Genomic DNA, 56,461 nt, shown 5'->3' with positions numbered 1-56,461 from the left:
TCCAGCGCTGCGGCGAGCTGGCTGGTATCCCATTTCCGTAACGCCTTGAGCGTACCGGATTTTTCCTTCCAGAACACGCGATGCCGCTCCACCACCGCATCGGGCGAGGCGCCGGCATCGACCTCGCCGCGCATCTCGGCGAGCGTGACCAGCCGTCGCGCCAGCGCGCGCAGCATCGGGATTTCCATATTGGCGCCGGCGAGCGCCGCCAGTTCACGGCCGAGATCGGCTGGTCGGCCGTCGATCGTAGCCTCGATCGCCGTCGCCATTTCCGCCTCGTCGAAGTTCGCGCCTATCGCCGCCAGGGCATCGGCGTCGGCGTCCCTCGGCCGGTCGGGTGCGGCGTCGAGATAGAGCGCCAGCTTCTCGATCTCGCGCGTCAGCACTGCGCGATCGCCGCCCGCGGCGTCGAACATCGCCATCGCGGTGTCGCCGATCAGGCGCAGGCCGTGCTCGCGCGCGATTCCCGCCGCCAGCCGTGCCGCGTTCTGGCCCTCAGGTGGGTAGCAGGCGAGCGCCATCGCATTGGACGCGGCGATCGCGGCCTTGACCAGCTTGCCGGTCGCCTTGGCGCCGGGCGCGATCGCCACCACCGGATTGCCCGCGGTCGGGGCGTCGAGCAGCAGCTGTATCGCCTCGGCCGATTCCTCGCCCATGCCGGTCACGCGCACCCAGCGCTTGTCGCCGAACAGCGACATCGATGCTGCCTCATCGGCGAGCCGTCCCGGCTGACTCTTCAGCGTCGAGCCATCGAGATCGACCCTTTCGGCCTGTCCCATCGCGCGGCCGAGCCGTTCGGCATAGTCCATCGCTCCCGCCTCGTCGGGACCGTGGAGCAGGAACAGGCGGATGTCGCCGCCGTTGCCTGCCCGATCGATCGCGCTGCCGATCTGGGCGGCGTTGGCCTTCATTGCTTGGCGTTGCGCTCGGCGTAGAGCGCGAGCCGCGCGACGATCTGGTCGGCGACGATTCCTGCCAGCCGCTCGAGCGCCGACTGCTCGGCGGCGATGGTGGCATATTCGGAGCCGACCACGTCGATGCCGGCGTCCGATCCGGCGGTGGCGTCGAGCACGACCTGGCCGTTGGCAAGATCGACGAGCTGATACCGTGCGCGCAGCGTCCGGCGCTCGCGCGTGATCGCATCGTCCCGGCGCACGCCGAGCCCGGTGATATCGTCGTCCAGCTTCACTTCGAGCCGATAGCGGGGCGTGCCGCCGTCGACCGCCGAGAAACGGTCCCTCAATTCCTTGGAGACGAGCCAGCCCTGCTGCCCTTCGATCGGCGCGACCTGCACGCTGCCCAGCATCGTGCGCGACGCACTCTCCGCACCGCCGTAGAGCGGCCTGAGGCCACATCCGGACAGGGCGGCGAGCGCCAGCAGGGCGGCAGCGACCCTCATGCGACCAGGTTCACCAGACGGTCGGGCACGACGATGATCTTGCGCGGCGCCTTGCCCTCGAGGATGCGCACGACATTGGCCGAGGCCAGTGCTGCCGCTTCCACCTCGTCCTTGGGCGCCCCCTTGGGCAGGGTGAGCGTGTCTCGCAGCTTGCCGTTGACCTGCACCGCGATCGTCACCTGCGTGTCGACCAGCAGCGCGGGATCGACCGCCGGCCATTCCGCGTCGGCGACCAGTCCGTCGTGGCCCAGCCGCGCCCAGGCTTCCTCGGCGAGATGCGGCACCATCGGCGCGACCAGCCGCACCAGCGTCGCCACGGCGACGGTGCGCGAGGCGGAAGGGGCGGCGCGCTCGATCGCGTTGACCAGCTCGTAGAGCTTGGCGACCGCCTTGTTGAACGCGAGCGCCTCGATATCCTCGGCGACCCCGGCGATGGTGCGGTGGAGCTTGCGGTCGAGCTCGGCATCGGCGCCGTCGGCCGGCGCGGCACCGTCGACCAACCGCCATAGCCGTTGCACGAAGCGCCACGCACCTTCGATGCCGGCCTCGCTCCAGGGCAGGTCGCGTTCGGGCGGGCTGTCGGAGAGCATGAACCACCGCACCGCGTCCGCGCCGTACTGGTCGACGATCGGGGAGGGGTCGACGGTGTTCTTCTTCGACTTGGACATCTTCTCGACGCGGCCGACCGTCGCCGGCGCGCCGCTCGCGATCACCTTGCCGTCCCTGACCTCCTCCGGCGCCAGCCAGTTGCCGGCCGGGTCCTGGTAGGTCTCGTGCGTCACCATGCCCTGGGTGAACAGCCCGGCGAACGGCTCGGCGATGTCGAGCCGGCCGACGCGGCGCAGCGCGCGGGTCCAGAAGCGGGCGTAGAGCAGGTGGAGGATCGCGTGCTCCACGCCGCCGATATACTGGCCGACCGGCAGCCATTGTTCGGCGACCGTCCGATCGAACGGCTTGTCCGCCGGCTGGCTGGCGAAGCGGATGAAGTACCAGCTCGAGTTGACGAAGGTATCGAGCGTATCGGTCTCGCGCCGCGCTGCGCCGCCGCACCGCGGGCAATCGACATGCTTCCAGGTCGGATGACGGTCGAGCGGATTGCCCGGCACGTCGAAGCTCACGTCCTCGGGCAGCTTCACCGGCAGCTGGTCGCGCGGCACCGGCACCGGGCCGCACGTCTCGCAATGGATGATCGGGATCGGCGTACCCCAATAACGCTGGCGCGAGACGCCCCAGTCGCGCAGCCGCCACACGGTGGTGCCCTGGCCCCAACCGCCCGCTTCGGCCCGATCGATCACCGCGCGCTTGGCGTCGGCGACGTCCATCCCGTCGAGGAAATGCGAGTTCACCAGCGTGCCGGGGCCGCTATAGGCCTCGCTCTCGTGGAACTCCGGCGCGGTCTTGTCGCCGTCCGAGACCACGCGGCGCACGGCCAAGCCGTACTTGCTGGCGAACTCGAAGTCGCGCTGGTCGTGCGCCGGCACGCCGAACACGGCGCCGGTGCCATAATCCATCAGCACGAAATTGGCGATGTAGACCGGAAGTTTCCATGTCTCATCAAAGGGATGCGTTGCGCGGATGCCGGTGTCGAAGCCCAGCTTCTCCTGCGTCTCGATCTCCGCCGCGCTGGTGCCGCCTTCCTTGCAGCGCTCGACGAAGGCGGCGATCTCCGCGCTCTCCGCCGCCAGCGCCTGCGCGATCGGATGGTCGGCGGCGATCGCGACGAAGCTCGACCCGAAGATCGTGTCGGGCCGGGTGGTGAACACCTCGATCTCGCCGGCTCCGGCAGCATTGGGGGACAGCTTGAACCGGAACCGCAGCCCCTCGCTCTTGCCGATCCAGTTCTCCTGCATCAGCCTGACCTTGTCGGGCCAGTGCTCGAGCGTGCCGAGGCCGTCGAGCAGCTCGTCAGCGAAATCGGTGATCTTGAGGAACCACTGGCTGAGCTTGCGCCGCTCGACCGTCGCGCCCGAGCGCCAGCCCTTGCCGTCGATCACCTGCTCGTTGGCGAGCACGGTCATGTCGACCGGATCCCAATTGACCGCCGATTCCTTGCGATAGACTAGGCCGGCGTCGAGCAGGTCTAGGAACAGCGCTTGCTCGTGCCCGTAATAGGTCGGGTCGCAGGTCGCGAACTCGCGCGTCCAGTCGAGCGCGAAGCCCAGGCGCTTCAGCTGCGCCTTCATCGTCTCGATGTTCTGGTAGGTCCAGGCGGCGGGATGCACGCCCTTCTCCATCGCCGCATTCTCGGCCGGCATGCCGAAGGCGTCCCATCCCATCGGATGGAGCACCTCCATGCCCTTCATCCGCCGGAAGCGCGCGAGCACGTCGCCCATCGTGTAGTTGCGGACGTGCCCCATATGGATCTTCCCCGACGGATAGGGGAACATCTCGAGGACGTAGCTCTTGGGCTTGTTGGACGCATCATCAGCGGCAAAGGTGCGGCGCTCGTCCCACACCTTCTGCCACGCGGCATCGGCTTTCAGCGCGTTGAAGCGCGACATCGTGACTCCGTTGGCTGGCGGCACCGGCGGCGCCGCGACCCTATCAATTCGTGATCGCACCGCGGCGCAAGTCGCGGGCGCGGGTAAGGATGATGTCCTCGAGCTTCTGCACCGTCGCCGCCTGCACCGGCGCGTCGACCCACTGACCGTTCTGGTTGACCTGGCGCAGCGCCGCCACCCGCACCGCATCGGCGCGCAGGTCCTGGTCGAGGATGCTGACGGTCACCTTCATCCGCTCGGCCGGCGAGTTGGGGTTCGTGTACCAGTCGGTGACGATCACGCCGCCGTTCGAATCGGTCTGGAGCAGCGGCATGAAGCTCAGCGTGTCGAGACTGGCGCGCCACAGGTAGCTGTTGACGCCGATCGTCGTGATCTTGCTCGCGGCGAGATCGGCCTGGGGGCGATCGCCGCCACGGCTGCAGGCGGCGAGCGGGATGAGCGCGACGCTCAGCAGCAACAGGGTACGCGAACGGGCGGTCATCGGCGGGTCCTCGGGTCCGAAAAAGAGCGACATGCTTCTATAGAAGCTGCGCGCGCCGGAGCAAGCGCGGCCGGGCTGTGGATAAGCTGCAACACTATACGGAAAAACATTCGCTGCCGTGGCACATTACGGCGGGATTGTGGTAGGCCCGAATCACCAAGAGGGAGTCGCATGGTCCAGCGCCGTGTCATTGCCGGGATCCTGGCCGCGTCGGCGCTTGCCGGCGTGTGCGCGATCGCGCCGGCAATGGGGGCGAACGACGTGCGTTATGTCGCGCGCAAGCCGCATGCCCAGATGAGCTCCGGAATCGGCTCCTTCACCCCGGCTTCGGCCGATCCGCGCCTGGCCGCCGTGCTGGCGCGCGCGGGCGTCACCAGCAGCGGGTTCCGCTTCACCCCCTCCGGCACGAATCGGGCGAACAACCGTTCGGTGACCGTCGCGGTGCGCGCCCGCTCGACCCAGACGGCGGCGGCGAGCGATCGCCTGCCGAGCGCCGCTTCGCCGGTGGCGCTGGCCCCGATCGCCTACAACCTCGGCGTCGCGGTGGGCTGGAAGCGATTCGCGCTGTCGGGCGATCTCGCCAAGGTCGATCTCGCCGGACAGCCGGGCAGCCGCGAATCGGTCGATCTCGGTCTGTCCTATACCGCCCGCAAGTTCAGCGGCCGGGTAAAGGCGACGGCGGACCGCCCGATCGGGAGCGAGCCGCGCCTGATCGCCGACCAGCCGAGCTATTCGATCGACGTCGGCGGTTCCTACAGCCTGACCCGCAACCTCGATCTGACCGCGGGCGTCCGCTACAAGACCGAGCGTGAGCGCCTGCCGCAGCTCACCGACGACCGGCGCGACAGCCAGTCGGTCTATGTCGGGACGGCGTTCAGGTTCTGAGGATTCCGTCCCTCTCCAGCTCGACGTGAAGAACGGAAGCGCGATCCTGACCGGGTTGGGATCATCGGAGTGAATTGCGGAAAGTCTCACCCCTTCGTCACCCCGGACTTGTTCCGGGGTCCACCGGGCAGCCAAGGGAAGGCTTCAAGGCTCCAGCTTGAACCTCGCCACCAGTCTTCGTTGTGGAGTGGATGCCGGAACAAGTCCGGCATGACGGCTCAGGCTTGTCGCGGACTCTGGAAGTCCAGCCAGGAATCGATCCCCGCCCAGCCGTAAACGCCAAGCTGCTTCAATGGCTTGAACCGCGCTGACGTCATGCCGCCAAGCGCGATCGCCGGCACCGGCAGACCGCGGATCATCAGCCCCAGCCGCGCGCGTCCGAGCGTCCTCGCACTCGGATGCGACCGTGTCGGCCACACCGGCGAGACGAACAGCAGGTCCGCACCGGCACGCACCGCGGCGACCGCCTCGCGCCGGCTGTGCGCCGACCGGCTGAGCAGCCCGCGGCGTCGCCGGCCATTGTGCACGCCGTCGCGGCCTTCGATCCCTCCCGCCGCCAGCAGCACCAGTCCCCGCCGGGCCGCAATCTTCGCAACCTTTCGCAGAATCCCGCGCCGCTCCGCTTCGGGCAGGCCGTAGTGACGGAACACCACGCCGCTCCCTCGCGGCAGCCGTTCGAGCGCATCCCACAGTCGATCGCCCATCCGTTCGTCGGTCATCATCCAGACGCGAGGGATCGGGTGGCGGCGGCGCATTCCTCATCCTATAGCGCGCGCGATGCCGACCGACGACGCTTCCATCCGCCTCGCCGCGATCCATGACCGTATCGCCCGCGCCGCAGGCCTTGCCGGCCGGTCGGCGGCCGACGTGACGCTGGTCGCGGTCTCGAAGATGCATGACGCCCCCGCCATCCAGCCTTTGATCGACGCCGGCCACCGCGTATTCGGCGAAAACCGCGTGCAGGAAGCGGCAGCGAAATGGCCGGCGCTGTGTGAGGCGACCTCTGGCATCGCGCTCCATCTCGTCGGCCAGCTCCAGTCGAACAAGGCGGCGGATGCGGTGACGCTGTTCGATGCGATCCATTCGGTCGACCGGCCTTCGCTCGTCGCTGCGCTCGCCAGGGCGATGGAGGGGGCAGGCCGCCGCCCCGACTGCTTCATCCAGGTCAACATCGGCGACGAGCCGCAGAAGGGCGGCTGCGCGATCGACGACCTGCCGGCGCTGCTTGCCGAGGCGCGCGCCGCCGACCTGCCGGTCGCGGGCCTGATGTGCGTGCCCCCGGCGGGAGTCGAGGCGGCACCCTATTTCGCGCTGCTGGCGAAGATGGCGCGCGATTCGGGACTGCCCAAACTCAGCATGGGGATGAGCGAGGATTTCGAGGTCGCGGTGATGCTCGGCGCTACCCATATCCGCGTCGGTACAGCCTTATTCGGGAGTCGCATCTAATGGCCGATCTCGGCGTCCAGTCCTTCTCGCAACCGATCGCGGTTCGCTTCGACGCGCTGCTGTTCGATTTCGACGGCGTGCTGGTCGAGAGCGAATACGCCGGCAACGCCCAGGTCGCCGCCTATCTGACCGGCATCGGCCATCCGACCACGCCCGAGGAATCGATGGCCAATTTCATGGGCCTGTCCGGTGCCGAATTCTACGGGGCGGTCGAGCGCTGGATCGGGCGGCCGCTGCCGGAGGATTTCCATACCATCCGTGCTGCCGAGGACGACCGAGTGATGCGCGAAGGTATCGGCGAGGTGCTCGGCGCGGTCGCTTTCGTCCGCTCGCTGCCGCCGGAGCTGCCGAAGGCGATCGTCTCGTCGAGCTCGACGCGCTGGATCCGCAGCCATCTCGCGCATCTCGGCCTCGCCGATGCGTTCGGCGATCATCTCTACAGCGGCCGGGAGCATGTCGAACGCGGCAAGCCGGCGCCTGACCTCTATCTCTATGGCGCGGCGCAGCTCGGCGTGCCGATCGAGCGGATCGCGGTGCTGGAGGATTCGCCGGTCGGTGCGACCGGCGCGGTCGCTTCGGGCGCCTATGTCATCGGCCTGTGTGCCGGCAGCCACTGTGGTCCCGGCCACGACGCCCGTCTCCGCGCGATCGGCGTCGATGCGATCGCGCATGACTTCGCCGAGGTCGCCCGCCTGCTGGCGTAGCGCTATTGCACTCCCGCTTCGGGAGCGAGACGGTAGCGGAAGGCATGCTCGAGCGGCAGCGCGGTCTCGCAGAAGGCGCATTCAGCCATCACGCGTCCGATCAGCCAATGCTGCTTGCCGCAGCTCGGGCAGTGGTTCACGCCATCGTCGTGGTAGAGCAGGTTGTAGCCGGGACGGAACCACGCCGGCGCCCCCTCCTCCGCTCTGTCGAGACCTGCATACATTGCCATTCTCCAACATTATGGCTTGGCAACATAACGTTTTAACGCAGCAGGGTTTCATTTCCTAAGCGAAATTATGGGCGACGCCTCCGAGTCGCGGGTCAGAGCTGGTGCCCGGTGCGGTCGCGCTTGGTGGCGAGATAGCGCTCGTTGAACGGATTGGCCGGGAGCGCCAGCGGCACGCGTTCGGTGACGGTGATGCCCTGCGCTTCCAGTCCGGCGACCTTGGCGGGGTTGTTGGTCAGCAGCCGCACCGCGCGCGGCCCGATCAGGCTCAGCATCCGCGCCGCGATCCCGAAGTCGCGCGCATCGATCGCGAAGCCGAGCCGGGTGTTGGCGTCGACCGTGTCGAAGCCCTGGTCCTGCAGCGCATAGGCGCGCAGCTTGTTGACCAGGCCGATGCCGCGCCCTTCCTGCCTGAGGTACAGGAGGATGCCCCAGCCGGCGCCCTCGATCCGGCGCAGCGCCTCGTGGAGCTGCGGCCCGCAATCGCATTTGAGGCTGCCGAGCACGTCGCCGGTCAGGCATTCGCTGTGCAGCCGCACCAGCGGCGGCGTGCCGTCCGGCTGGCCGACGATCAGCGCGACATGCTCGTTGGTCGATTCGGGGCTGCGGAAGACGACGATCTCGCTGGTCTCGGCGCCTTCGACCGGCAGCCGTGCACGGGTAGCAATGGTGAGGCGGGCCGGGTCCTCGTGCGCATCGATGTCGGCGGCGGCGATCGCCACCTCGACCGCGCTGCGCGACCGGATGAAGAAGGCCGGCAGGATGCCCGCGATCCGCGCCAGCCGCAGCGCCGCCGCCGATGGCTCGGGCGCGGTGACGGGGATCGCTCGGAACGGCCCCTTGAGCGGGGTCGCCAAGTCGAACTGCGGGTCCGCGAGCGCGGTCGCGGCAGCGAAATCGAGCCACGGCGCACGCTCCACCCACACCGGCGCGTCGGGGACGGCCGCCTCGCGCTGGTTGGCGAGCTTCAGCGTCTGCGCACGGCCGGCCGACAGCAGCACCGGCGCTTGCCCCTCGGGATCGAACTCCGTCAGCCGTTCGGCGTCGGCGGTCTCGATCGCCAGCAGCGCCAGCCCGTCGATCGCGACCGGCCAGCCGCGCCGCAGCGCGTCGATCGCCCGGGCCGCGGCGCGCGGGTCGCTCACAGGTCGAACTCGGTGACGATCGGCACGTGGTCGCTGGGCTTGAGCCAGCTGCGGCACGGCTCGCACACGCGGTGGGCCACTGCCTTGGCCGCGACCTGAGGGCTCGCCCACATATGGTCGAGCCGCCGCCCGCGGTCCGATGCCGCCCAGTCCTTGGCGCGATAGCTCCACCAGGTGTGGAGCCGCGCCGGCGCCGGATGGAAATGCCGGCCGAGGTCGACCCAGCCGTGCGCCGCCTGCAGCCGGCCAAGCGCCTCGACCTCGATCGGCGTATGGCTGACCACGTCGAGCAGCGCCTTGTGGTTCCACACGTCGCATTCGAGCGGCGCGACATTGAAGTCGCCGACCAGCAGCGTCGGGACGTCGAGCGCCGCCGACCATTCGGTCATCCGGGCGAGGAAATCGAGCTTCTGTCCGAACTTGGGATTGAGCTCGCGATCGGGGATGTCGCCACCGGCCGGGACATAGACGTTCTCGAGCCGGAGGCCGTTGGCCAGCCGCACGCCGACGTGCCGCGCCTCGCCGTTCGCCTGCCAGTCGAGCCGGTCGTCCTCGGCGAGGGGCACGCGGCTGACGATCGCCACGCCGTGGTGCATCCGCTGGCCGTGGATGACGATATGGTCGTAGCCGAACGCGCGGAACGCCGCGGCGGGGAAATCCCCGTCGATCACCTTGGTTTCCTGCAGGCACAGGATGTCGGGCGATTCCTCGCGCAGGAACCGCTCGACGATGTCGATGCGGAAGCGGACGGAATTGATGTTCCAGGAAGCGATCGAGAGCATGTGCGGGCGATGTAGCGAGGCGCCGCCGGGCCGACAAGGAAAGGCCCCCGCTCCGGGGGCTTGGAGCGAGGGCCAACCAGCGTTCGTCACGCAGGCAGGAGGCGAGGCCACTGGCCCGGGCAACAGGGGGAAAATCCCGAACGGAAACCCCGCCTCCGCGATGTCCGTGTTAGTCCCCCTTTCCTGTCACCAGAATGAACGGGCGGCGGTTACCCGCGCCCGCCCTGTCTCCGCGGATCGTTCCAGCGGAACGTCCCGTCGCTGACGGGCACGTTGAGCTTCTGGTTGCCGAGGCGGATGGTGGTGCGGTTGTTCTGGGAATCGAGCGCCACCCAGCCCTGCAGCATCAGCCCCGCCGGCCCCGCGGCGTTGCGCGCGAAGATCAGCGTGATGCGGCCATATTCGGGGTGTTTGGGATCGTGCGCCTCGACGCTCAGTATGCCGGGATTGGGGCTGGGCTGTACCCTGGCGATGCCGGAGATGTCGCGCTTGGGGTCGAGCAGCACGGCGAGCGGCGAGTTGCCGATCGGCCAACGCGACACCTGACGCACCGAATAGTCGATGAAGAACAGCGACTTGCCGTCCGCGACCGCGAGATAGGGCACGCCCTTCTCATATTGGAAGCGCACCTTGCCCGGCTTCTTGAGCGAGAGCGTGCCGGTCAGCACCTTTCCGGCGCGGTCGGTCTGCGAGAAGGTCGCGGTCATGGTGTCGACCGCGGCGAGGTGGCGCTGCACCTGCTGCAGTTCGGCGGAAGCGGGAGCGGCAATCGCCGGCGCGGCGAGGAATGCGGCCAGCGCAGAGGGGAGGAGGATCGTCTTCATGAGGTCAGGATAGGTCCGTCGCTTGAATTTGTCGTGAACTGAACGCGGCGCGGGCCCGCGACCCAGGGGGAGCGGCGGCGAGCGGTGCAGAAACCCGCGGAAATCCGTCGAAGGTCACGAAAGTCATAGGTAAACGGGCCTCGCGTCGAGAGGTGAACTTCGGGAAGAGTTTGTCACGCGGGCGATCACGGAAAAGTTGACTAAGTTGACTCCGGACACGTGTGTGCGGCCGGCACCGAGAGCGCGGCAGAGGAACGCGACGCGGACGCGCCAGGAACGCGACACCGATGCGCCGAGAAGGCGCCACCAGCGCGCCGGGGACGCGCCAGGAGCGCTACAGCGGCGCTACGCGGAGGCGACAGCGACGCTACGCCGACGCGCTACGGATGAGATCGACGGAGTCAAAGAGCTGGCCGAGGCTCGCACGGCTCGGACTAGGCGAGCCAAGCAGGCGAAATCCTACTTTGCAAGCGGCAGCGGTACGGATCGAAATTTGTGGGGATGGCTAACATCGCTTCCCTTTCCTTCGTCACCCCGGACTTGGTCCGGGGTCCACCTGTCGTCCTCTGAAGTCGAGAGAGCCTCTTGCGTTGCGCTTGCGGCACAGTGGACCCCGGACCAAGTCCGGGGTGACGAAGGGGAAAAGGCACGCGCGCCAATCTCCACAGACCCGCTACACCACGCGCGGCACGCGGGGACGGCCGATCGGGCATTCGAGGGCGGCGCGGTCCCATCCACCGAGGTCGGCGGCGGCATCGTAGGTCGATTGCAGGAACGCAAGCAGCACGGCTTCGGGATCGGCCGCGATGCGGACTGCATCATAGTCGAGCAGCCATTCGCCCATCTCGACACTGAACGCCGCTGCCTCCGGCGACACACGCGCGGCGCCATAGCCCTCGGGCGCCGGATAGGCATAGGCGTAGAAGGCGGGCTTCGGATAGGCGTCGCTGCCCGGCCAGAAGCCGGCGCTCGCCTCCTCATGGCTGTAGGCCTCGCACGTCACGGCGTCGGGCAGGCCGGGAAATCCGCCCGGATGGCGCGGTGCCGTCCGGCCCGAGAAGCGCGTCTCGGCGAGGTCGAAGCTGCCCCAGAAGAAGTGCACCGGGCTCGACTTGCCGAGGAAGCCGGTGCGGTAGCGCGCGAACACGCGGCTGACCGACAGGAGCGCGCGATGGAAGCGGCGCACCGCGTCGCCGTCATAGGGGCGTTCGGCGAAATCCTCGGTGAAGGGATAGGCGCCGGGCAGCTCGTTCGGCATGACGTTGATGCGGGTCGGCGCGCCGAGCTCGGCTAGCGCTTCCATCACCGCGCCGTGGAATCCCGCCATCGTGCCTGCGCGCAGCGGCAGCGTCCGCGTCTCGCCGCGGTCGCTGGCGAGGGAGAGCATGTCGCCGACCAGGTCGAAGTCGATCTGGATCGTGGCGTCCGGCGCGGGAATCGGCCCGGTGCCGAGCCCGCGCACGGTCGGATAGAGCGCGACCTGCCAGCCGTGATTGAGCCACGGGCTGTGCGCCAGCCGGACCTTGCCCACGACCTGCGTCATCAGGTGGAGGTGCTGCGCGGTCTCGCGCCAGGACGGCCAGTCGAGTTCAGGCCATGCGTCGTTCATCCGGCGATCTCCTCCAGCCTGTGCCCCAGCGCGGCGCGATCGGGGATGCGGATATCGAACAGCGTCTCGATGACGTCGCACGTCTCGGTCGGCGACTCGAGGCGCCGTCGTTCGCTCGGGCCATCGACGTGGTGAATCGTCAGGTCGAAGTTCCTGAGCACGCTGCGCCGTCCTGGCGTCGCGCGCGCGACGATCAGTCCGGTCAGGAAATGCGAGCGTGGGCTGGTCGCCGACCACCAGTTGGCGAGCTCATAGTCGATCGGGAGCTGCGGCTGCAGGTCATAGGCATAGACCGGCCGCCATTCGCCGAGCACCGACACCTCCTGCCGCCAGACGTCGCCGTTGTGGATCAAGCGGAACGGGCCGTGCGGGGTCGCCTGCTCGATGCCGTCGACCAGGTCGAGCACGCCGGTCAGCGTCTGGCTGCCGAAGCCGACGTCGGCGATCACCGGGCCTTCGGGCAGGTCGACGCGCAGCACCATGTGGGTGCGGCCGGTCGGTACCTCCTCGGGCAGGTTCCACATCACCCGTGCCGCGTGGCCGGTGACTTGGAAGCCGATCGTTTCGAGCACCGCCTTGAACAGTCCGTTCTGCTCATAGCAATAGCCGCCGCGCCCGGCGTGGACGAGCTTGGCGACCAGGCCGGACAGCGTGAGATCGGGCACCTGGCCGGTCAGCGGGTCGAGATTCTCGAAGGCGAAGGTGCGCGTGTGGTGCGCGACCAGCGTCTCCAGCGTAGCGCGATCGGCGCGCGCATCGCCGTGCCAGCCGATCCGGTCGCGATAGGCGGCGAGATCGGCCGGCGACAGCGTCACACCGCCGTCCCGCCGACCGTCAGTCCCTCGACCAGCAGGGTCGGCTGGCCGACGCCGGCCGGCACGCTCTGGCCGCCCTTGCCGCACATGCCGACGCCTTCGTCGAGCGCCATGTCGTTGCCGATGCCGGTCACCTGGGTCAGCACGGTCGGCCCGTCGCCGACCAGCGTCGCACCCTTGATGGGTGCGCCCAGCTTGCCGTCCTCGATCCGGTACGCCTCGGTGCAGGAGAAGACGAACTTGCCCGAGACGATGTCGACCGATCCGCCGCCGAAGCTCTTGGCGAAGATGCCGTTCTTCACGCGCGAGAGCAGCTCGGCCGGATCGTCGCTGCCGCCGCGCATGAAGGTGTTGGTCATCCGCGGCATCGGCGCGTGGGCGAAGGATTCGCGGCGCCCGTTGCCGGTCGGCTCGACGCCCATCAGCCGGGCGTTGAGGCGGTCCTGGATATAGCCCTTGAGGATGCCGTCCTCGATCAGGACGTTCTCCTGCGTCGGCGTGCCCTCGTCGTCGATGCTGAGCGATCCGCGGCGGTCGTGGATCGATCCGTCGTCGACCACCGTCACGCCTGGTGCGGCGACGCGCTCGCCGATGCGGCCGGAGAAGACCGAGCTGCCCTTGCGGTTGAAGTCGCCCTCCAGGCCATGCCCGACCGCCTCGTGCAGCAGCACGCCCGGCCAGCCCGGCCCCAGCAGCACGGTGAACTCGCCGGCCGGCGCCGGCACCGAATCGAGGTTGACCAGCGCCTGCGCCAGCGCCTCGTCGATCGCGCGGTTCCAGGTGACGGGCTCGAGCAGCCGCTCGTAGGTGGTGCGCCCGCCGGTGCCGAAGGTGCCGGTCTCGCGCCGGCCGTTCGCCTCGACGACGATGGTGACGTTGAGCCGCACCAGCGGCCGCACGTCGGTGGCGACGAAGCCGTCGGGCCGGACGATCTCGACCACGCTCCACGATCCGAGCAGCGAGACGGAGACCTGGGCGACGCGCGGATCGCGGGCGCGCGCGGCGGCGTCGATCGTCTGGCAAAGGTTCACCTTGTCGGCGAAGGGGACGAGGTCGAGCGGATCGGCGTCGGTGTAGAGATGGCGGTTGGTTGCGCGCGGCGGCGCGGCGCGCGGGCCGGCGGCGGGATCGATCAGCGCCATCGTCGCGGCGGCGCGCTTGATCGCCGCCTCGGTCAGCTCGTTGGCATGGGCGAAAGCCGTGGTCTCGCCGGAGACCGCGCGCAGGCCGAAGCCGGCGTGGGTGTCGTAGCTCGCCGTCTTGAGCCGCCCGTCGTCGAAGCCGAACGCCTCGGCCTTGCGGTACTGGAGGTAGAGCTCGCCGTCCTCGGCCCTGGCGAGCGCCTCGGCGGTGAGACGGCGGGCGGCGTCGGGATCGAGTCCCTCGCGATAGAGGAACGAGCGGGGATGGGGGGCGACGGTCATGCGCCCCGATATAGGCGCGTCAGAGGCTCGCGCCAGACGGGATGTCGGGAAGCGTGCCCGGGTCGACCCCGTCGGCCGGTCCGCCGATCAGGACGAAGCGGCGGTCGCAATAGCCGCAGTCGACATAGCCGTGCTCGTCGATCTGGAGATACACGCGCGGATGGCCGAGCGCGGCGGGCAGGCCCTCGCCGGTGCCGTCGCAGGCGACGCGGGGGCTGGAGACTCGGAGGACTTCGGGCGGGGCGATCATGGAGGCGCGGATAGCAAGCCTGAATGCCTTCGTCACCCCGGACTTGTTCCGGGGTCCACTGCGCCACCGCCACTATAGTCGATGTGGCAGGGTGGATGCCGGACCAAGTCCGGCATGACGACTTTGGTTTGATTGCACTGGCGTAGCGACCTAGATGACGCCCATGACCGACGCCGCCATCGCCATCTCCGGCCTCTCCAAGACCTACCAGGGCGGCAAGCGCGCGCTCGACGAGGTGAGCTTCGAGGTGCCGCGCGGGCAGATCTTCGGCCTGCTCGGCCCCAATGGCGCCGGCAAGTCGACGCTGATCAACATCCTGGCGGGTCTCGTCAACAAGACCTCGGGCACGGCGTCGATCTGGGGCTTCGACATCGATGATCACCCGCGCAACGCCAAGGCCTCGATCGGCATCGTCAACCAGGAGATCCTGTTCGATCCCTTCTTCACCCCCTTCGAGACGCTGGAGATCCAGGCCGGCCTCTACGGCGTCAGGAAGGAGCTGCGCCGCTCGATGGAGCTGCTGCGCGCGGTGCATCTGGAGGACAAGGCGAACGCCTATGCCCGCACCCTGTCGGGCGGCATGAAGCGGCGGCTGATGGTCGCGAAGGCGCTGGTGCACCGTCCGCCGGTGCTGGTGCTCGACGAGCCGACCGCGGGCGTCGACATCGAGCTTCGTCAGCAGCTCTGGGCCTATGTGCGCGAGCTGAACGCCGGCGGCGTGACGGTGGTGCTGACCACCCATTATCTCGAGGAGGCCGAGGAGCTGTGCGATCGCATCGCGATCATCAACCACGGCAAGCTCGTCGCCAACGAGCCGACCCGCGAACTGGTCGGCAAGGCGCAGGAGAAGATGGTCGAGGTGACCGTCGACCGCGACGTCACGACGCCGCCCTCCGCCGCCTGCTTCCAGAAGATCGAGGCCAAGGGTGCGCGCGTGCTGTCGATCACCTATCGCAAGGACCAGGCCAACGCCGGCCAGGTGCTCGCCGCGGTGACCGAGGGCGGCTACGGCATCGTCGACGTCTCGACCCGCGAGCCCGATCTGGAGGACGTGTTCCTGAGCCTTACCCGCGCCGCGAATGGCTAGCGGCCCCATTTCCCCGTTCGCGCTGAGCTTGTCGAAGCGCCGTCCTTTCTTCTAATCCGCCCGGGAAAGAAGGGCGGGGCTTCGACAAGCTCAGCCCGAACGGAGGTTGAGTGCCTGATCCTCATTCCACCGACATCCTGATCGTCGGCTCCGGCGCGGCGGGGCTGACCGCGGCGCTCAACCTTGCCGAGCATTTCAAGGTGACGGTGCTCGCCAAGGGCGGGCTCGACGAGGGCTCGACCGCCTGGGCGCAGGGCGGCATCGCCGCGGTGCTGGAGCCCGGCGACACCTTCGAGAGCCATATCGAGGACACGATGATCGCGGGCGCCGGGCTCAACGACCGCGGCGTGGTCGAGATGGTGGTCGAGGGCGCCCCGGCGGCGATCGCGAAGCTGGTCGAGCTCGGCGTGCCGTTCAATACCGACGGCAACGCACTGCACCTGACGCGCGAGGGCGGGCACAGCCATCGCCGGATCGTCCATGTCAACGATGCGACCGGCTGGGCGGTGCAGGAGGCCTTGCTCAAGGCCGCGCATGCCAATCCCAACATCACGTTGGTACCGGACATGGTCGCGATCGACCTCGCCACCAGCCGGCACGAGACGCGCTATTCGGGTGCCGGCAATGTCTGGGGCGTCTATGCGGTGAGCCGGGCGACCGGCCGCGTCGAGCTGTTCACCGCGCGTGCGACCGTCCTGGCGACGGGCGGGGCAGGGCGGACCTATCTCTTCTCGACCGCGCCGCGCGGGGCGACCGGCGACGGCATCGCCATGGCATGGCGGGCGGGCGCACGCGTCTCCAACATGGAGATGATGCAGTTCCACCCGACCTGCCTCTACAATCTGGAGGTCAAGAACTTCCTCATCACCGAGGCGGTGCGCGGCGAAGGCGGGCAGCTGCTGCTGCCGGACAACGGCTACCGCTTCATGCCGGACTTCGATCCGCGCGCCGAGCTTGCGCCGCGCGACATCGTGGCGCGCGCGATCGACCATGAGATCAAGCGGCTCGGCCTCGATTACGTCCACCTCGACATCAGCCATCTCGATCCCGGTTTCGTGAAGGGACACTTCCCCACCATCCACGAGAAACTTTTGGGACTCGGCATCGACATGACGAAGGAGCCGATCCCGGTGGTACCCGCGCAACATTATACCTGCGGCGGCATCGTCATCGACCGCGACGGCCGAACCGACCTGCCCGGTCTCTATGCCGCGGGCGAGTGCACCCAGTCGGGCCTGCACGGCGCCAATCGCCTCGCCTCCAACTCGCTGCTCGAATGCTTCGTGTTCGGCGAGGCGGCTGCGAGCCATATCGCCGCGCATTGGGACGATTTCGCCCCGCCGCCGCCGATCCGTCCCTGGGACGAGAGCCGCGTCGCCGATTCGGACGAGGAAGTCGTCATCAAGCAGAACTGGACCGAGATCCGCCGGTTCATGTGGAACTATGTCGGCATCGTCCGCACCACCAAGCGGCTCGAGCGCGCGGCGCACCGCATCAAGATGCTGCAGGAGGAGGTGGCCGACTATTACGGCCATTTCCGCGTCACGCCCGACCTGATCGAGCTGCGCAACCTGCTGCAGTCGGCCGAGCTGATCGTCCGCTCCGCGCTCCACCGCAAGGAAAGCCGCGGCCTCCATTATACGCTCGACTATCCGGAGATGCTGCCCGAGCCCGTCGATACGGTGCTCGTTCCGTAACCGTTCACCTTTCTGCCGCCATATCGACTCGGTTCGCCGCAGGAAATCGGCAAGACTCTTGCAGTGCGACGGCGATGAGGCTTTTATGGGAAAACGGGCAAGGGCTTAGAGTGAGCGTGGGGTTCGTACCGACATTTACGGCGCTCGAGAGGGCATTGACGCTGGCGGGTTTGGCGCCGGTGGTGTTGCTGGGCGCGGGCGTGCATCAGACGGCGCAGACGCGCGATCTGCTGCCGCCGAGCTATCGCACGCTCATCCCGGTTCCGCCGCCGGCTCCGCGGGTCCAGGCGCCGCTGGCGCTCAAGACGAGCATCCTCGCCCTCCGCAACCGCTTCGATGGGCTCGCCGGCATCTCGGTGCAGAGCGTCGACGACGGCTGGGCCGTCGACAGCGCCGATGCCGACCGGCCGATGCCGCAGCAGAGCGTGAGCAAGCTGTGGGTGGCGATGACCGTGCTCGACGCGGTCGACCGCGGCCGCATCACGCTCGACGACCGGCTGACCATCACCCAGTCGGATCTGACGCTGTTCCATCAGCCGATTGCGGCGATGCTCAAGGACGGCAGCTACACGACGACGGTGCGCGACCTGCTCCACCGCGCGCTGACGATGAGCGACAACACCTGCAACGACAAGCTGCTGCGCTACGTCGGCGGGCCGGCGGCGGTGCGCAGCTTCATCGCCAGCCATGGCATCGAGAACGTCCGGTTCGGTCCCGGCGAGCGGCTGCTCCAGTCGAAGACCGCCGGGCTCACCTGGCGGCAGGACTATGCGATGGGCCGAGCGTTCGAGGCGGCGCGCGCGAGGCTGCCGATCGGCGTTCGCCAGGCGGCGTATCAGAGCTATGTCGCCGATCCGATCGACGGCGCGGCGCCGAGCGGGATCGCCGGTGCGCTGGCGAAGCTGAAGCGCGGCGCGCTGCTGTCGCCCGAATCGACCAGCTACCTGATCAGCACGATGGAAGCGTCCAAGACCGGCAAGCAGCGCATGCGCGGTGCGGTGCCGCCGGGCTGGAGCTTCGGCCACAAGACCGGCACCGGGCAGAATTTCCTGAGCCGCACCGCCGGCTACAATGACGTCGGCCTGCTCACCGCGCCAGACGGGCGCAGCTATGCGATCGCGATCATGATCGGCGACACCGCGCGCACCATTCCCGAGCGCCAGGCGCTGATGCAGGCGGTGGTGCAGGCGGTGGTGGCGAACCACGACGCCGCGACCACGACGATCGCGCGCTAGGACGGTTCGACATTTGAATGAATCCTCCCCCGCCAGGGGGAGGTGGCAGCCGAAGGCTGTCGGAGGGGGCGGATGCCAGAACGATCGTTGGGGAGTCCTCCCCCTCCGTCGCGCTACGCGCGCCACCTCCCCCTGGCGGGGGAGGATTGAAACGCTGACGTGCTGGGAACGCGCTTGAGTTCGCGCGCAAGCGGCGGGAAGCGTGCGGCCGGACGGGCGGATAGGCGGCCGCCATGGATTTGCAACGCTATGACTGGCCGGCGCTGACCGGCGATCTCGATACGCAGGGCTGGGCGGTGCTGCCCGGTCTGCTCGACTCCGCGACCTGCCGCACGGTCGCCGCACTCTATGATGAGTCGGACCATTTCCGCAGCCACGTCGTGATGGCGCGTCACGGCTTCGGCCGCGGTGAATATCGCTACTTCGCCTACCCCCTGCCGGAGCTGGTGTTCGCGCTGAGGACCACGCTCTACCCGCGCCTCGCGCCGCTGGCGAATCGCTGGCACGAGCGGATGGGCCTGCCGGCGCGTTTTCCCGAGACGCACAGCGAGTTCGTGCTTCGCTGCCACGAGGCCGGGCAGCTGCGGCCGACGCCGCTGCTGCTGCGCTACGGCACGGGCGACTACAACGCGCTGCACCAGGACCTGTACGGCGATCAGGTCTTTCCGCTGCAGGTCGCGATCCTGCTGTCGGCGCTGGGCGAGGATTTCACTGGCGGCGAGTTCGTGCTGACCGAGCAGCGCCCGCGGATGCAGTCCCGCGCGCATGTGGCGCCGCTGGGCCAGGGCGATGCATTGGTGTTCGCGGTCAACCAGCGACCGGTGACCGGCACGCGCGGCGACTATCGCGTGACCATGCGCCACGGCGTCGCCGCCGTGCGAAGCGGACAGCGCCACACGCTTGGCGTCATCTTCCACGACGCCAGTTGAGCTCGGACGGATCGCCACCAAGCATGTCGTTTGGTTATGTCTTAAGCCCCTCCCCTTCAGGGGAGGGGTTGGGGGTGGGGAAGTGCGGCAGGCCGTCCGGCTCGTGGATAGTCCCCACCCCAACCCCTCCCCTGAAGGGGAGGGGCTAAATTGCTGGACGTCGATCGGCCTAAGGACAGCTAAGGGTTTGAGGGTCGCGTTGCCCCTGCTATCCCCCGCCCATGCCCCACCTCTATCTGGTCGACGGCTCCGGCTACATCTTCCGCGCCTATCACCGGCTGCCGCCGCTCACCAACAAGCACGGCGAGCCGGTCGGCGCCGTCTACGGCTACACCACCATGCTGTGGAAGCTCGCCGACGAGCTCCACAAGGCCGAGGGGCCGACCCACATGGCGGTGATCCTCGACAAGTCCGAGCACACCTTCCGCAACGAGCTCTACGACCAGTACAAGGCGCACCGTCCGCCTGCGCCCGAGGACCTGGTGCCGCAGTTCCCGATGATCCGCGACGCGACGCGCGCCTTCTCGCTGCCGTGCATCGAGGAGCAGGGCTGGGAGGCGGACGACCTGATCGCCTCCTATGCCAAGGCGGCGCTTGCGCAGGGCTGGCAGGTGACGATCGTCAGCTCCGACAAGGATCTGATGCAGCTGATCGAGCCGGGGCTCGACCTCTACGACACGATGAACAACCGCCGGCTGGGGCCGGAAGCGGTGGTCGAGAAGTTCGGCGTCGGGCCCGACAAGCTCGGCGAGGTGCTGGCGCTGATGGGCGACAGCGTCGACAATGTCCCCGGCGTGCCCGGCGTCGGCCCCAAGACGGCGGCCAAGCTGATCCTGGAACATGGCGACGTCGAGGCCGTGCTTGCCGCCGCCCCCTCGATGAAGCCGGGCAAGCTGCGCGACAACCTGATCGAGCATGCCGAGATGGCGCGGCTTTCCCGCAAGCTGGTGACGCTCGCCTGCGACGTGCCGCTGCCCGATCCGCTCGATGCGCTCGAGCTCAAGGGGATCCCCGATGCGCCGCTGCGCGCCTTCCTCGAGCATCACGGTTTCCGCTCGCTGATCGCCAAGCTGTCGGCGGTGGCGGACGCGCCGGTCGAGACGCCGACGCTGCCGATCGCGCAGGAGGAGGACCCGCCCTGCGACCACGACGCCTATGAGACGGTGGTGGACGAGGCCGCGCTCGACCGCTGGATCGAGCAGGCGCGCTACCAGGGCCATGTCGCGATCGATACCGAGACCACCGGCGTCGACGCCACCCGCGCCGAGCTGGTCGGCGTCAGCCTGGCGCTCGCCCCGAACCAGGCCTGCTACATCCCCGTCGGCCACGGCGGCAGCGACATGTTCGCCGAGAAGCCGGTGCAGCTGGATCGCGAGCTGGTGCTGGCGCGGCTGAAGCCGCTGCTCGAGGACCCGGCGGTGCTCAAGATCGGGCACAACCTCAAATACGACCTGATCGTGCTCGGCCGATTGGGAATCGAGGTCGCGCCCTATGACGACACGATCGTGATGAGCTTCAACCTCGATTCGGGGCTGCACGGCCACGGCATGGACGAGCTCGCCGCGACCCACCTTTCGCACAGCTGCATCGCCTACAAGGACGTGGTCGGGACGGGCAAGAAGCAGCTCGGCTTCCACGAGGTCGATCTCAAGGCCGCCACCCGCTACGCTGCCGAGGATGCCGACGTGACGCTGCGCCTGTGGCGCCGCTTCAAGCCGCGGCTGCCGTTCGAGAGCGTGACGCGGGTGTATGAGATGGTCGACCGGCCGCTGCCGGCGGTGATCGCCGGCATGGAGCGCGCGGGCGTCAAGGTCGATGCCGACATCCTTTCGCGGCTCTCGACCGAATTCTCGCATCAGATCGCGGCGCTGGAGGACGAAATCCACGCCATCGCCGGCTTCAAGTTCACGATCGGCAGCCCCAAGCAGCTGGGCGACGTGCTGTTCGACAAGATGGGGATCAAGGGCGGACGCAAGGGCAAGTCGGGGGTCTATTCGACCGACGTCAACGAGCTCGAGCGGATCGCCGCCGACAAGGATTCGCCCGGACGCGAGATGGTGCAGAAGGTGCTCGACTGGCGCCAGCTCACCAAATTGAAGTCGACCTACACCGACGCGCTCCAGGCGCAGATCAACCCGGCGACGGGCCGTGTCCACACCAGCTATTCGCTGACCGGCGCGCAGACCGGGCGCCTGTCCTCGACCGATCCCAATCTGCAGAACATCCCGATCCGGACCGAGGTCGGTCGGCAGATCCGCGACGCCTTCGTCGCCGAGCCAGGCAATGTCATTCTCGCCGCCGACTATTCGCAGATCGAGCTCAGGCTCGCCGCGCACATCGCCGACGTCGATCCGCTGCGCCAGGCGTTCCTGAACGGCGACGACATCCACAACATGACGGCGATGGAGCTGTTCGGCGAATTGAACCGCGACACCCGCGCGCGGGCCAAGACGATCAACTTCGCGATCCTCTACGGCATCTCGCGCTGGGGGCTCGCCGGTCGGCTCGACGTCTCGTCCGACGAGGCGCAGGCGATGATCGACCGCTATTTCGAGCGCTTCCCCGGCATCAACCGCTACATCGCCGACACGCTGAGGGAGGCGAAGGAGCGCGGCTACACCACCACCCTGTTCGGGCGGAAGACGCATTTCCCGCGCCTCAAGTCCCCCAATCCCAACGAGCGCGGCGGATCGGAGCGCGCCGCGATCAACGCGCCGATCCAGGGCACCAGCGCCGACATCATCAAGCGCGCGATGGCGCGGATGGGCCCGGCGCTCGCCGCCGCGGGGCTGCCGCACGTCCGGATGCTGATGCAGGTGCATGACGAGCTGGTGTTCGAGCTGCCCGAAAGCGATGTCGAAGCGGCGACGCCGATCATCCGCGATGTGATGGCCCGTGCTGCCGAGCCTGCGGTCGAGCTGACGGTGCCGCTCGGCATCGACATCGGGGTCGGACCGAGCTGGGGCGCGGCGCATTGATACTGGTGCGAATCCAGCCCCCTCCACCGTTCGTGCTGAGCTTGTCGAAGCACCGCCCTTCTTCTCTCGGAAGTGAAGGACGGCCCTTCGACAAGCTCAGGGCGAACGGGGTTGGTGAAGTAGCCGCACATGGCTGAATCCCAACAAGACATCGCCGCGCTCGCCAAGGGCGGGCGCACCAACATCCTCGGCTTCGTGCTGCGGCTGGCCGCGCGCCTGCCGTTCCTGTTCATCGCCGGTCGCCTCTACGGGCCGGAGATCGTCGGCCGCTTCGCGCTCGCGGTGCTGGTGGTCGAGTTCGTGGCGATGATCGCGACATTGGGCCTGAAGCGTGGGCTCGCGCAGGCGCTGACCTCGACCGACCGGCCGCACGTCCATGTCGTGTGGGACGCGATGGCGGTGGCGTTCGGCGCCTCGGTGCTGGGGTCGGCGGTACTGTTCGCCTTTCCGCAGGCAATGTATCCCAACAGCCAGGTGATCGGCTTCGAGCGGCTGCTGCCCTGCATCGTCTTCGCCATCGCCTGGTCCGACGTGAGCCTCGCCGCGCTCGCCTATCGCATGAACGTGAAGGCGAGCGTCACCGCCCGCGCGGTGGTCGAGCCCTGGACGATCAGCATCGCGGCTTGGGGGCTCTATTATGTGTCGTCGCGCGACGGGCTGATCCTGGCCTATGTGCTGTCGATGCTGGCGGCGCTCACCGCGTCGCTGGTGCCGTTCGTCAAAAGCTACGGCCTGCCCTATGGCTGGTCGCCGCACATCGCCTCGATGTTCGCGCTCGCGCGGCGCAACGCCCCGCTCGCCGGCGCCGATGCGATCGAATGGGGGACGCGCAACGTCGACCGCTTCATCCTGGGCATCATGTTCGCACCGTCGATCGTCGGCATCTATTACATGGCGCAGCAGGTCGCCTCGCTGCCGCAGAAGCTCAAGACCAGCTTCGATCCGGTGCTGGGGCCGGTGATCACCCAGAGCCTCAAGGAGGGCGATCGCGCCGCCGTCGCCAAGCAGGTGCGGCAGGTCGGCTTCTGGATCATGGCGGCGCAGGGCTGCCTCGCGCTGATGGGGTCGATCCCGGGCGAGGCGGTGATGGGCATCGTCGGGCCGCAGTTCGTCGCGGGCACCGCCGCGCTCGCCTTCCTGCTGATCGCCGAGGTGCTCGCCTCGACTGGCGCGGTGTGCGAATCGGCGCTGGTCTATGTCGCGCGCCACCGCAACCTGATGATCTCGATCGGGGTGCTGCTGTTCCAGATCGTGCTGAGCTTCGTGCTGATCCTGGCGATGCGCGGCCTCGGCTGGCCGATCAATTATCAGGCGGCGGGCGTCGCGGTGGCGCTGATGGTGGCGGTGTTCGTGGGATCGGTGGTGAAGGCGAACTTCCTCTCGCACCTGTTGAAGGCGCCGGTCGCCGGCTGGCGTTGGCCGCTGGTGTGGGCGGCGTTGGCGGCGATCGTGGTCGGCTGGATGTTCACCACCCTGCCCAAGAGGTTCGAATGGGCCGAGCTGGTGATCGGCGAGCCGATGATCGCGCTCACCTATCTTTTCATATTGTGGAAATGGGCGTTCGGCCCGGAGGACCGCGCGTTGTTCCGCAAGGTGCCCCGCGCCGAGGCGATCGACCTCAAGGAGACGGCGGCGACGGGGCATTAGCGGTTAAGTGCTCCTGCGAAGGCAGGAGCCCTGGATCACAGGCCGTCTCGCTTGCGGCCTGCGCTCCTGCCTTCGCAGGAGCACCGGGTCCGCTAGTGGCGGAAATGCCGCATCCCGGTGAACACCATCGCGAGCCCCGCTTCGTCGGCGGCGGCGATCACTTCCTCGTCGCGGATCGATCCGCCCGGCTGGATCACCGCCGTCGCGCCCGCCTCGACCGCCGCGAGCAATCCGTCGGCGAAGGGGAAGAAGGCGTCGGAGGCGACCGCCGATCCGATCGTGCGCGGTTGGGCCCAGCCGGCCTTGTCGGCGGCGTCCTTCGCCTTCCATGCGGCGATGCGCGCCGATTCGAGGCGGTTCATCTGCCCTGCGCCGATGCCGGCGGTGGCACCGTCCTTGGCGTAGACGATCGCGTTCGACTTGACGTGCTTGGCGACCGTCCAGGCGAAGCGGCAATCGGCGAGCTCCTGCGCCGTCGGCGCGCGCTTGGTCACCACCTTGAGGTCGAGCTCGGAGATGGTCCCGTTGTCGCGGGTCTGCACCAGCCAGCCGCCGGCGATCGACCGGGCGGTGAGGCCGAGCCGCGCGGGATCGGGCAGCTCGCCGGTCAGCAGCAGCCTGAGGTTCTTCTTGGCCGCGAACAGCGCCAGCGCCTCCTCGTCGGCGCCGGGCGCCACCACCACTTCGGTGAAGATGCCGGTGATCGCGCGCGCCGTCTCGGCATCGAGCGGCCGGTTGAGCGCGATGATGCCGCCGAACGCCGATACCGTGTCGCAGGCGAAGGCCTCGGCATAGGCTTTGGCGAGCGTGCCCGCGGTGGCGACGCCGCAGGGATTGGCGTGCTTGACGATGACGACGGTCGGCTCGGCGTCGCGGAACTCGCTGACCAGCTCGAGCGCGGCGTCGGCATCGTTGTAATTGTTGTAGCTGAGCTCCTTGCCCTGCACCTGCCGCGCCTGGCCGATGCCCCGCGCGCCAGAGCCGCCCTGGGTGTAGAACGCCGCTTGCTGGTGCGGGTTCTCGCCGTAGCGCAGCGCCTGTCCGCGCCGGAGCGCGATCGGCAGCGTCTCGGGGAAGGTCTCGCCCTGGTCGGCGAAGGCGAACCAGCTCGCGATCGCCGCGTCATAGGCGGCGGTCGCGGCATAGGCCTTGGCCGCGAGCCGCTTGCGGGTGGCGAGGCTGGTGCCGCCGGCCTCCAGCTCGCCGATCACCACGGCATAGTCCGCGGGATCGGTGACGATCGCCACCGCCGCATGGTTCTTCGCCGCCGAGCGCACCATCGACGGGCCGCCGATGTCGATGTTCTCGATGATCTCGTCGCGGTCCGCGCCCTTCGCCACCGTCTGGACGAAGGGATAGAGGTTGACCACCACCAGGTCGATCGCGCCGATGCCGTGCTCGGCCATCGAGGCGACGTGCTCTTCATTGTCGCGCACCGCGAGCAGGCCGCCGTGCACCACCGGATGCAGCGTCTTGACGCGGCCGTCCATCATCTCGGGAAAGCCGGTGAGGTCGGAGATGTCGCGCACCGTCAGCCCCGCCTCGCGCAGCGCCTTCGCCGTGCCGCCGGTCGACACCAGCTCGACGCCGCGCCGCGCGAGCGCCTCGGCGAGCTCGACGATACCGCTCTTGTCGGAGACGGAGAGCAGCGCACGCTTGATCGGAACCTGGTCCATGGACGTCCTTACTTCGATCGGTGGAACCACCAGCTCACGCTCGTCCCGCCGGCGGGCGTTTCCCCGTTGACGACAAGCTGCTGGGTCGGATGGGGGCGGCCGTCGCCGTCGATCCACACGCTTTCCTCGAGCGCGAGGCCGGCGCCGCGGCAGCGGAACTGCCAGAGGAGGTTGCCGGGGAGCCGCAGCAGCGCGGCTTGGCCGTCGGCGGTCATCGCGGCCTCGACATGGGGCGCGAGGTGGAAGCGGATCGCGAACGGCGTGGCTGCGGTGGCGCGCTTGCGCCCGGCGGGCACCAGCATGTCCTCGCCGCGCAGGTCCCGCCCGTCCCCGCTGAGTGCCAGCGTGCGGCGGTGGACGAAGCCGAAGCGGCGGACATAGCCGTCGTGGCTTGCCTCGATCCGGCTGACGGTGTCGCTTTCGGCGCGCGCCAGCTCGACCTCGGCCACGCCCTTGCCGAGCGCGCCGTCGGGCAGCACCGCGGTCGAGTTGGAGTCGGCAAGCACCAGGGTCGAATGGGCGGCGGTAGTGCGCAGCCCCTCGATCAGCGCGGCCGGCAGCGTCGCGTTGGCAATGCGCCCGCCGCCGCAATTGACGATGATGCGGTGCGGCCCGTCCGAAAGCTCGAAGGCCAGCGTCGAGGCGCAGCCCCCCTCCGCCACGCGCGCGACCGGCGGCGGGGCGGCATCGACGATCAGCAGGGTCGATTGCGCCGAGAGCCGCTGGTATCCCCATTCGCGCGCCTGCTTGAGCGGCCGCGTGCGCACGCCGGAGGCGGCGACGATCGCCTCGATCGTCTCGCCGGCGATCGGGCCGCTGCCCTGCCAGCTGGCGAGCCCGCGGTCGCCGTGGCACAGCCCAAGCAGCGGCGGCACCAGCGCCGCGATCGCGCCGGTCATCTCGGCGGGCGGCTCCACGCGCCGCGCGGCATAGACCTCGCGCAGCGCGACCAGCAGCATCAGCGTGTCGAGCTGCCCCGCCGGCGAGCGGCCGAGCGTGCCGCCGTCGCCGGTGATCGAGGCGGCGAGCGCGCGGGCGAGCCCCGCCTCGCCGACCGCGCGCCGCGTCTCGCCGCCGGCGATCATCAGCCCCGCCGCGACCACACCGCACCAGGCGGCGATCCGCGCCGGCCCCGGCGGCACCCGGTCGGCGGTGCGCTCGGCATGGCGCACGCCGCGCGCGAGCGTGTGGAGCACGCTGGAGCGGTAGACGAGGTCGTTCGACGACAGGATCAGCGGCGCATGGGCGATCCAGGCGAGCACGCGGCGCCCGACCAGGTCGGCGCGCCATGCCGGATCGGAGACCTTCTCGGCATGGGCGGCGAGCCAGCGGCGCGTGAGCGCCTCGGCGATCGGGACCGCCTGGTCGCGCGTGGCGACGGTGGACAGGTCGCGCAGCCAGCCGAAGCCGTGGAGATAGGCGGCGAAATCGATCGAGACGTCCGGCCGCGCGAGATCGAGCGCGTCGATCGCCCGGCGCTCGCCCCGGAACATCACCATCGCCTTGAGCAGTGCGTGGCCCCGCGCCGGATCGCCGAGGAAGGGGTCGTCAGCCACCGCGAGCAGCCGCAGCGGATGGCGCCCGCTGAGGGCGAGCCGGTGGAACGGCGTGCGCCAGGCGAGGCGCTGGAACCGGTCGGCGATGCGGTCGGCGAGCGACAACCCCTTGTCGCCGCCGACGCGGATCAGCCTCCTGCCCTGGTCGATCGTGTCGGGGCCGGGCCGGGTCGGGTCGTCGGCGCTCACTGTCCGCGCAGGGCCCGGATATTGTCGGCGTAGCGGTCCGCGCCGCCGGCGAAGGTGGCGGTGCCGGCGACCAGCACGTCGGCGCCGGCATCGATGCATTGCCGCGCGGTGGTGCGGTCGACGCCGCCGTCGACCTCCAGGTCGATCGCGCGGCCCGAGGCGTCGATCAGCTTGCGGATCGACGCGATCTTGCGGAGCTGGCTGGCGATGAAGCTCTGCCCGCCGAAGCCGGGATTGACGCTCATCACCAGGATGAGGTCGACCTCGTCGATCAGATAGTCGAGCGCGGCGATCGGCGTCGCGGGGTTGAGCACCACGCCCGCCCGCTTCCCCAGCGCCTTGATCCGCTGCACCGAGCGGTGGATGTGGGGCCCCGCCTCCGGATGCACGGTGATGATGTCCGCGCCCGCCTCGGCGAAGGCGTCGAGGAACGGATCGACCGGCGAGATCATCAGATGGACGTCGAACGGCTTGGTCGTGTGAGGACGCAGCGCCTTCACCACGCCGGGGCCGATGGTGATGTTGGGCACGAAATGGCCGTCCATCACGTCGACATGGATCCAGTCGGCCCCCGCCGCATCGATCGCGCGGATTTCCTCGCCAAGACGGGCGAAATCGGCGGAGAGGATCGAAGGGGCGATGCGGATCGGCATCCGAGGAGCCTCTAGCACGCATGCGCCGAGGGGCAAGGCTTGGTCTAGCCGGTCCGCATCATCCGCGCGATGAAGAAGCCGTCGAGCCCACCCGCGTCGGCCATCATTCCCGGCAGCGTGCGCACCCAGCCGCGCGGATGGGCGACGAGATCGTCGGGCAGCTCGTCGGCGAGCACCGGATCGATCGCGAAGTCGCGCTGCTCGCCCAGGAAACGCTCGAGCTGCGTCTCGCCCTCGCTCGGCTCCAGCGAGCAGGTGGCGTAGACCAGCAGTCCGCCGGGACGCACCCAGTCCGCGGCGCGCGTGAGCAGTGCCCCCTGCAGCTCCGCCATCTCGGCGATCAGGCGCGGCGTCACGCGATGGAGCACGTCGGGATGCCGACGGAAGATACCGGTCGCGCTGCACGGCGCGTCGAGCAGCACCGCGTCATAGGACTCGCTCGGCGCCCATCGCAGCGCATCGGCGGCGATCACTTCGGCGGCGAGGCCGGTACGGGCGAGGTTGTCGCGAAGTCGCGCGAGACGACTTTCGGAGATGTCGAGCGAGGTCACGCGCCAGCCTGCCGCCGCCAGCTGGAGCGTCTTGCCGCCCGGCGCGGCGCAGAGATCCAGCGCTCGACCGTCCCCCCCGCCGATCAGCCGCGCCGGGATCGAGGCGGCGAGGTCCTGCACCCACCAGCCGCCCTCGGCATAGCCGGGCAGTCCCGGCACCGCAGCGCCGTCGGCAAGCCGGCGATGGCGGGGGAGCAGCGACGGCCCCTCCGGCGCCATGACGTCATCGGCCTTGAGCGTGAGATCGAGCGGCGGCGGCGCGGCGACGGCGTGGCGGGCGCCCGTCACCACGGCCTCGCCCCAGGCCTCGCGCCAGCGGACGGCCGCCTCCTCGGGCAGCGTCGGCAGCGCCGGCAGCGTCGCACAGCGGCGGGTCAGCGTGCCGAACACGCCGTGCACCAGCCGGCGCGGCCCACCGTCGACCAGCGGCAGCGTGGTCGCGATCGCCGCATGGGGCGGTGTGCCGAGCGCGAGCGCCTGCACCAGGGCGATGCGCAGCACCGCGCGCGCCTTGGCATCGCCGGGGAGCGGCTGGCGCGTCGCCGAGTCGATCAGCGCGTCGAGGTCGGGCAGGCGCCGCAGCGCCTCCGCGGCGATGGCGTGGGCAAAGGCGCGGTCGTCGGCGCGTTCGATGCCCTGGGTGGCGGCCGGGAGGGCTTGCTCGATCGCCTGACCGCGTCTCAGCACAGCATCGAGCAGCCGGAGTGCGGCACGACGGGCGGGGACACCGGCCGGATCGGCCTTGATCGGGGACTTGGGCGGGCGCATTGGGCCTCTATGGCCCAACGCCCGCCGCATGTGAAACCGCCCGCCGACTGGCCGCCGCCCAGCCCTCCCGTGCCCACGCCCGAACCGCTGGTCCGTCCCGACGCCGATCCGCTCGGCAAAGACCCGGTCCGCTACGGCGATTGGGAGCGGAACGGGATCGCGGTGGACTTCTGAGCCGCGCCACTATCGAACGCTGTTACTCGGCCGCTTCCGCCAACTCCGGCTCCTTCCACACCAGCGCGGGCTTGCGCGCCGCCAGCGTCTCGTCGAGGCGGCGGCGCGGGGCGAAGTGCGGGGCGGACTTGAGCGCCGCGTCGCCGGCCTTCGCCCGCTCCGCCACCGAGCGCAGCGCTCCGATGAACTGGTCGAGCGCCGCCTTGCTCTCGGTCTCCGTCGGCTCGACCAGCATCGCGCCGTGGACCACCAGCGGGAAGTACATCGTCATCGGGTGATAGCCCTCGTCGATCAGCGCCTTGGCGACGTCGATCGTCGAGAAGCCCTCGGCCAGCCCCTCGTCGGAGAAGATCGCCTCGTGCATGCACGGCCCCGACGCGGCGAACGGCGCGTCGAGCGTGCCCTCCAGGCTGCGCAGGACATAGTTGGCGTTGAGCACCGAATCCTCGGCGACCTGCCTGAGGCCATCGGCGCCGTGGCTGAGGATATAGGTCAGCGCCCGCGTGAACATGCCCATCTGCCCATGGAACGCCGTCATGCGTCCGAAGGTATGGGGATGATCCTCGTCCGCCGTCTCTTCCTCGACCAGTTTGTAGTGGCCGTCCGGCATCTTTGCGACGAAAGGCAGCGGGCCATAGGGTGACAGCGCCTCCGACAGCACCACCGGACCCGCACCGGGACCGCCGCCGCCATGCGGCGTCGAGAAGGTCTTGTGCAGGTTGATGTGCATCGCGTCGATGCCGAGATCGCCCGGGCGCACGCGGCCGACGATCGCGTTGAAGTTGGCGCCGTCGCAATAGACGTAGCCGCCCACCGCATGGACCGCGTCCGAGATCGCCTTCATGTCGCGCTCGAACAGGCCGCAGGTGTTGGGATTGGTGATCATCACCGCGGCGACGTCCGGTCCCAGCCGCGCCTTCAGCGCTGCCAGGTCGACGCGGCCCTCGGCGGTCGCCGGGATATCCTCGACCGTATAGCCGGCGAAGGCGGCGGTGGCGGGGTTGGTGCCGTGAGCGCTTTCCGGTACCAGGATCACCTTGCGGTGGCCTTCGCCGCGCGCTTCCAGAGCCGCCTTGATCGCCAGGATGCCGCATAGCTCGCCGTGCGCGCCGGCCTTGGGGCTCATCGCCACGCCGTGCATGCCGGTTAGCTCGATCAGCCAGAAGGCGAGCTCGTTGATCACCTGCAGCGCGCCCTGCACGGTATCGACCGGCTGCAGCGGATGGAGGTCGGCGAATCCCGGCATCCGTGCGACCTTCTCGTTGAGGCGCGGATTGTGCTTCATCGTGCACGAGCCGAGCGGGAACAGCCCGAGGTCGATCGCGTAGTTCTGCCGGCTGAGGCGGGTGTAATGGCGCACCGCCTCGGGCTCGCTGAGGCCCGGAAGGCCGATCGGCGCCGAGCGCTCCAGGCCCGCCAGCCGCGATCCGCTCGCCGCGGGCGCGGGGCCGAAGTCGACGCCGGTGGTATCGGTCGAGCCGATCTCGAAGATCAGCGGCTCCTCCAGCATCAGCGCACGGTTGCCGGTGAAGGTCGCGGCCTCGCCGGTGCCGCCCTGCGGCGCCTCGGGGCGCCAGCCGCTCGGATTGATCGTCATGCCAGCACCTCCCTCAGCGCCTCGGCAAGCACGGCGACGTCCTCCGCCGTGGTGGTTTCGGTGACGGCGACGACGAGCCCGTTCTCCAGTTCGCTCGCGCCCGGATAGAGCCGGCCCAGCGAAACGCCCGCGAGGATGTCGCTGTCGGCGAGCTGGCGCACGACCGGGCGTGCTTCCTTGCTCAGGCGCAGGGTGAACTCGTTGAAGAAGCTCGGCGTCACCAGCTCGACGCCGGGCACCTCGGCCAGCCGGTCGGCGGCGGCGGAGGCGGCGGCGTGGTTGACCCGGGCGAGCTGGCGCAGGCCCGCTTCGCCGAGCAGGGTCATGTGGATCGAGAAGGCGAGCGCGCACAGCCCCGAGTTGGTGCAGATGTTCGACGTCGCCTTCTCGCGGCGGATGTGCTGCTCGCGGGTCGAGAGGGTGAGGACGAAGCCGCGCTTGCCGTCGGCGTCGACGGTCTCGCCGGTGAGGCGGCCGGGCATCTGGCGCACCAGCTTCTCCGAACAGCCGAACAGGCCGACATAGGGCCCGCCGAACTGAAGTCCGACGCCGATCGACTGACCCTCACCGACGACGATGTCGGCGCCCATCTCGCCCGGCGACTTGAGCAGGCCGAGCGCGACCGGCTCGGTGACCACCGCGACGAGCAGCGCCTTCTTCGCATGGCACGCCGCAGCGAGCTCGGAGAGGTCGGCGATGCGGCCGAGAATGTCGGGGTACTGGACGACCACGCACGACGTATCATCGTCGATCTTGTCGATCAGCGCGGTGGTATCGGGCTCCGCAACCAGATCCGGCAGCGAGGTCTCGAGCACGTCGCCGGTGAACTTCGCCATGGTCTTCGCGACCGAGACGTAATGCGGGTGTAGCCCGCCCGAGAGCACCGCCTTCGCCCGCCGCGTCACGCGGCGCGCCATCACGATCGCTTCCCAGCACGCGGTCGAGCCGTCGTACATCGAGGCGTTGGCGACGTCGGTCCCGAGCAGGCGCGCGACCTGCGTCTGGAACTCGAACAGCATCTGCAGCGTGCCCTGCGCGATCTCCGGCTGATAGGGCGTGTAGGCGGTCAGATACTCGCCGCGCTGGATGAGGTGGTCGACCGAGGCCGGCACATGATGGCGATAGGCGCCGCAGCCGAGGAAGAAGGGCGCATCGCCTGCCGCCAGGTTCTTGCGCGCGAGCGCGGCCATGTGGCGCTCGACCGTGAGCTCTGAGGCATGGAGCGGCAGGCCCGGGATCGGGCCGTCGAGCCGTGCGGCTTCGGGCACGTCGACGAACAGGTCGTCGATCGACTTGGCGCCGATGACGCCGAGCATCGCCTCGCGATCGGGCTGGGTGAGGGGGAGGTAGCGCAATGTCATTCTCCAAGCCCCTCCCCTTCAGGGGAGGGGTAAGGGGTGGGGGAGTGCCGTCTCACCGAGCCTGTGGCCTGCAGACAGTCCCCACCCCAACCCCTCCCCTGAAGGGGAGGGGCTTTCAGGGTTACAGCTTGCTCACGAAATCCTGGTACTTGGCCTCGTCCATCAGGCTCTCCAGCTCGCCGGCATCGGCGATGGTGAGCTTGAAGAACCAGCCCTCGCCCTCGGGGTCCGAATTGACGAGGCTCGGGTCGTCGCCGAGCGCGGCGTTGCCCTCGATCACGGTGCCGGAGACCGGCGAGTAGACGTCGGATGCGGCCTTGACCGACTCGACCACCGCGGCGTCGTCGCCCTTGGCGAGCCGGCGGCCGCCCTCGGGCACCTCGACGAACACGATGTCGCCGAGCTGGCCCTGGGCATAGTCGGTGATGCCGACGGTCGCGGTGTCGCCGTCGACGTCGATCCATTCATGATCTTCGGTGAAATAGCGGCTCATCTGGTCAGGCTCCCTGGCGGACATAGCGATGGGGGACAAAGGGCATGGCGGTGACGGTGGCTTGGTGCAGCTTGCCGCGCTGGGTGAGCGTGACCTTGCTGCCGGGCGCGGCGAAGGCGGCGGCGACATAGGCCATTGCGATCGGCGCGCCGACGCTGGGAGCGAAGCCGCCGGAGGTGACGCGGCCGATCTCGCTGCCTTCGCCGTCGACCACCAGCGCGCCTTCGCGCACCGGCTGACGGCCCTCGACGGCGAGGCCGACGCGCTTCACCGCCGGACCCTGCTCGCGCTCGAGCATGATGCGGGCATGGCCGGGGAAGCCGCCTTCCTCGCGCCGGCGCTTCGACAGCGCGAAGCCGAGGTCGGCCATCACCGGCGTCGTCTCGGGATCGAGGTCGTGGCCGTAGAGCGGCAGCCCCGCCTCCAGCCGCAGCGAATCGCGCGCGCCGAGGCCGATCGGCCTGACCTCGGGCTCGGCCGTGATCGCGTCGGCGAACGCCTCGGCGCGGTCGGCGGCGATCGAGATCTCGAACCCGTCCTCGCCGGTATAGCCCGAGCGGCTGACCCACAGCGGCGTGCCCGCCCAGTCGAAGCGGCCGCCGGTCATGAACACCAATGTCTCGACGCCGGGCGCCAGCCGTTTGAGCGCGTCGACCGCCTTCGGGCCCTGCAGCGCGAGCAGCGCGTGCTCGTCCATATGGTTGAGCGTGATGTCGTCGGGCAGCGAATCGCGCAGGTGGCCGATATCGTCGAACTTCACCGCGCCGTTGACGACCATGTAGATGCCGCCCGGCCAGCGCGTGATCATGATGTCGTCGAGAATGCCGCCATTGTCGGCGAGCAGCAGGGAGTAGCGTTGCTGATGGACCTTGAGCCCCTTCACGTCGGCCGGGATCAGCGCCTCCAGCGCCGCGTCCAGACCTTCGCCCGACAGCAGCAGCTGGCCCATGTGGCTGACGTCGAACAGCCCGGCCGATTCGCGCACCCACAGATGCTCGGCCATGATCCCTTCGTACTGGACCGGCATGTGATAGCCCGCAAACGGCACCATCCGGCCGCCCCGCGCGCGGTGCCAGGCGTCGAGCGGGAGCGTCATCGGCTCCTCGGCGATCGGCTGGTCGATAGTGTCGTCGCTCATGGCCGGCCTTCCGTTTCGATGGGTCTGCGACGGCAACGCGCGTATCGCGCCATTGTCCGCCGCCCCCTCTGTCACGGAAACCTGAGAGCTTTGACCCCGGCCGCGGCCGGGGCTTACCCCTTCGGTGGCCCCGCTCGCGCGGGACGCTTTCCAGAGTGTCGGGCCTCGCGCGGTCCCTTGTGCCTGAGAGATTCCGGGGCGGTTGCTCCTTCGGCGGCGAGGGGCGTGCCCCTCACTCTCTCCCGCGCGCGCCTCGGCCGGTCACCCGGCCTCGACCGGCCAAGCTGTGGCGGGGCGGCTGCCCCAAGTCAATCGGGGAAAGCGCTTCTTAAGCCCCTCCCCTTCAGGGGAGGGGTCGGGGGTGGGGGAGTGCCATCTCACCGAGCCTGTGGCCTGCGGACAGTCCCCACCCCAACCCCTCCCCTGAAGGGGAGGGGCTTAAGTAGGTCAATCGCCGAACGCGCGCGCGATCAAATCCTTTGTGGACGGATCGAAGTCGCCACCGCCCTGATCGGCCGCCTTCGCCATCTCCTTGCCCAGCTCGACGCCGAACTGGTCGAACGGGTTGATGCCGAGCAGCGCCGCGCTGGTGAAGACGCGCTGCTCGTAGAAGGCGATCAGCGCGCCGAGCGTCCGCGCGTCGAGCGTGTCGAGCAGGATCGTGCTCGACGGCCGGTTGCCCGGATAGGCGCGCGCGGCGTCGTCGTTGGGCCGTCCCTTCATCAGCGCCGCCCCCTGCGCGAAGGCGTTGAGGAGGAGCTGGCGGTGATGGACGTCGGCCAGCGCATCGCCCGGTTCGATCGAGGCGACGAACTCGACCGGCACCAGGTGCGTGCCCTGGTGGAGCAGCTGGAACACCGCATGCTGCGCATCGGTGCCGACCCCGCCCCAGGTGATCGGCGCGGTGGGACGGTCGAGCGGCTTGCCGTCGACGGTGACGCCCTTGCCGTTCGATTCCATCTCGAGCTGCTGGAGATAGGAGGGCAGCAGCCGCAGCCGCTCGTCATAGGCGAAGGTCGCGCGGGTCTCGCAATGCCGGACCTGCGCGTAGAACAGGTCGGCGAAGGCGGCGAGCACCGGGGCGTTCTCATGCGAGGCGGCCAGGCGGAAATGGCGGTCCATCTCCGCCGCGCCTTCCAGCAACTCCTGGAACGAGTCCCAGCCGAGCGCGAGCGCCGCCGGGAAACCGATCGAGGACCACAGCGAATAGCGTCCGCCGACGCTCTCGGCGAACGGCAGCACGCGCGTCTCGTCGACGCCCCATTCGATCGCCTTCTCGGGCGCGGCGGTCAGCGCGATCACGCGGCCATAGGGGTCCTCGACCCCGTCCTCGGCCATCCAGGCGATCGCGCTCTGCGCATTGAGCAAAGTCTCGGTGGTGGTGAAGGTCTTGGACGCGACCACCAGCAACGTCGCCGCCGGATCGAAGCGTGCGAACGCCTCCTCCAGCGCGGCGCCGTCGACATTGGAGACCACCGCCACCTCGTAGCGCGCGCTCTCGCGGCCGAGCGCGTCGACCAGCAGGTCCGGCCCCAGCGCCGAGCCGCCGATGCCGATGTGGAGGACGTGGCGGATCGGGCCCAGCGCATCGGCCTCGATCGCATCGATGAGCGCGCGCATCCGCGCGTGCAGCGCCTGGGCGCGGGCGACGCTCTCCTCCGCGCCCTCGCCGCGCTCGGCGGTGTGCTCGGCGGCGCGGCCCTCACTGGTGTTGACCGCCTCGCCGGCGAACAGCGCGTCGCGCCGCGCGGCCAGGCCCGCCGACTTCGCCAGCCCTTCGAACGCCGCGATCGCCGCGGCATCGAGATGGGTCTTGGAGAAGTCGAAATGGATGCCCGCGACATCGACCGAGAATCGCTTCACGCGATCGGGATCGCCCTGGAACAGCTCGACCAGGCTGGGGGGATTCAGCGCCTCGACCTTCGACCAGTCCGTCATGTGCATCTCCTTGGGGGACAGCGCCACCTAAAGCCTAATGCTTGACGCGCAAGGCGCGCCGCCACATGCCGTGCACATCATGTCCGACACCGCTACCGCTCCGGCGACAAAGCCCAAGCGCTCCGAATGGCGCGAGACGCTGAGCTTCCTCATCAAGCTCGCGCTGATCGTGTTCGTCTTCCGCAGCTTCATCCTCTCGCCCTTCTCGATCCCGAGCGAGTCGATGCTGCCGCGGCTCTTGATCGGCGACTATCTGTTCATCTCCAAGTGGAACTACGGTTATTCCCGGCACTCGCTGCCGTTCAGCCTGCCGCTGATCCCCGGCCGCATCTTCCCGTCGACGCCCGCGCGCGGCGACGTCGTGGTGTTCAAGGCGCCGCCCGGCAACAAGGCCGACTATATCAAGCGCGTGATCGGCGTCCCCGGCGATACCATCCAGATGGTCCACGGCCAGCTCGTGCTGAACGGCAAGCCGGTGCCCAAGCAGCGCGTCGCCGACTTCATCGTGCCGATCACCCCCAACTACGGCTGCGAGGCGCAGTTCCAGGACGACGTCGGCGGCAAGCCTGTGTGCCGCTACCAGCAGTTCCGCGAGACGCTGCCGAACGGCAAGAGCTACAACGTGCTCGACCGCGGCTATTACCCGCAGGCCGACGATACCGGCGTCTACACCGTGCCCGCCGGTCACCTGTTCATGATGGGCGACAACCGCGACGCCAGCGCCGACAGCCGCTTCCCCGCGGTCGAGGGCGAGGCGATCGGGCTGGTGCCGATCGAGAATGTCGAAGGCAAGGCGCTGGTCAACTTCTGGTCGACCGACGGCACGGCCAACTGGTTCCTGCCGTGGACCTGGTTCACCGCCGCGCGGTGGAAGCGTCTCGGGATGGGGTTCTGAGCAGCGATCTCGACGCCTGGCTCGCAGCGACGTTCGGCGCGGCTCCGGCCAACCGCGCCGTGTTCGAGCGTGCGCTGACGCACGGCAGCCAGGCCGCGGCGAATTACGAACGGCTCGAGTTCCTGGGCGACCGTGTGTTGGGGCTGGCCATGTCGGAATGGCTTTACGAGCGTTTTCCGGACGAGCCCGAAGGTCAGCTCTCGAAGCGGTTCAACGCGCTGGTGACCGGCCCGGTCTGCGCGGAAGTGGCGCGCGAGCTGGGGGTGCCGGCGCATGTCCGCCTCGGCAAGCAGGCGCGCGACGACGGCGCCGCGGCGAGCGACAACGTGCTCGGCGACGTGATGGAGGCGCTGATCGGCGCGCTCTATCTCGACCGTGGGCTGAAGGCGGCGAGAGCCTTCGTCCGTCAGCATTGGGCCGGCCGCATCGACCAGCTCCGCGCGCCGCAGCACCCCAAGTCCGCGCTCCAGGAATGGGCGGCCGCGCACAACCGACGCCCGCCAGAATATGCGGTGGTCGACCGCACCGGCCCGCATCACGCGCCGCGCTTTCGGGTGAAGGTCGCGATCGGCAAGCTCGCCGAGGCTGAGGGAGAGGGCACATCCAAGCAGGAAGCGGAGACGGCGGCGGCGGCGGCGTTGCTCGGGAAACTAACGAAATGAGCCTCGTCCCTCTCCCCGTTCGTGCTGAGCTTGTCGAAGCACCGTTCTTTGATGGGGACAGCGGGCGATGAGCTTCTGGGCCTATATGCTCCATTGCCGTGGCGGCGTGTTCTATGTCGGCCACACCGACAATCTCGAAGCGCGTATTGCCGAGCATCATGCCGGCAAGTCCGCCTACACTCGGCAGTACCTCCCATTGGAGCTCGTCTGGTCGCAGGACTTCCCGACCCGTCTCGAAGCCCTGGAAACGGAACGCCGGATCAAGGGTTGGAGCCGGGCGAAGAAGCTGGCATTGGTTCGAGGGGATTGGGCCGCGATTTCAGTGCTTGCGGCGAGCAAGAACGGTCCTTCGACAAGCTCAGGACGAACGGGTGAAGGGAACACCCCATGACCCAGCATTGCGGCCTCGTCGCCGTCGTCGGCGCGCCCAATGCGGGCAAGTCGACGCTCGTCAACGCGCTGGTCGGACAGAAGGTCGCGATCGTCAGCCCCAAGGCGCAGACCACGCGCGCGCGGCTGATGGGGATCGCGATCGAGGGCGACGCCCAGCTCCTGCTGGTCGACACGCCGGGCATCTTCGAGCCCCGCCGCCGGCTCGACCGGGCGATGGTCGCCGCCGCCTGGAGCGGCGCGGAGGGCGCTGACCTGATCGCACTGGTGGTCGACGGCAAGGCAGGAATCGGCCCGAAGGTGACCATGATCATCGAAGCGCTCAAGGCGCGGCCCGAGCCAAAGCTGCTCATCTTCAACAAGGTCGACGTTGCCGACAAGCCGCGCCTCCTCGGCCACGCGGCCAAGCTCAACGAACTGCTGCCGTTCGACGAGACCTTCTTCGTCAGCGCGACGACCGGCGACCGCGTGCCCGAGCTCAAGGCCGAACTCGCGAAACGGATGCCCGAAGGCCCGTGGCATTTCCCCGAGGATCAGGTCGCCGACGTCACCGACCGGATGCTCGCCGCCGAGGTGACGCGCGAGCAGCTCTACCACCAGCTCCATGCCGAGCTCCCCTACGACAGCGCGGTCGAGACCGAGCTCTACAAGGAACGCGAGGACGGATCGGTCGAGATCCACCAGCAGATCCTGGTCGCGCGCGACACCCAGCGCGCGATCGTGCTCGGCAAGGGCGGCAGCCGCATCAAGGAGATCGGCGCCCGCGCCCGCGCCGAATTGAAGGAACTGCTCGGCGTGCCGGTCCACCTCTACCTGCACGTCAAGGTGAACCCGCGGTGGGAGGAGGACCGCGGGCTCTATCGCGACATCGGGCTCGACTGGGTTGAGTGACCGCGGCGCCGGCGTCAGAGGATCGCCGGCGCCACGCCCCCTTTGCCGTTAGAGCGCGAACCGCGCCGTCACGCGGATGTCGCGGCCCGCGAGCGGAGCGAAGTCCTTGAGGAAGCTCGAGGCGCGCCGCGCGACGACGTCGAAGATGTTGTTGGCGCTGAGAACCAGGTCGAGCTTCTTGTCGCCGAACGGCTTCCACGACGCCGAGGCGTTGACCATGGTGTAACCCGGCGTGGTCGTCTCGAAATCGGTGACGCGGTCCTGCTTGAACACATGCTCGACCTCGAACCGGCCGGTGAGCGCATCGCTCTGCGCCTCGAGCCCGCCGAGAAGGCGGAGCGGCGGGATGCGCGGCGCCGGGCCCTGGTCGACGATGTTGGCATGGACATAGTCGCCGAGCGCGTCGGCATTGATCGTCCAGCCGCCGAGCCGCGCCAGCCGCACCGAGGCGTTGGCCTCCAGGCCCCAGTAGCGCGCGTCGGCCTGGAGCGACTGGAAGCACGGCAGGTCGACGTCGCGGCCGGATGGCGCCGCGGCCGCGTCGCACACCGACTGCGCCACCTGGTTCTCGTAGATGAAGTTGGAGAACCAGTTGTAATAGGCCGAGGCGTCGAAGCTGTAGCCGTCGCCGTGGCCGTGCAGCGTCGCCTCGACGCCCCAGCCCTTCTCGGTCTTGAAAAAGGGATTGCCGAGCTCCCAGGCCTGGGTGCCGGCGTGCGGTCCGTTGGCGAACAGCTCCTCGGCCGAGGGGGCGCGCTCGGTGCGCGAGACGTTGACGCCGATCCGCCAGTCGGATGCGATCGCGTAGGAGGCGCCGAGCGAGCCCGACAGCGTCTCGAAATGCCGCTTGCCGCCGAAGAAGGAGAGATCGTCGGCCAGCGTCTTGGCGTCCTGGTCGGTCACTTCGTAGCGGAGGCCCCCCTCGACCTTGAACGCGCCGAGATCGAGCTGCTGGAGCGTGAAGACGCCGAACTGGTTGGTCTCGCTGCGCGGCAGGAAGGCCTCGTCGCCGACGACGTTGAACGCGCGATTGAAATATTGGACGCCCGACGCGCCCGTCCAGCCGCCGCGATTGGCCTGGACCAGCTCGAGCCGGCCCTCGGTGCCGTTGTTGTAGAAGGCGGTGCCGATCGAGCCGTCCTCTTCCAGCTCGTAATGGCGGTAGTTGGCGTGGCCGATGCGGAGGCGAATCTGGTCGAGGAAGCCGCCGCCGGTATCGATCTCGCCGCGCAGGTCGACGCGGTTCTGCACGACGTCGAGCCGCGGCGCTTCCTGCTCCTGGCCGGGTTCGGTCGCATAGCGGATCGGCACGCCGTAGAGGCTGTCATAGTGGCTGTAGGAGACGCCGAGGTTGCCGGTGTCGGTGATCACCGAGGCGCCGAAGCCGGCGGTCCAGGTCTCGGCCGAGGAATTGGGGAGCTTGCCCTTGAGCCTGGCCTGGCCGGCAAAGTCGATCGGCTCCTCGTCCGGATCCTGCGGCAGGCCGGCGCTGGCAAGCGAGGCGGCGCGCGCCCAGGGCGCGAGCAGATAGCCGCCGGTCCGAAGGTCGTCGGACTTGGAATAGCTGCCGTCGGCATGGACCACGAACGGACCGCCGATCGCGACGTCGCCCGCCGCGCCCACCGTGCGCTCGTTGGCGGCCGAGCCGTAGGTGGCGATCCCCTGCAGGCGATAGCCGTCCTCCGGGATGCTGCGCGGGATGCGCGTATCGATCACGTTGACGACGCCGCCCACCGCCGACGAGCCGTAGAGCAGCGCGGAGGGCCCGCGCACCACCTCGATGCGCTCGGCGAGCAGCGGATCGATGATCACCGCATGGTCGACCGAGGTGTTGGAGACGTCGATCGAGCCGATGCCGTCGGTCAGCACGCGGACGCGGTCGCCCTGGAAGCCGCGCAGGATCGGCCGCGACGCGCTCGGCCCGAACGACGTCGCCGACACGCCGGGCTGGCGGGCGAGCGTCTCGCCGATGGTCGGGCGCAGGCTGCGAGTCAGCTGCTCGCCGGTGACGACCGAGGTGCCCTGTAGCACGTCCGATTCGCTCCGTTCGATGATGCCGGTGACGACGATGTCGCCCGGATCGTTGGCATGATCGTGCTGCTGCGGAGCAGGTGCCGGAGCGGCGGGCGTGTCTTCCGCGAAGGCGGGAGCGGCGGTGACGGCCAGCGCGATCAGGCTGGCGGCGGAGGCGAGCTTCAGCATGGGCGCGCCTGTTACGAGCAATGTTACAACGTATCAAGTCCGAATTGTCGCACCGCAGCAACAGTCGGACCGGCCGATCCTTACAATCGGATGCTACAGCGGCTCCGGCCCATGCCGCGTCAGCACATGGGTGCACAGCTGCGCCTCGGGCGTATCGTCACCGGTGAGCGCGGCGACCGTCACCCAGCCGTCGGTGCGCAGCTTCGCCGCGGCGGCGGCATCGGTCCCGAACGGCAGGAACAATCGCCGCCGCTCGACCGAGCGACCCTGCGATTCGAGGATCGAATCGGCGACGATCGTGAAGCCCACCGCCGGCTCCTCGCGGCCGCCGTCGTGGACGATGGTGTAGCTGCCACCGCGCCCGATCTCGCCGCGCGCGCCGCCGCCGAAGATCGAGAAGCCGACCCAGCTCTGGTACTCGAACCCGTGGCGTTCAGTGGGATCGAGCGTGAGGCCGATACCCTCCGGCAGCGCCTCGGCAATCGCGACCAAGCCGTCGAGCCGGCTGGCGAGCTTGTCATGAGCGCGCAGCTTCTCGACCGCGGCGGCGAAGGGTCCCGCGGCTTCTATCAGCGGCAGATAGGCGCGGTCGATCGCGGCGACGCGGCCCGCGTCCTTGGCGTCGAGCGCCTCGCTCAGCGCAGTCCGCGTCTCCGGCGCAAGATCGCCGGCGAGCGTCGCGAGGATGTCGGGCAGGGTGAAGTCGATCGACAGTCCCTTCACCCCGACCGCGGCGAGTGCGTCGACCGCGACGCGTACCACCTCCGTCGCGGCGGCGACGCTGTCGAGGCCGATCAGCTCGACGCCGATCTGCCGCATCGCCCGCGCCGGGCGCAGCTCGGACGCGCGCAGCTTGAGCACCGGCCCCGCGTAGCTGAGGCGGATCGGCCGCGGGTGATGCGCCATCCGCGTCGCCGCGATCCGGCCGATCTGCGCGGTGATGTCGGGCCGGATCGCCAGCGTGCGCTGCGACAGCGGATCGACGAAGCGCACCGCGTCGCGCACGGCGCCCGCCTTCAACCGGCGGGTGAGCTCGTCGGCATATTCGACCAGCGGCGGCTCGACCTGCTCATAGCCGTTGAGCCGCGCGGCATCGAGCACGCCTCGCTCCAGCCGCGCCGCGACATCCGCGAACGGCGGCAGGCGATCGTCGAAGCCCTCGGGAAGCAAGCCGGTCATCAATGGATGAAGCCCCTCATCGGGCCGAGCGTGCCGAAGCCCGGTCCTCACTTGCCCCGGCTAGAAGAAGGACGGCCCTTCGACAAGCTCAGGGCGAACGAGGAGGTGGAAACACCTCCCACCCCCCCCCGCTCAGGATCAGAACGCCAGCGCCATCGCGGTCTTCACGCCCGGCAGCGCGCGGACCTTGGCGATGAGGTCCGGCGTCACTGCCTCGTCGACCGACAGCAGCAGCACCGCCTCGCCGCCCGCCTCGCGGCGGCCGAGGTGGAAGGTGCCGATGTTGACGCCTTCCTGCCCGAGCAGCGAACCCAGGCGGCCGATGAAGCCCGGCGCATCCTCGTTCACCACATAGAGCATGTGGCCGGCGAGATCGGCCTCGACCTTGATGCCGAACAGCTCGACCAGACGCGGCGCCTGGTTGCCGAACAAGGTGCCCGCGACCGAACGCTCGCCGGCGTCGGTCTTCACCGAGACGCGCAGCAGCGTGTGGTAATCGCCTTCCTTCTCGGTCCGTACCTCGCGTACCTCGAGCCCGCGCTCCTTCGCGAGATAGGGGGCGTTGACCATGTTGACCGTCGCGGTCTGCGTGCGCAGGTATCCGGCGAGCACCGCGCTCACGATCGGCTTCGGGTTGAGCTCGGCCGCCGCGCCCTCGGTGTGGATCGAGATGCGCGGGATCGCGCCGTGGCTGAGCTGGCCGACCAGGCTGCCGAGCTCCTCGGCCAGCGCCATGTAGGGCTTCAGGCGCGGCGCTTCCTCCGCCGACAGGCTCGGCATGTTGAGCGCATTGGTGACGCCGCCGGTGGTGAGGTATTCGGCCATCTGCTCGGCGACCTGGATCGCGACGTTGACCTGCGCCTCGCTGGTCGACGCGCCGAGGTGCGGGGTCGAGATGAAGTTCGGCGTGCCGAACAGCGGCGACTCCTTGGCCGGCTCGGTCACGAACACGTCGAGCGCGGCGCCGGCGACATGGCCCGCATCGAGCGCCTCCTTGAGCGCCGCCTCGTCGACCAGCCCGCCGCGCGCGCAGTTGATGATGCGCACGCCCTTCTTGGTCTTGGCGAGGTTCTCGCGGCTCAGGATGTTGCGTGTCTGGTCGGTGAGCGGCGTGTGCAGCGTGATGAAGTCGGCGCGGGCGAGCAGCTCGTCGAGTTCGACCTTCTCGACCCCGATCTCGATCGCACGCTCGGGGCTGAGGAAGGGATCATAGGCGATCACCTTCATCTTGAGGCCGATCGCGCGGTCGGCGACGATCGAGCCGATGTTGCCGGCGCCGATCAGCCCCAGCACCTTCGACGTCAGCTCGACGCCCATGAAGCGGTTCTTCTCCCACTTGCCGGCCTGGGTCGAGGCATCGGCTTCTGGCAGCTGGCGGGCGAGCGCGAACATCAGGGCGATGGCATGCTCGGCGGTGGTGATCGAGTTGCCGAACGGGGTGTTCATCACCACCACGCCCTTGGCCGAGGCGTGCGGGATGTCGACGTTGTCGACGCCGATGCCGGCGCGGCCGACGACCTTGAGGTTGGTCGCGGCGTCGAGGATCTCCTTGGTCACCTTGGTCGCGCTGCGGATGGCGAGGCCGTCGTACTGGCCGATGATCGCCTTAAGCTCATCCGGCGTCTTGCCGGTGATCTCGTCGACCTCGATCCCGCGCGCGCGGAAGATCTCGGCGGCAGTGGGGTCCATTTTGTCGCTGATGAGGACTTTGGGCATGTGCGTGCCTTTCAAGAGCATGTGCTCCCGCGAAAGCGGGAGCCTAGAGTTGCGAGGGGAACCGCTTGCGGCCCTGTGCACCCGCCTGCGCGGGTGCCCAGGGGCAGGTCAGCCCGCCTTGGCCGTCGCGTAGGCCCAGTCGAGCCACGGGCCGAGCGCTTCGATATCGGCGGTGTCGACCGTGGCGCCGCACCAGATGCGCAGCCCCGCCGGGGCATCACGATAGCCGGCGATGTCGAACGCCGCGCCGTCCGCTTCCAGTAGCGAGGCCATCTTCTTGATGAACGCCTCGTCGGCGCCCTCGACGGTCAGGCATACGCTGGTCTTCGACCGGATGCCGCGGTCGACCGCGAGATGGCCGAGCCAATCACGCTCCGCGACGATCTTGTCGAGCGCGGCGGCATTGGCGTCGGAGCGCGCGATCAATCCCTTCAGCCCGCCGACCGATTTCGCCCACTCGAGCGCGAAGATCGCATCCTCGACCGCAAGCATCGACGGGGTGTTGATCGTCTCGCCCTTGAAGACGCCCTCGGCGAGCGCACCCTTGGAGACGAGCCGGAACACCTTGGGCAGCGGCCAAGCCGGCGTATATTCGGTGAGCCGCTCGACCGCGCGGGGGCCGAGGATCAGCACGCCGTGGCCGCCCTCGCCGCCCAGCACCTTCTGCCAGGAGAAGGTGGCGACGTCGATCTTGTCCCACGGCAGGTCGTAGGCGAACACCGCGCTGGTCGCGTCGGCGAAGCTCAGCCCTTCGCGGTCGGCGGGGATCCACTCGCCGTCGGGCACGCGCACGCCGCTGGTGGTGCCGTTCCAGGTGAACAGTACGTCGTCCGACCAGTCGACCTTGTCGAGATCGGGGAGCTGGCCATAGTCGGCGCGGATCACGGTCGGCTCGAGCTTGAGCTGCTTGACCGCATCGGTCACCCAGCCCTCGCCGAAGCTCTCCCAGGCCAGCGCGGTGACGCCGCGGGCGCCGAGCATCGTCCACATCGCCATCTCGAACGCGCCGGTGTCGGAGCCGGGCACGATGCCGATGCGGTGCGTGTCGGGCAGCTGGAGCAGCTCGCGCATCAGGTCGATGGCGTACTGGAGCCGGGCCTTGCCGAGCTTCGAGCGGTGCGAGCGGCCGAGCACGTCGACGGCGAGCTTCTCGGGCGACCAGCCGGGAGGCTTGGCGCAGGGACCGGAGGAGAAGTGGGGGCGCGCCGGCTTGGTGGCGGGCTTGGCGGGCGCAGCTGTGGCGCCGGGTACGAGCGTATCAGTCATGTAGACTCTCCTTGCAGAGAGCACGCGCGGCGTTGGGACCGCGTGGCCCGCCGGCGGCCCTAACGATGCGGCGGCTGCTGTCAAGCGCGGGCGTGCGTTCTGCCGCATTTGGCGATCCCCTTCGTCACCGCGGCCTTGTGCCCGAGTCTGCCATGCCGCAAAGTCCCGTCCATGCGAGTGTATGGGCGGGGTGGACGGCGGCGCGTCGCCGGCGTGGCGGGGCTGGCGCTGACGCTCATGCTCACCTCCTGCGGCGGCGAGCGGCCCGCGCCGCGACCGCGCAACAGCGCGCCGATCACGCTCAGCTCGGAACCGTCGCGCGAGACGCGGCAATGCTTCGCCGATCTCTCCGGCGCGAACGTCCGCTATTCGCCGCTGCCCGACCGCGACTTCGGCGGCGGCTGTATCCTGACCGGCACCGTCCAGCTCATCGACTTCGGCGTGCCCACCACCAACCTCAAGGCGATGACCTGCCCGCTCTCGCGCACCTTCGTCGCCTGGGCGCGCTACGGCGTGGTGCCGGCCGGACGCGAGATCCTCGGCAGCCCGGTGGTGAGGATCGAGACCTTCGGCACCTATTCGTGCCGCGGCATCATCGGCGGCGGCGGGGCCACCGCCGGCAAGCTCTCCGAACATGCGCATGCCAATGCCGTCGATGTCTCCGCCTTCGTGCTCGCCGACGGGCGCCGGATCGCGATCGAGCAGGACTGGCGTAATCCCGATCCGGCGGTGCGCGACTTCCTCCAGATCGTCCGTGCCTCCGCCTGCAAGCGGTTCAGGACGGTGCTGAGCCCCGACTACAACGCCGCGCACTACAACCACCTGCATTTCGACATGGGCGGCCGGCCGTTCTGCCGATAGCCAAGACCCGCGCATTCCTCTAAGGCCCGCAAAAATGACCGACACGAAAGTCCCCGCGCGCGTCTTCCCGCGCGCCGAGCAGGATGCCGAGACCGCCAGGAAGGGCATCAGCACCCCCCAGACCGAGCATCCGGCCTACCGCCTCGCCTTCCAGGACATGGATTTCCTGCTGCGCGAGGATCTGCGTCCCGTCCGTTTCCAGCTCGAGCTCTTGAAGCCGCAGCTGCTGCTCGATGAGGCGAACATCGCCTCCACCTTCGTCTTTTACGGATCGGCGCGCATCCCGGCGCCCGACAAGGCCGAGGCGCTGGTCGCCGCCGCGCCCGAGGGCGAGGCCAAGCGTATCGCCGAAAGCCTTGCCGCCAAATCGCGTTACTACGAGGTCGCGCGCGAACTCGCCCGGCTCGCCAGCGGCTTCCCGGTCGACGAGGCCGGCAAGCGCCATTTCGTGGTGTGCTCGGGCGGCGGCCCGTCGATCATGGAGGCGGCGAATCGCGGCGCGGCCGACGTCGGCGCCGAGACGATCGGGCTCAACATCGTGCTGCCGCACGAGCAGGCGCCGAACCAGTATGTCACGCCGCGCCTCAGCCTGCAGTTCCATTATTTCGCGCTGAGGAAGATGCACTTCCTGCTCCACGCGCGTGCGCTCGCCGCCTTTCCGGGCGGGTTCGGCACGTTCGACGAGCTGTTCGAGCTGCTGACGCTGATCCAGACCGGCAAGATCGCGCCGATCCCGGTGCTGCTCTATGGGCGCGAGTTCTGGGAGCGGGTGGTGAACTTCCCGGCGCTCTGCGAGGAAGGCGTGATCTCTCCGCGCGACCTTAGCCTGTTCACCTATGTCGAGACGGCGGAGGAGGGGTGGGACGTGGTCCGCGCCTTCTACCGCGATCGCGGCGGGATGATGGTGCCGTAACCTATATCGTCATGCCGGACTTGTTCCGGCATCCACTTCTCCACGAGGACAGGCGGTGAGGTTCCGGCTGGAACCTCGAAACCAGTGCCTGGCTGCTTAGTGGACCCCGGCACAAGGCCGGGGTGACGAAGTGGTCCAAAGACCTTAGTGCTTCTCGGCTTCGACCGCTGCCGCCTTGTCGACGGTCGGCGCGCCCGGAGCAGGCGCCGCGGCGTTGGCCACATTGGCGGTCTCACCCGCCTCGCCGGCCTTGGTCGCGGCATCGGCCGCCGCCGGCGCAGCCCCCTCGGCCGGAGCGGCGGGGAGCGGCAGGTTCGAGCCCTGCTGGTTCAGATAAGCGATCACGTTGGCGCGATCGTCGGCATTGCCGAGGCCGGCGAAGGTCATCTTGGTGCCGTCGGCGAACTTGCGCGGGCTCTTGAGCCACGCGTCCATCTTGTCGAAGTCCCAGGTGCCGCCGACCTTCTTCAGCGCGTCGGAGAAGGCGAAGCCGCCCTTGCCCTGTGCGATCCCTTCGCCGAGCGTGGCGTAGAGATTCGGCCCGACGCCGTTCGCGCCGCCCTGGTTGATCGTGTGGCAGGCCGCGCACTTCTTGAACACCTCGGCGCCCTTCGCCGGATCGGCGGTCGCCAGGCGGGCGGCGATCGGCTTGTCGGCCGCGGCGGCCCCGCCGCTCTCCTCGACGCCCTCGATGGGATAGCCCATCTTCTCGGGCTTCTCGCCGTGGAATGCCATGCCGCTCACGATCGAGAGCCCCAGCGCGGAAACGCATGCAGCCAGCACCCAGCCCGCGATCGTGTTGGTCCGATTGTCCATTTGCCCGCCGATGGAAGAACTAGAAAGGTCGTGCTCCTTTAAGGCGCACATTTCGTCGCGGCAAGCCGCGCTTGCGATGATGAAATGCGACGGCTACGCGCCCGGCATCATGGAGAATTTCGCCGCCCCCGCCCGTCCGATCGTCGCCCGCATGGCCGAAGCCGCCGCCGCGGACCCCGAGCGCGCGGTCGCCTTCCAGGGCGCGCCGGGCGCCAACAGCCATGTCGCGGCGATGGAGGCGGTGCCGGACGGGCTGCCGCTCCCCTGCTTTGATTTCTCCGACGCGATCGAGGCGGTGCAGAAGGGCACGGCCGGCTGTGCGATCATCCCGATCGAGAACTCGCTCCACGGCCGCGTCGCCGACATCCACTTCCTGCTGCCCGAATCGGGGCTGGTGATCGTCGGCGAGCATTTCCTGTCGATCCGCCACGCGCTGCTCGCCAAGGGCCCGCGCGAGGGGATCCGGGAGGCGATGAGCCACCCCCAGGCGCTCGGCCAGTGCCGTCACTGGCTGCGCGCGCACGGCATCGCGCCGGTCGCCTATCCGGACACCGCCGGCGCCGCGGCGATGGTGGCGGAGAAGGGCGATCCGACGATCGCCGCGCTCGCGCCGCCGGCCTCGGGCGCGCTTTACGGCCTCGACGTGCTCGAGGAGGACGTGTCGGACGCCGAGCACAACGTCACTCGCTTCGTGACGCTGGCGCGGGGCTCACGGCCGCTGGAGGGCGACGAGCCGTTCATGACCACCTTCATCTTCGAGGTGAAGAACGTGCCCGCCGCGCTCTACAAGGCGCTCGGCGGCTTCGCGACCAACGGCGTCAACATGACCAAGCTCGAAAGCTACCAGCGCGGCGCGAGCTTCGCTGCGACCGAATTCTACGCCGACATCGTCGGCCGCCCAGGCGAGCCGGCGGTCGACCGCGCGCTGGAGGAGCTGGGCTTCCACTCCAAGTGGCTGCGCCTGCTCGGCACATACCGCCAGGCGCGGCCGCGGCCCTAATCGCCGAGCCAGGCGGTCAGCAGCGTGTGCGCGATCGCGTAGCGGGGCGGGCAGAGGAAGGGGGCGCTTTCCTCGCCTGCCAACGCTGCGCGGACGTCTTTGCGCGAGACCCACATCGCGTCTTCCAGCTCGTTCGGGTCGATCGTGATCGCCGGGTCGTCGGCGAAGGCGATGCAGGCGATCATCAGCGAGCCCGGGAACGGCCAAGGCTGGCTCGCGACATAGCGGACGTCGCGCACGCGCACGCCGGCCTCCTCGTGTATCTCGCGGGCCACCGCCTCCTCTATCGTCTCGCCAGGCTCCACAAAGCCGGCCAGGGCCGAATAGCGCCGCGCGGGCCAGCTCGGCCCGCGGCCGACCAGCGCACGGCCTTGGTGTTCGGCGATCATGATGACGACCGGATCGACGCGCGGATAATGTTCCGCGCCGCAGTCAGGGCAGACCCGCGCCCAGCCGCCGCGGATCAGGCCGGTCCCTGCGCCGCAGACCGAGCAGCGCCGGTGCCGCGCGTGCCAGGAGACGAGATGGCGCGCGGCGGCGAACACCGCCGCTTCCTCGTCGGGCATGAGCGCCAGCATCCCGAACAGCGCCGGCGAACGGTCCACCGCCGGCGGATCGCTGAGCCGCGTCTCGGCGAAATGAGGGCGGCCGCCCGCGTCGAGGCCCAGGAACAGCAGCTCCCCATCATCCGCGCGCTCGGCGAGGTTCGACCAGGCGAGCTTGCCGTCATCGCCGATCATCGGATCGAAGCTGCCGTCGAGCTTGAGCAGCCGCGCGCGCCAGTCGCCCGCCGCCGCGGCGAGGGCATCGGCATTCATGCGGACATGGTCGGCGCGGTCGAGCCAGCCGCCGGTGAAGCCGGGACGCACGCTCACGGACGATCGGCGTAAAGCGCCTTCACGACGTCGGCACGGAGCGGCCATTTGTCGGAGGGGAAATAGTTGACCATCACCGTGCCGCGGACCTTGCGCACCGGGTCGACCCAGGCGACCGTCCCGGCGGCGCCGCCCCACCCGTAGGTGCCCTTGCTCGCCCCGCCGGGCACGTCGCGCAGGTAGACCGAGCCGCCGGCGCCATAGCCCTGCTCGGGACTGGCGTCGCCGCCGGTGTTGCCACCGACGCCGCCGAAGGTGACGCCCGGCGGCAGCAGGTTGGACATGGCGAGCCGCACCGTCTCCGGCTTCATCACGCGCACGCCGTCGACCTCGCCCTCGTTCAGCAGCATCTGCAGGAAACGGTCATAGTCCCGCGCCGACATGACGAGGCCGGCGCCGCCATAGGGAAAGCTCGGCTTCTGGAGATAGACCGAGGTCGCCGCCGGATCGATCGGCACGCGGTTGTCGCCGACCCAGACATAGTTGCTGGCGAGGCGGCCGACGTCCGCGGCGGGCACCTGCCAGAAGGTCGACGTCATCTTCAGCGGACCGAGAATCCGCTTCTGCACGAAGGCGTCGAACGTCATGCCGCTCGCCTTCTCGATCACCGCCCCCATCACGTCGAGGGCGATCGAATAGCTCCATTCGGTGCCGGGATCGGCGATCAGCGGCAGGCCGGCGACGCGGTTGGCGAATTCCTGCAAGGTCGCCGGGCGCACCTTGCGCAGGCCGTTCTCGGTGCTGACGTTGACCGCCGCCGGGACGATGCCGAGCCGGTTGTATTCATCGAGCAGCGGCCCCTTGGTGACGATGGTGTAGCCGAGCCCCGCCGTATGGGTCAGCAAGTGCCGGATCGTGATCGGCCGCGCCGCCGGCCGCGCGGCGAGGCTGTTGGCGGGGTCGGTCAGCACCTTCATGTCCTTGAAGGCGGGGATGAAGTCGCTGATCGGCTGGTCGAGCGACATCCGGCCGTCCTCGATCAGCATCATCGCCGCCATCGCGGTGATCGGCTTGGTCATCGAATAGACCCGCCACAGGCTGTCGGGACCGGCCGGTTCCGACCCCGGCTCGGCGGCGATGGTGCCGGCGACGAGGAAGGTCGGCGGCGCGCTGCCCTCGCCGATCGCGACGACGATGCCGTTGGTCTTGCCCTCCGCCACATAGCGGTCGACCAGAGTCTTGAGGGCAGGGTAGCGGCCGATCGACGCCTGAACCGCCGGAGCCGGCGCCGGCGCCGGCTGCGCCTGCCGGGCCCATGCGGATGCCGTCACGCTGCCCGCCAGCAGGATCGCCGCCGCCAATCTCATCCCCATCGCTCTCTCCCGAACAGTTGCGCCGCGCGGGCGAACAGCGTCGGCAAACCCGCCGCGCCAAGATCGGTGATCGGCCACCATTCGCCCTCCGCGTGCACTTCCTGCGCCGCGATCGAGGCGGCCGCAAGCCGGCATTCGAGCCGAAAATGGGTGAAGACGTGGGTGACCTCGTCCTCGAGCAGCCGCCAGTCCGTCGCAGCGGGGGCGCCGGCGAGGCCCGGCGGCGCTTCCGCCCAGGCGCCGGTCGGCAGCGCGCGCATCCCGCCGAGCAATCCCTTCGGCGGACGGCGCACGAGCAGGACGCGGCCGTCCCGCTCCAGCCAGAAGATCGTGCCGTGACGGGTCGGCCGCGCCTTCCTGGCCGCCCTGGCCGGAAACGCCTCGGGCGTGCCGCTCGCGAATCCCCGGCATTCGGTGCGCAGCGGGCAGAGCAGGCAGCGCGGGCCGCGCGGCGTGCAGACGGTCGCGCCGAGGTCCATCATCGCCTGGGCGAAGTCGCCGGCGCGCAGGTCCGGCGTGATGCGCTCGGCATGCGCCGGCACGTCGGCCTTGTCCGCCAGCGCGAACAGCCGCGCGACCACGCGCGCGACATTGGCGTCGATCGCCACCGCCCGCCGGCCGAAGGCGATCGCCGCGACCGCGGCGGCGGTATAGTCGCCGATGCCGGGAAGCTGCCTGAGCTCGGCCTCGGTCGTCGGGAAGCCGCCCCGCGCCGCCACCGCGCGGGCGCAGGCGACGAGGTTGCGCGCCCGGGCATAATAGCCGAGCCCCGCCCACGCTCCCATCACCTCCTCCTCCGACGCCGCGGCGAGGCTCGCGACGTCCGGCCAGCGCGCGACCCACGCCTCGAATCGCGGCGTCACCGCGGCGACGGTGGTCTGCTGCAGCATCACCTCCGACAGCCACACGCGATAGGGATCGGCGGCGTTGCTCCGCGGCGGCGCGCGCCACGGCAGCACGCGGGCGTTGGCGTCGTACCAGGCAAGCAGCTGGTCGGAGATGGAAGGCTTTGCGGACACCCGCGCCCTATGGCATGGGTGAGCGCGATGCCGAAGCCCGACGCCCCCGAACCGCAGCGTGCGAATCGCGTCCGCAAGGTGAGCGAGCTGCTCCCCGACGTGGGCCGCGCCGCCTTCCGCCGCTTCGGCTTCGTGCAATCCTCGGTGATCAGCCGCTGGGCCGAGATCGTCGGCGAGAAATACGCCCGCGTCTCCGCGCCCGATTCGATCCGCTTTCCGATGGGCGAGCGCGTTAACGGCACGCTGACGCTCACCGTCTCGGGCCCGCACGCGACGATGATGCAGCACATCGGCCCGGAGATCATCGAGCGGGTCAACCGCTTCTTCGGCTATGCCGCGGTCGGCCGCATCGTCATCCGCCAGGGCGAGATCAAGCGGCTGCAGCGCGTCGCCCCGCCCGCCGTCCGGCCGGTTCCGATCGAGCTCGGCGACAGCCTGCGCACCATCGCCGACCCCGAGCTCAAGGCCGTCCTTGAAGGGCTCGCCGCCGGCGTCGGCGCCGGCCCCATTCCCAAGATCGGCAAGATCAACTGATGCGCATCCTCCTCGCGCTCCTGTTCGGCGCGCTCCTCACCGCCGCGGCGCCCCCCCAGGCGCGCGACTGGCGCACCAATGTCGGCGTCGCGCCGGCGACGGGCGGCTTCACCGTCGGCAATCCCGCGGCCAAGGTGGCGCTGACCGAGTATCTGAGCTTCACCTGCCCCCATTGCGCGCATTTCGCCGCCGAATCGAAGGCGGTGCTGCACGACCGCATGGTGCGCGACGGCACTGTCCGGGTCGAGACGCGCAGCGCCGCGCGCGATCCCTTCGACCTCGCCGCCTGGGTGGTGGCGCGCTGCGGCGGGCCGCGCCGCTTCGCCGGCCTCAGCAGCGCGATCTTCGCCGCGCAGGACGACTGGATGAAGAAGGGCGAGGCCTATGTCCAAGCCAATCTCGCCGCGGTGAAGGCGATGCCGCAGGCGGCGCAGCTCCGGGCGGTCGCCGACAACAGCGGCCTCAGCGCGATCGGTGCGCGGCACGGGGTGACGCCGGCCGCGCTCGGCGCCTGCCTCAAGGGCGACGCCACGTTGAGCCCGATCCTCAAGATGACCGACGCCGCCTTCGCCAAGATCAACGGCACGCCCGGCTTCGAGATCAACGGCACGCTCGCCGCCAATACCTTCGACTGGGCGACGCTGGAGCCCAAGCTCCGCGCCGCCGGCGCCCGATAGATCCCAGGAGAGAACCAAGGAATGCGCAACCTCCTCGCCCTCACCGCGCTGATCGCCCTCGCCGGATGCGGCGGCGGCGGATCGACCGGCGCCAACAGCACCGCCGAGGCGCCGCCGGTCGCCGGCGCGGCGCCGCCCGCCGGCAAGCAATGGACCGACGTGGTCGAGAAGACCGAGCAGGGTTATCGCCTGGGCAATCCAAATGCGCCGCTCAAGCTGGTCGAATACGGCTCGCGCACCTGCCCGACCTGCGGCATCTTCGGGCGCGAGGGGATGCAGCCGCTCGAGCAGAAGTACGTCTCGACCGGCAAGGTCAGCTACGAGTTCCGCGAGTTCCTGGTCCATGGCGCCCCCGACCTCGCCGCCAGCCTGCTCGGCACCTGCGTCGGCACCGAGCCGTTCTTCGTCATCCTCGAGCAGATGTACCAGAACCAGCTGAGCTACCTGGAGCCGCTCGAGGCGGCGAGCAAGGATCAGGCGTTCACCGCCAGCCTCCAGGGCAAACCGCCGGGCCAGGTTTCGACCGCCTGGGCGGAGCGGCTCAAGCTGATCGACTTCTTCAAGCAGCGCGGCGTGCCCGAGGCGAAGGCACGTGCGTGCCTCACCGACCAGAAGGCGATCGACGCGCTGGCGAAGGTCACCAACGATGCCGGCGCGAGCGGGCTGGTGACCGGTACGCCGACCTTCATCCTCAACGACAAGCCGGTCGAGGGGGTGGTGTCCTGGTCGCAGCTCGAGCCGGCGCTGCGCAACGCCGGGGCGCGGTAGCTGGAAGGGGGGCGATGATTCGCCCCTCTCCACCGTCACCCCGGACTTGTTCCGGGGTCCACCGTGCCGCTCGTGCTGAGCTAGAGGCTTTATCGGCTGAAGAAGTCGATGGGTGGACCCCGGAACAAGTCCGGGGTGACGATGAGAGATCGTTTCGCCCAACAAATCGCTTCCCTAATAGGATTTGCTTTGCTTGACTTGGACTGGAGGCTGCCGCCGCACAGCCCCGGGGGACAAGTGGAGCAAAGTGAACGAATGAAGCGCGACTCCCTTCCCCTTGGCGCCGGTCGCGCGGCCCGTCCGAACCTCGGCCGGTCCTAGCGCCATGCGGATCAAGCGGCTCAGACTGACCGGCTTCAAGAGCTTCGTCGACCCGGCGGACCTCCGGATCGAGCCCGGGCTGACCGGCGTGGTCGGTCCCAACGGCTGCGGCAAGTCCAACCTGCTCGAGGCGCTGCGCTGGGTGATGGGCGAGACCAGCGCCAAGTCGATGCGCGGCGCCGGCATGGAGGACGTGATCTTCGCCGGCACCGCGAGCCGGCCGCCGCGCGACTTCGCCGAAGTGTCGATCCTCGCCGACGAGGTGGCAGGTGAGGGGGGCGAAGGCGACGGCGAGCTGGAGGTGGTGCGGCGGATCGAGCGCGGCGCCGGCTCCGCCTATCGCATCAACGGCCGCGACGTGCGCGCCAAGGACGTCGCGCTCGCCTTCGCCGACGCCGCGACCGGCGCGCATTCGCCGGCGCTGGTGAGCCAGGGCCGGATCGGCGCGATCATCCAGGCCAAGCCCGCCGAGCGCCGCGCGATGCTGGAGGAGGCGGCGGGCATCGCCGGCCTGCACGTCCGCCGCAAGGACGCCGAGCAGAAGCTGCGCGCGACCGAGACCAACCTCGCCCGGCTCGACGAGGTGATCTCCGACCAGGAGGCGCGCGCCGCCGCGCTGAAGCGCCAGGCGCGGCAGGCGGAGCGCTACCGCACCCTCTCCGCCACCATCCGCGTCGCCGAGGCGCGGATGATCTTCGCGCGCTGGCGCGATGCCGCTGCCGCCGCCGATGCCGCCAAGGCCGAGGCCGCCGCCGCCGAGGCGCTGGTCGCCGAGCGCGGCGAGGCCTCGCGCATGGCCGAGGCGGCGCAGGCCAAGGCGACCGAGCTGCTGGTGGTGGCGCGCTCCGCGGCGCTCGCCGCGCGCGACCAGGCGAGCGAGGCGGGGCACAAGCTCGCCGGGCTGCGCGCCGAACGCGACAGCGCCGAGCGGCGGCTGGTCGAGCTGCAGGACGCGGCGAGACGCCTGGTCGACGACCGCGCGCGCGAGGGGGCGCTGGCGCATGACGCCGCCGAGGCGCTCGAGCGGCTGGGGGAGGAAAGCAAGGCGCTCGAGGCGCGCATCGCGGAAGGCACGGACCGCCTGCCGGCGCTGGAGGCCGCGCTCGCCGAAGCCGAGCGCGGCGCGCGCGATGCCGAGGTGGCGCTGGCGCAGGCATTGGCCGAGCAGGCGGCCGAGGCGGCGGACGCCAGGGTCGCCGACGCCGCGCTCGCCGCCGCGCGCCAGCGGCGCGACCGTTCGCAGCGCGACAAGGCCGCGCTGGCGGCGGAGGCGGCACGGCTCGCCGATCCCGAGCCGCTCAAGGCCGAGCGCAAGCGCGCCGCCGAGGAGCGCGCGAAGTGCCAGCGCCATGCCGAGCAGGCGCGCACCGCGCTCGCCCGCGCCGACGCCGAGGAGCGCGGTGCGATCGCCGGGCGCGATCATGCGCAGAATGCCCGCGCCGAGGCGCATGCCGAGCTCGCCGCGCTCGACAGCGAGGCGGCGGCGCTGGCCAAGGCGACGCGGACGACAGGCGGGGACAAGCTGCTCGACCAGCTCCGCCCCGATCCGGGCTATGAGCGCGCGCTGGCGGCGGCGCTGGGCGACGATCTCGAGGCCGGGCTCGATGCCAAGGCCGATCGCTACTGGGCGGGCGCCGAGCCGCTGCCCGACGATCCGGTGGCGGCGAGCCCGCTCGCCGATCACGTCAAGGCGCCGGCCGCGCTGACGCGGCGGCTGCGGCAGATCCTGGTGGTGGACAGCGACGACGGCCGGCCGCTCGCCGTCGGCCAGCGGCTGGTGACGCTGGCCGGGGTGCTGCGGCGCTGGGACGGCTATGTCGCGCGCCAGGGCGGCGCGGCGGCGGCCGAGCGGCTGCAGCGGCTCAACCGCCTGCGCGCGATCGAGGCGGCGCGGCCGGCGGCGGTGCGCGCGGTCGAGACGGCCGACGCCGAGCTCGCCCGGATCGACGCCACCATCGCCGAGGCGCGCCGCGCCGCCGCCGATGCCCGGCGGCTGCTCGATTC

The 56,461-nt window shown here is 69.5% G+C and carries 51 protein-coding genes and 1 riboswitch (1 of these 52 cut by a window edge); of the genes, 21 read left to right on the top strand and 30 right to left on the bottom strand.

From position 1 onward, the window contains the following. The 4 genes in view from holA to AC2YHA_RS12125 are tightly spaced (at most 43 nt apart) and all read right to left on the bottom strand, a layout consistent with a single transcriptional unit that may run on beyond the window. Positions 1–911, bottom strand: the 5' portion of a protein-coding gene (holA, locus tag AC2YHA_RS12140) for a DNA polymerase III subunit delta (protein WP_487401783.1). Its footprint begins 109 nt before the window's first position; the window shows 911 of its 1,020 coding nt (coding positions 1–911); it begins with the start codon at positions 909–911; its stop codon lies beyond the left edge, outside the window. Beyond that, complete coding sequence (gene lptE / locus AC2YHA_RS12135; RefSeq protein WP_233784655.1) at positions 908–1,399, bottom strand: LPS assembly lipoprotein LptE; 492 nt, start codon at positions 1,397–1,399, stop codon at positions 908–910. The genes holA and lptE overlap by 4 nt, the downstream gene beginning before the upstream one ends. Next, positions 1,396–3,900 carry a leucine--tRNA ligase gene (gene leuS, locus AC2YHA_RS12130; protein ID WP_487401782.1) on the bottom strand — a complete coding sequence of 835 codons (2,505 nt, stop codon included), beginning with the start codon at positions 3,898–3,900 and terminating at the stop codon, positions 1,396–1,398. The genes lptE and leuS overlap by 4 nt, the downstream gene beginning before the upstream one ends. Before the next feature lie 43 nt (positions 3,901–3,943). After that, positions 3,944–4,381 (bottom strand): DUF3576 domain-containing protein, encoded by a 438-nt coding sequence (locus AC2YHA_RS12125; protein ID WP_487401781.1) that lies wholly within the window; start codon positions 4,379–4,381, stop codon positions 3,944–3,946. A 171-nt stretch (positions 4,382–4,552) separates the two neighbouring features. Between AC2YHA_RS12125 and AC2YHA_RS12120 the strand changes: the two genes are divergently transcribed. Then, positions 4,553–5,266, top strand: a complete 714-nt coding sequence (locus AC2YHA_RS12120) for a porin (protein WP_233784658.1) — start codon at positions 4,553–4,555, stop codon at positions 5,264–5,266. A 218-nt stretch (positions 5,267–5,484) separates the two neighbouring features. On the opposite strand, the gene AC2YHA_RS12115 is transcribed toward AC2YHA_RS12120, so the two are convergent. Beyond that, the gene (locus tag AC2YHA_RS12115; RefSeq protein ID WP_487401780.1) at positions 5,485–6,021 is read right to left on the bottom strand and encodes a thiamine phosphate synthase; all 537 of its coding nucleotides are present in this window, start codon (positions 6,019–6,021) and stop codon (positions 5,485–5,487) included. 22 nt (positions 6,022–6,043) lie between these two features. Between AC2YHA_RS12115 and AC2YHA_RS12110 the strand changes: the two genes are divergently transcribed. Together AC2YHA_RS12110 and AC2YHA_RS12105 are read left to right on the top strand one after the other, a co-directional pair. Further along, complete coding sequence (locus AC2YHA_RS12110; protein ID WP_487401779.1) at positions 6,044–6,712, top strand: YggS family pyridoxal phosphate-dependent enzyme; 669 nt, start codon at positions 6,044–6,046, stop codon at positions 6,710–6,712. Continuing rightward, entirely contained in the window at positions 6,712–7,416 is a 705-nt protein-coding gene (locus AC2YHA_RS12105) for an HAD family hydrolase (RefSeq protein WP_487401778.1), read from the top strand. The genes AC2YHA_RS12110 and AC2YHA_RS12105 overlap by 1 nt, the downstream gene beginning before the upstream one ends. A gap of 2 nt (positions 7,417–7,418) precedes the next feature. On the opposite strand, the gene AC2YHA_RS12100 is transcribed toward AC2YHA_RS12105, so the two are convergent. From AC2YHA_RS12100 to AC2YHA_RS12065, 8 genes are all read right to left on the bottom strand, one after another. Beyond that, positions 7,419–7,640: a hypothetical protein gene (locus AC2YHA_RS12100; protein WP_487401777.1), complete on the bottom strand. Its 222-nt coding sequence runs from the start codon at positions 7,638–7,640 to the stop codon at positions 7,419–7,421. A 98-nt stretch (positions 7,641–7,738) separates the two neighbouring features. After that, positions 7,739–8,788, bottom strand: coding sequence for a GTP cyclohydrolase II (gene ribA, locus AC2YHA_RS12095; protein WP_487401776.1), 1,050 nt, complete (start codon positions 8,786–8,788; stop codon positions 7,739–7,741). Beyond that, the gene (locus tag AC2YHA_RS12090; protein ID WP_487401775.1) at positions 8,785–9,570 is read right to left on the bottom strand and encodes an exodeoxyribonuclease III; all 786 of its coding nucleotides are present in this window, start codon (positions 9,568–9,570) and stop codon (positions 8,785–8,787) included. The genes ribA and AC2YHA_RS12090 overlap by 4 nt, the downstream gene beginning before the upstream one ends. Before the next feature lie 209 nt (positions 9,571–9,779). Then, positions 9,780–10,394, bottom strand: coding sequence for a LolA family protein (locus AC2YHA_RS12085; RefSeq protein ID WP_487401774.1), 615 nt, complete (start codon positions 10,392–10,394; stop codon positions 9,780–9,782). A 673-nt stretch (positions 10,395–11,067) separates the two neighbouring features. Continuing rightward, the gene (locus AC2YHA_RS12080) at positions 11,068–12,003 is read right to left on the bottom strand and encodes a DUF5996 family protein (RefSeq protein ID WP_487401773.1); all 936 of its coding nucleotides are present in this window, start codon (positions 12,001–12,003) and stop codon (positions 11,068–11,070) included. Continuing rightward, positions 12,000–12,818, bottom strand: a complete 819-nt coding sequence (locus tag AC2YHA_RS12075; protein ID WP_487401772.1) for an arylamine N-acetyltransferase family protein — start codon at positions 12,816–12,818, stop codon at positions 12,000–12,002. The genes AC2YHA_RS12080 and AC2YHA_RS12075 overlap by 4 nt, the downstream gene beginning before the upstream one ends. Next, positions 12,815–14,242: a metalloprotease TldD gene (gene tldD, locus AC2YHA_RS12070; RefSeq protein ID WP_487401771.1), complete on the bottom strand. Its 1,428-nt coding sequence runs from the start codon at positions 14,240–14,242 to the stop codon at positions 12,815–12,817. Before tldD ends, AC2YHA_RS12075 begins: the two co-directional genes overlap by 4 nt. Before the next feature lie 19 nt (positions 14,243–14,261). Beyond that, the gene (locus tag AC2YHA_RS12065; RefSeq protein ID WP_487401770.1) at positions 14,262–14,492 is read right to left on the bottom strand and encodes a zinc-finger domain-containing protein; all 231 of its coding nucleotides are present in this window, start codon (positions 14,490–14,492) and stop codon (positions 14,262–14,264) included. Between the two features lie 163 nt (positions 14,493–14,655). Here AC2YHA_RS12065 and AC2YHA_RS12060 point away from each other — a divergent pair, with 163 nt between their 5' ends. From AC2YHA_RS12060 to AC2YHA_RS12035, 6 genes are all read left to right on the top strand, one after another. Further along, entirely contained in the window at positions 14,656–15,579 is a 924-nt protein-coding gene (locus tag AC2YHA_RS12060; RefSeq protein WP_487401769.1) for an ABC transporter ATP-binding protein, read from the top strand. Between the two features lie 110 nt (positions 15,580–15,689). Further along, complete coding sequence (gene nadB / locus AC2YHA_RS12055; RefSeq protein WP_487401768.1) at positions 15,690–17,276, top strand: L-aspartate oxidase; 1,587 nt, start codon at positions 15,690–15,692, stop codon at positions 17,274–17,276. Positions 17,277–17,386: 110 nt separating this feature from the next. Continuing rightward, the gene (locus AC2YHA_RS12050) at positions 17,387–18,511 is read left to right on the top strand and encodes a serine hydrolase (protein ID WP_487401767.1); all 1,125 of its coding nucleotides are present in this window, start codon (positions 17,387–17,389) and stop codon (positions 18,509–18,511) included. Positions 18,512–18,744: 233 nt separating this feature from the next. Further along, complete coding sequence (locus tag AC2YHA_RS12045) at positions 18,745–19,440, top strand: 2OG-Fe(II) oxygenase (RefSeq protein ID WP_487401766.1); 696 nt, start codon at positions 18,745–18,747, stop codon at positions 19,438–19,440. Between the two features lie 221 nt (positions 19,441–19,661). Next, entirely contained in the window at positions 19,662–22,418 is a 2,757-nt protein-coding gene (gene polA, locus AC2YHA_RS12040; protein WP_487401765.1) for a DNA polymerase I, read from the top strand. A gap of 129 nt (positions 22,419–22,547) precedes the next feature. After that, on the top strand, positions 22,548–24,065 hold the full coding sequence (locus tag AC2YHA_RS12035) for a lipopolysaccharide biosynthesis protein (RefSeq protein ID WP_487401764.1): 1,518 nt from the start codon (positions 22,548–22,550) through the stop codon (positions 24,063–24,065). A gap of 92 nt (positions 24,066–24,157) precedes the next feature. On the opposite strand, the gene purH is transcribed toward AC2YHA_RS12035, so the two are convergent. Genes purH through AC2YHA_RS12015 form a run of 4 tightly spaced genes read right to left on the bottom strand, consistent with a single transcriptional unit; the run spans position 24,158 to position 29,458 of the window. Then, the gene (purH, locus tag AC2YHA_RS12030; RefSeq protein WP_487401763.1) at positions 24,158–25,741 is read right to left on the bottom strand and encodes a bifunctional phosphoribosylaminoimidazolecarboxamide formyltransferase/IMP cyclohydrolase; all 1,584 of its coding nucleotides are present in this window, start codon (positions 25,739–25,741) and stop codon (positions 24,158–24,160) included. A gap of 8 nt (positions 25,742–25,749) precedes the next feature. After that, on the bottom strand, positions 25,750–27,486 hold the full coding sequence (locus AC2YHA_RS12025; protein WP_487401762.1) for a heparinase II/III family protein: 1,737 nt from the start codon (positions 27,484–27,486) through the stop codon (positions 25,750–25,752). Beyond that, complete coding sequence (gene rpe / locus AC2YHA_RS12020; protein ID WP_487401761.1) at positions 27,483–28,139, bottom strand: ribulose-phosphate 3-epimerase; 657 nt, start codon at positions 28,137–28,139, stop codon at positions 27,483–27,485. The genes AC2YHA_RS12025 and rpe overlap by 4 nt, the downstream gene beginning before the upstream one ends. Positions 28,140–28,183: 44 nt before the next feature. Beyond that, positions 28,184–29,458: an RsmB/NOP family class I SAM-dependent RNA methyltransferase gene (locus AC2YHA_RS12015; RefSeq protein WP_487401760.1), complete on the bottom strand. Its 1,275-nt coding sequence runs from the start codon at positions 29,456–29,458 to the stop codon at positions 28,184–28,186. A gap of 9 nt (positions 29,459–29,467) precedes the next feature. Between AC2YHA_RS12015 and AC2YHA_RS12010 the strand changes: the two genes are divergently transcribed. Next, a complete protein-coding gene (locus AC2YHA_RS12010) occupies positions 29,468–29,632 on the top strand; it encodes a DUF1674 domain-containing protein (RefSeq protein WP_233784680.1) in 165 nt (54 codons plus the stop codon). Between the two features lie 22 nt (positions 29,633–29,654). Here AC2YHA_RS12010 and gcvPB read toward each other — a convergent pair whose 3' ends face one another. The 5 genes from gcvPB to pgi form a co-directional block, all read right to left on the bottom strand. Beyond that, a complete protein-coding gene (gene gcvPB, locus AC2YHA_RS12005) occupies positions 29,655–31,229 on the bottom strand; it encodes an aminomethyl-transferring glycine dehydrogenase subunit GcvPB (protein ID WP_487401759.1) in 1,575 nt (524 codons plus the stop codon). Continuing rightward, positions 31,226–32,584: an aminomethyl-transferring glycine dehydrogenase subunit GcvPA gene (gene gcvPA, locus AC2YHA_RS12000; RefSeq protein ID WP_487401758.1), complete on the bottom strand. Its 1,359-nt coding sequence runs from the start codon at positions 32,582–32,584 to the stop codon at positions 31,226–31,228. The genes gcvPB and gcvPA overlap by 4 nt, the downstream gene beginning before the upstream one ends. A 127-nt stretch (positions 32,585–32,711) precedes the next feature. After that, the gene (gene gcvH, locus AC2YHA_RS11995) at positions 32,712–33,083 is read right to left on the bottom strand and encodes a glycine cleavage system protein GcvH (protein WP_233784683.1); all 372 of its coding nucleotides are present in this window, start codon (positions 33,081–33,083) and stop codon (positions 32,712–32,714) included. A gap of 4 nt (positions 33,084–33,087) precedes the next feature. Further along, on the bottom strand, positions 33,088–34,221 hold the full coding sequence (gene gcvT / locus AC2YHA_RS11990; RefSeq protein ID WP_233784684.1) for a glycine cleavage system aminomethyltransferase GcvT: 1,134 nt from the start codon (positions 34,219–34,221) through the stop codon (positions 33,088–33,090). Between the two features lie 160 nt (positions 34,222–34,381). After that, a riboswitch (glycine riboswitch) is annotated at positions 34,382–34,476 on the bottom strand. Between the two features lie 192 nt (positions 34,477–34,668). Then, positions 34,669–36,159, bottom strand: a complete 1,491-nt coding sequence (pgi, locus tag AC2YHA_RS11985) for a glucose-6-phosphate isomerase (protein ID WP_487401757.1) — start codon at positions 36,157–36,159, stop codon at positions 34,669–34,671. A gap of 79 nt (positions 36,160–36,238) precedes the next feature. On the opposite strand from pgi, the gene lepB reads away from it, so the two are divergent. From lepB to era, 4 genes are all read left to right on the top strand, one after another. Further along, positions 36,239–37,054: a signal peptidase I gene (gene lepB / locus AC2YHA_RS11980; protein WP_233784686.1), complete on the top strand. Its 816-nt coding sequence runs from the start codon at positions 36,239–36,241 to the stop codon at positions 37,052–37,054. Then, positions 37,051–37,716, top strand: a complete 666-nt coding sequence (gene rnc, locus AC2YHA_RS11975; protein WP_487402302.1) for a ribonuclease III — start codon at positions 37,051–37,053, stop codon at positions 37,714–37,716. Before lepB ends, rnc begins: the two co-directional genes overlap by 4 nt. 67 nt (positions 37,717–37,783) lie before the next feature. Continuing rightward, positions 37,784–38,107: a GIY-YIG nuclease family protein gene (locus tag AC2YHA_RS11970; RefSeq protein WP_233784688.1), complete on the top strand. Its 324-nt coding sequence runs from the start codon at positions 37,784–37,786 to the stop codon at positions 38,105–38,107. Next, a complete protein-coding gene (era, locus tag AC2YHA_RS11965; protein ID WP_487401756.1) occupies positions 38,104–38,997 on the top strand; it encodes a GTPase Era in 894 nt (297 codons plus the stop codon). Before AC2YHA_RS11970 ends, era begins: the two co-directional genes overlap by 4 nt. A 48-nt stretch (positions 38,998–39,045) precedes the next feature. On the opposite strand, the gene AC2YHA_RS11960 is transcribed toward era, so the two are convergent. The 4 genes from AC2YHA_RS11960 to AC2YHA_RS11945 form a co-directional block, all read right to left on the bottom strand. Continuing rightward, positions 39,046–41,199 (bottom strand): TonB-dependent receptor, encoded by a 2,154-nt coding sequence (locus AC2YHA_RS11960; protein WP_487401755.1) that lies wholly within the window; start codon positions 41,197–41,199, stop codon positions 39,046–39,048. 93 nt (positions 41,200–41,292) lie between these two features. Beyond that, positions 41,293–42,378: an ATP phosphoribosyltransferase regulatory subunit gene (locus AC2YHA_RS11955; protein WP_487401754.1), complete on the bottom strand. Its 1,086-nt coding sequence runs from the start codon at positions 42,376–42,378 to the stop codon at positions 41,293–41,295. A gap of 138 nt (positions 42,379–42,516) precedes the next feature. Beyond that, positions 42,517–44,094 carry a phosphoglycerate dehydrogenase gene (gene serA / locus AC2YHA_RS11950; protein WP_487401753.1) on the bottom strand — a complete coding sequence of 526 codons (1,578 nt, stop codon included), beginning with the start codon at positions 44,092–44,094 and terminating at the stop codon, positions 42,517–42,519. A gap of 108 nt (positions 44,095–44,202) precedes the next feature. Further along, on the bottom strand, positions 44,203–45,360 hold the full coding sequence (locus AC2YHA_RS11945; protein WP_487401752.1) for a phosphoserine transaminase: 1,158 nt from the start codon (positions 45,358–45,360) through the stop codon (positions 44,203–44,205). 171 nt (positions 45,361–45,531) lie between these two features. Here AC2YHA_RS11945 and AC2YHA_RS11940 point away from each other — a divergent pair, with 171 nt between their 5' ends. Further along, positions 45,532–46,221, top strand: coding sequence for an extensin family protein (locus AC2YHA_RS11940; protein ID WP_233784697.1), 690 nt, complete (start codon positions 45,532–45,534; stop codon positions 46,219–46,221). 34 nt (positions 46,222–46,255) lie between these two features. Beyond that, on the top strand, positions 46,256–47,134 hold the full coding sequence (locus tag AC2YHA_RS11935) for an LOG family protein (protein WP_487401751.1): 879 nt from the start codon (positions 46,256–46,258) through the stop codon (positions 47,132–47,134). Between the two features lie 144 nt (positions 47,135–47,278). Here AC2YHA_RS11935 and AC2YHA_RS11930 read toward each other — a convergent pair whose 3' ends face one another. Further along, positions 47,279–47,950 (bottom strand): c-type cytochrome, encoded by a 672-nt coding sequence (locus tag AC2YHA_RS11930; RefSeq protein ID WP_487401750.1) that lies wholly within the window; start codon positions 47,948–47,950, stop codon positions 47,279–47,281. Positions 47,951–48,059: 109 nt separating this feature from the next. Here AC2YHA_RS11930 and AC2YHA_RS11925 point away from each other — a divergent pair, with 109 nt between their 5' ends. After that, on the top strand, positions 48,060–48,950 hold the full coding sequence (locus AC2YHA_RS11925) for a prephenate dehydratase (RefSeq protein WP_487402301.1): 891 nt from the start codon (positions 48,060–48,062) through the stop codon (positions 48,948–48,950). On the opposite strand, the gene nudC is transcribed toward AC2YHA_RS11925, so the two are convergent. From nudC to AC2YHA_RS11910, 3 genes are read right to left on the bottom strand one after another with little or no spacing between them, the layout of a single operon-like run. Then, positions 48,947–49,825: an NAD(+) diphosphatase gene (nudC, locus tag AC2YHA_RS11920; protein ID WP_487401749.1), complete on the bottom strand. Its 879-nt coding sequence runs from the start codon at positions 49,823–49,825 to the stop codon at positions 48,947–48,949. The genes AC2YHA_RS11925 and nudC overlap by 4 nt on opposite strands. Then, positions 49,822–51,138, bottom strand: a complete 1,317-nt coding sequence (locus AC2YHA_RS11915; protein WP_487401748.1) for a serine hydrolase domain-containing protein — start codon at positions 51,136–51,138, stop codon at positions 49,822–49,824. Before AC2YHA_RS11915 ends, nudC begins: the two co-directional genes overlap by 4 nt. Beyond that, positions 51,129–52,127 (bottom strand): A/G-specific adenine glycosylase, encoded by a 999-nt coding sequence (locus AC2YHA_RS11910; protein ID WP_487402300.1) that lies wholly within the window; start codon positions 52,125–52,127, stop codon positions 51,129–51,131. The genes AC2YHA_RS11915 and AC2YHA_RS11910 overlap by 10 nt, the downstream gene beginning before the upstream one ends. Before the next feature lie 57 nt (positions 52,128–52,184). Here AC2YHA_RS11910 and AC2YHA_RS11905 point away from each other — a divergent pair, with 57 nt between their 5' ends. The 4 genes from AC2YHA_RS11905 to AC2YHA_RS11890 form a co-directional block, all read left to right on the top strand. Further along, the gene (locus AC2YHA_RS11905; protein ID WP_487401747.1) at positions 52,185–52,691 is read left to right on the top strand and encodes a DUF721 domain-containing protein; all 507 of its coding nucleotides are present in this window, start codon (positions 52,185–52,187) and stop codon (positions 52,689–52,691) included. After that, positions 52,691–53,368: a DsbA family protein gene (locus tag AC2YHA_RS11900; RefSeq protein WP_487401746.1), complete on the top strand. Its 678-nt coding sequence runs from the start codon at positions 52,691–52,693 to the stop codon at positions 53,366–53,368. The genes AC2YHA_RS11905 and AC2YHA_RS11900 overlap by 1 nt, the downstream gene beginning before the upstream one ends. Before the next feature lie 21 nt (positions 53,369–53,389). Beyond that, complete coding sequence (locus AC2YHA_RS11895; RefSeq protein ID WP_487401745.1) at positions 53,390–54,136, top strand: DsbA family protein; 747 nt, start codon at positions 53,390–53,392, stop codon at positions 54,134–54,136. 325 nt (positions 54,137–54,461) lie between these two features. Beyond that, the coding region (locus AC2YHA_RS11890) for an AAA family ATPase (protein WP_487401744.1) at positions 54,462–56,461 on the top strand (2,000 nt) is incomplete at its 3' end.

It is taken from the genome of Sphingomonas sp. SRI_018 (assembly GCF_057586275.1).
Note: the sequence above shows the minus strand (reverse complement) of the source record. Positions and strands in the feature narration are given on the sequence as shown.

Coding starts and splice junctions, on each gene's coding strand:
- lptE (WP_233784655.1), bottom strand. CDS start 1,399: ATGAGGGTCGCTGCCGCCCTGCTGGCGCTCGCCGCCCTGTCCGGATGT.
- leuS (WP_487401782.1), bottom strand. CDS start 3,900: ATGTCGCGCTTCAACGCGCTGAAAGCCGATGCCGCGTGGCAGAAGGTG.
- AC2YHA_RS12125 (WP_487401781.1), bottom strand. CDS start 4,381: ATGACCGCCCGTTCGCGTACCCTGTTGCTGCTGAGCGTCGCGCTCATC.
- AC2YHA_RS12120 (WP_233784658.1), top strand. CDS start 4,553: ATGGTCCAGCGCCGTGTCATTGCCGGGATCCTGGCCGCGTCGGCGCTT.
- AC2YHA_RS12115 (WP_487401780.1), bottom strand. CDS start 6,021: ATGCGCCGCCGCCACCCGATCCCTCGCGTCTGGATGATGACCGACGAA.
- AC2YHA_RS12110 (WP_487401779.1), top strand. CDS start 6,044: ATGCCGACCGACGACGCTTCCATCCGCCTCGCCGCGATCCATGACCGT.
- AC2YHA_RS12105 (WP_487401778.1), top strand. CDS start 6,712: ATGGCCGATCTCGGCGTCCAGTCCTTCTCGCAACCGATCGCGGTTCGC.
- AC2YHA_RS12100 (WP_487401777.1), bottom strand. CDS start 7,640: ATGTATGCAGGTCTCGACAGAGCGGAGGAGGGGGCGCCGGCGTGGTTC.
- AC2YHA_RS12090 (WP_487401775.1), bottom strand. CDS start 9,570: ATGCTCTCGATCGCTTCCTGGAACATCAATTCCGTCCGCTTCCGCATC.
- AC2YHA_RS12085 (WP_487401774.1), bottom strand. CDS start 10,394: ATGAAGACGATCCTCCTCCCCTCTGCGCTGGCCGCATTCCTCGCCGCG.
- AC2YHA_RS12080 (WP_487401773.1), bottom strand. CDS start 12,003: ATGAACGACGCATGGCCTGAACTCGACTGGCCGTCCTGGCGCGAGACC.
- tldD (WP_487401771.1), bottom strand. CDS start 14,242: ATGACCGTCGCCCCCCATCCCCGCTCGTTCCTCTATCGCGAGGGACTC.
- AC2YHA_RS12065 (WP_487401770.1), bottom strand. CDS start 14,492: ATGATCGCCCCGCCCGAAGTCCTCCGAGTCTCCAGCCCCCGCGTCGCC.
- AC2YHA_RS12060 (WP_487401769.1), top strand. CDS start 14,656: ATGACCGACGCCGCCATCGCCATCTCCGGCCTCTCCAAGACCTACCAG.
- AC2YHA_RS12045 (WP_487401766.1), top strand. CDS start 18,745: ATGGATTTGCAACGCTATGACTGGCCGGCGCTGACCGGCGATCTCGAT.
- polA (WP_487401765.1), top strand. CDS start 19,662: ATGCCCCACCTCTATCTGGTCGACGGCTCCGGCTACATCTTCCGCGCC.
- AC2YHA_RS12035 (WP_487401764.1), top strand. CDS start 22,548: ATGGCTGAATCCCAACAAGACATCGCCGCGCTCGCCAAGGGCGGGCGC.
- purH (WP_487401763.1), bottom strand. CDS start 25,741: ATGGACCAGGTTCCGATCAAGCGTGCGCTGCTCTCCGTCTCCGACAAG.
- rpe (WP_487401761.1), bottom strand. CDS start 28,139: ATGCCGATCCGCATCGCCCCTTCGATCCTCTCCGCCGATTTCGCCCGT.
- AC2YHA_RS12015 (WP_487401760.1), bottom strand. CDS start 29,458: ATGCGCCCGCCCAAGTCCCCGATCAAGGCCGATCCGGCCGGTGTCCCC.
- AC2YHA_RS12010 (WP_233784680.1), top strand. CDS start 29,468: ATGGCCCAACGCCCGCCGCATGTGAAACCGCCCGCCGACTGGCCGCCG.
- gcvPB (WP_487401759.1), bottom strand. CDS start 31,229: ATGACGATCAATCCGAGCGGCTGGCGCCCCGAGGCGCCGCAGGGCGGC.
- gcvH (WP_233784683.1), bottom strand. CDS start 33,083: ATGAGCCGCTATTTCACCGAAGATCATGAATGGATCGACGTCGACGGC.
- gcvT (WP_233784684.1), bottom strand. CDS start 34,221: ATGAGCGACGACACTATCGACCAGCCGATCGCCGAGGAGCCGATGACG.
- pgi (WP_487401757.1), bottom strand. CDS start 36,159: ATGACGGACTGGTCGAAGGTCGAGGCGCTGAATCCCCCCAGCCTGGTC.
- lepB (WP_233784686.1), top strand. CDS start 36,239: ATGTCCGACACCGCTACCGCTCCGGCGACAAAGCCCAAGCGCTCCGAA.
- AC2YHA_RS11970 (WP_233784688.1), top strand. CDS start 37,784: ATGAGCTTCTGGGCCTATATGCTCCATTGCCGTGGCGGCGTGTTCTAT.
- era (WP_487401756.1), top strand. CDS start 38,104: ATGACCCAGCATTGCGGCCTCGTCGCCGTCGTCGGCGCGCCCAATGCG.
- AC2YHA_RS11960 (WP_487401755.1), bottom strand. CDS start 41,199: ATGCTGAAGCTCGCCTCCGCCGCCAGCCTGATCGCGCTGGCCGTCACC.
- AC2YHA_RS11955 (WP_487401754.1), bottom strand. CDS start 42,378: ATGACCGGCTTGCTTCCCGAGGGCTTCGACGATCGCCTGCCGCCGTTC.
- serA (WP_487401753.1), bottom strand. CDS start 44,094: ATGCCCAAAGTCCTCATCAGCGACAAAATGGACCCCACTGCCGCCGAG.
- AC2YHA_RS11945 (WP_487401752.1), bottom strand. CDS start 45,360: ATGACTGATACGCTCGTACCCGGCGCCACAGCTGCGCCCGCCAAGCCC.
- AC2YHA_RS11940 (WP_233784697.1), top strand. CDS start 45,532: ATGCGAGTGTATGGGCGGGGTGGACGGCGGCGCGTCGCCGGCGTGGCG.
- AC2YHA_RS11935 (WP_487401751.1), top strand. CDS start 46,256: ATGACCGACACGAAAGTCCCCGCGCGCGTCTTCCCGCGCGCCGAGCAG.
- AC2YHA_RS11930 (WP_487401750.1), bottom strand. CDS start 47,950: ATGGACAATCGGACCAACACGATCGCGGGCTGGGTGCTGGCTGCATGC.
- AC2YHA_RS11925 (WP_487402301.1), top strand. CDS start 48,060: ATGGAGAATTTCGCCGCCCCCGCCCGTCCGATCGTCGCCCGCATGGCC.
- AC2YHA_RS11915 (WP_487401748.1), bottom strand. CDS start 51,138: ATGGGGATGAGATTGGCGGCGGCGATCCTGCTGGCGGGCAGCGTGACG.
- AC2YHA_RS11905 (WP_487401747.1), top strand. CDS start 52,185: ATGCCGAAGCCCGACGCCCCCGAACCGCAGCGTGCGAATCGCGTCCGC.
- AC2YHA_RS11900 (WP_487401746.1), top strand. CDS start 52,691: ATGCGCATCCTCCTCGCGCTCCTGTTCGGCGCGCTCCTCACCGCCGCG.
- AC2YHA_RS11895 (WP_487401745.1), top strand. CDS start 53,390: ATGCGCAACCTCCTCGCCCTCACCGCGCTGATCGCCCTCGCCGGATGC.